Annotated in this window: 56 protein-coding genes (1 of these 56 running past the window's edge); 15 read left to right on the forward strand and 41 right to left on the reverse strand. The window is 49.3% G+C overall.

What is annotated here, in order from left to right; genetic code table 11:
• Nucleotides 1-551 precede the first annotated feature (551 nt).
• From PH235_RS11545 to PH235_RS11590, 10 genes are all read right to left on the reverse strand, one after another.
• Nucleotides 552-1,898: an MATE family efflux transporter gene (locus PH235_RS11545; protein WP_272162489.1), complete on the reverse strand. Its 1,347-nt coding sequence runs from the start codon at nucleotides 1,896-1,898 to the stop codon at nucleotides 552-554.
• A gap of 2 nt (nucleotides 1,899-1,900) precedes the next feature.
• Nucleotides 1,901-2,335 carry a MarR family winged helix-turn-helix transcriptional regulator gene (locus tag PH235_RS11550; RefSeq protein ID WP_272162490.1) on the reverse strand — a complete coding sequence of 145 codons (435 nt, stop codon included), beginning with the start codon at nucleotides 2,333-2,335 and terminating at the stop codon, nucleotides 1,901-1,903.
• A 190-nt stretch (nucleotides 2,336-2,525) separates the two neighbouring features.
• Nucleotides 2,526-3,686: a glycerate kinase gene (locus tag PH235_RS11555; RefSeq protein ID WP_272162491.1), complete on the reverse strand. Its 1,161-nt coding sequence runs from the start codon at nucleotides 3,684-3,686 to the stop codon at nucleotides 2,526-2,528.
• Between the two features lie 111 nt (nucleotides 3,687-3,797).
• A complete protein-coding gene (locus PH235_RS11560) occupies nucleotides 3,798-4,598 on the reverse strand; it encodes an energy-coupling factor ABC transporter ATP-binding protein (protein WP_272162492.1) in 801 nt (266 codons plus the stop codon).
• Nucleotides 4,591-5,442, reverse strand: a complete 852-nt coding sequence (locus PH235_RS11565) for an energy-coupling factor ABC transporter ATP-binding protein (protein ID WP_272162493.1) — start codon at nucleotides 5,440-5,442, stop codon at nucleotides 4,591-4,593. The genes PH235_RS11560 and PH235_RS11565 overlap by 8 nt, the downstream gene beginning before the upstream one ends.
• A complete protein-coding gene (locus PH235_RS11570) occupies nucleotides 5,439-6,206 on the reverse strand; it encodes an energy-coupling factor transporter transmembrane component T family protein (RefSeq protein ID WP_272162494.1) in 768 nt (255 codons plus the stop codon). The genes PH235_RS11565 and PH235_RS11570 overlap by 4 nt, the downstream gene beginning before the upstream one ends.
• A 12-nt stretch (nucleotides 6,207-6,218) precedes the next feature.
• Entirely contained in the window at nucleotides 6,219-6,827 is a 609-nt protein-coding gene (locus PH235_RS11575) for an ECF transporter S component (protein WP_086630175.1), read from the reverse strand.
• Between the two features lies 1 nt (nucleotide 6,828).
• Nucleotides 6,829-7,584, reverse strand: a complete 756-nt coding sequence (locus PH235_RS11580; RefSeq protein ID WP_272162495.1) for a nucleoside phosphorylase — start codon at nucleotides 7,582-7,584, stop codon at nucleotides 6,829-6,831.
• A 210-nt stretch (nucleotides 7,585-7,794) separates the two neighbouring features.
• Complete coding sequence (locus PH235_RS11585; protein WP_272162496.1) at nucleotides 7,795-8,493, reverse strand: LrgB family protein; 699 nt, start codon at nucleotides 8,491-8,493, stop codon at nucleotides 7,795-7,797.
• Nucleotides 8,486-8,857, reverse strand: coding sequence for a CidA/LrgA family protein (locus PH235_RS11590; protein ID WP_272162497.1), 372 nt, complete (start codon nucleotides 8,855-8,857; stop codon nucleotides 8,486-8,488). Before PH235_RS11590 ends, PH235_RS11585 begins: the two co-directional genes overlap by 8 nt.
• A 209-nt stretch (nucleotides 8,858-9,066) precedes the next feature.
• On the opposite strand from PH235_RS11590, the gene PH235_RS11595 reads away from it, so the two are divergent.
• Nucleotides 9,067-9,324, forward strand: coding sequence for a hypothetical protein (locus PH235_RS11595; protein WP_272162498.1), 258 nt, complete (start codon nucleotides 9,067-9,069; stop codon nucleotides 9,322-9,324).
• Between the two features lie 74 nt (nucleotides 9,325-9,398).
• Here the strand turns inward: PH235_RS11595 and PH235_RS11600 are convergent, their stop codons facing one another.
• The 6 genes from PH235_RS11600 to PH235_RS11625 all read right to left on the reverse strand — a co-directional run bounded on the left by PH235_RS11600 (nucleotide 9,399) and on the right by PH235_RS11625 (nucleotide 16,056).
• Nucleotides 9,399-10,688 carry an OFA family MFS transporter gene (locus PH235_RS11600; RefSeq protein ID WP_272162499.1) on the reverse strand — a complete coding sequence of 430 codons (1,290 nt, stop codon included), beginning with the start codon at nucleotides 10,686-10,688 and terminating at the stop codon, nucleotides 9,399-9,401.
• Between the two features lie 179 nt (nucleotides 10,689-10,867).
• Entirely contained in the window at nucleotides 10,868-11,248 is a 381-nt protein-coding gene (locus tag PH235_RS11605; protein ID WP_272162500.1) for a DUF2294 domain-containing protein, read from the reverse strand.
• Nucleotides 11,249-11,453: 205 nt separating this feature from the next.
• Nucleotides 11,454-12,959, reverse strand: coding sequence for a carbon starvation CstA family protein (locus tag PH235_RS11610; protein ID WP_272162501.1), 1,506 nt, complete (start codon nucleotides 12,957-12,959; stop codon nucleotides 11,454-11,456).
• A gap of 156 nt (nucleotides 12,960-13,115) precedes the next feature.
• Entirely contained in the window at nucleotides 13,116-13,850 is a 735-nt protein-coding gene (locus tag PH235_RS11615) for a LytTR family transcriptional regulator DNA-binding domain-containing protein (RefSeq protein ID WP_272162502.1), read from the reverse strand.
• Nucleotides 13,851-13,852: 2 nt separating this feature from the next.
• A complete protein-coding gene (locus tag PH235_RS11620; RefSeq protein ID WP_272162503.1) occupies nucleotides 13,853-15,601 on the reverse strand; it encodes a sensor histidine kinase in 1,749 nt (582 codons plus the stop codon).
• A 116-nt stretch (nucleotides 15,602-15,717) separates the two neighbouring features.
• Complete coding sequence (locus PH235_RS11625) at nucleotides 15,718-16,056, reverse strand: thioredoxin family protein (RefSeq protein ID WP_272162504.1); 339 nt, start codon at nucleotides 16,054-16,056, stop codon at nucleotides 15,718-15,720.
• 178 nt (nucleotides 16,057-16,234) lie between these two features.
• On the opposite strand from PH235_RS11625, the gene PH235_RS11630 reads away from it, so the two are divergent.
• Nucleotides 16,235-16,789 carry a plasmid pRiA4b ORF-3 family protein gene (locus PH235_RS11630; protein WP_272162505.1) on the forward strand — a complete coding sequence of 185 codons (555 nt, stop codon included), beginning with the start codon at nucleotides 16,235-16,237 and terminating at the stop codon, nucleotides 16,787-16,789.
• A gap of 71 nt (nucleotides 16,790-16,860) precedes the next feature.
• Here the strand turns inward: PH235_RS11630 and PH235_RS11635 are convergent, their stop codons facing one another.
• The 3 genes from PH235_RS11635 to PH235_RS11645 form a co-directional block, all read right to left on the reverse strand.
• Nucleotides 16,861-18,093 carry an L-lactate MFS transporter gene (locus tag PH235_RS11635; protein ID WP_272162506.1) on the reverse strand — a complete coding sequence of 411 codons (1,233 nt, stop codon included), beginning with the start codon at nucleotides 18,091-18,093 and terminating at the stop codon, nucleotides 16,861-16,863.
• Nucleotides 18,094-18,106: 13 nt separating this feature from the next.
• Nucleotides 18,107-19,675, reverse strand: a complete 1,569-nt coding sequence (locus tag PH235_RS11640) for an acyl CoA:acetate/3-ketoacid CoA transferase (protein WP_272162507.1) — start codon at nucleotides 19,673-19,675, stop codon at nucleotides 18,107-18,109.
• An 83-nt stretch (nucleotides 19,676-19,758) separates the two neighbouring features.
• Nucleotides 19,759-20,694 carry a nitronate monooxygenase gene (locus PH235_RS11645; protein ID WP_272162508.1) on the reverse strand — a complete coding sequence of 312 codons (936 nt, stop codon included), beginning with the start codon at nucleotides 20,692-20,694 and terminating at the stop codon, nucleotides 19,759-19,761.
• Nucleotides 20,695-21,117: 423 nt separating this feature from the next.
• Here PH235_RS11645 and PH235_RS11650 point away from each other — a divergent pair, with 423 nt between their 5' ends.
• Both PH235_RS11650 and PH235_RS11655 read left to right on the forward strand, forming a co-directional pair.
• The gene (locus PH235_RS11650) at nucleotides 21,118-22,047 is read left to right on the forward strand and encodes a LysR family transcriptional regulator (protein WP_272162509.1); all 930 of its coding nucleotides are present in this window, start codon (nucleotides 21,118-21,120) and stop codon (nucleotides 22,045-22,047) included.
• 156 nt (nucleotides 22,048-22,203) lie between these two features.
• Nucleotides 22,204-22,437 (forward strand): hypothetical protein, encoded by a 234-nt coding sequence (locus tag PH235_RS11655; protein WP_272162510.1) that lies wholly within the window; start codon nucleotides 22,204-22,206, stop codon nucleotides 22,435-22,437.
• 95 nt (nucleotides 22,438-22,532) lie between these two features.
• On the opposite strand, the gene PH235_RS11660 is transcribed toward PH235_RS11655, so the two are convergent.
• Nucleotides 22,533-22,880 carry a hypothetical protein gene (locus tag PH235_RS11660; RefSeq protein ID WP_272162511.1) on the reverse strand — a complete coding sequence of 116 codons (348 nt, stop codon included), beginning with the start codon at nucleotides 22,878-22,880 and terminating at the stop codon, nucleotides 22,533-22,535.
• Nucleotides 22,881-23,158: 278 nt separating this feature from the next.
• Between PH235_RS11660 and PH235_RS11665 the strand changes: the two genes are divergently transcribed.
• Nucleotides 23,159-23,614, forward strand: a complete 456-nt coding sequence (locus tag PH235_RS11665) for an OsmC family protein (protein WP_272162512.1) — start codon at nucleotides 23,159-23,161, stop codon at nucleotides 23,612-23,614.
• Between the two features lie 72 nt (nucleotides 23,615-23,686).
• Here the strand turns inward: PH235_RS11665 and PH235_RS11670 are convergent, their stop codons facing one another.
• Together PH235_RS11670 and PH235_RS11675 are read right to left on the reverse strand one after the other, a co-directional pair.
• A complete protein-coding gene (locus PH235_RS11670) occupies nucleotides 23,687-24,070 on the reverse strand; it encodes a MerR family transcriptional regulator (protein WP_272162603.1) in 384 nt (127 codons plus the stop codon).
• Nucleotides 24,071-24,201: 131 nt separating this feature from the next.
• Entirely contained in the window at nucleotides 24,202-25,005 is an 804-nt protein-coding gene (locus PH235_RS11675) for an HAD-IIB family hydrolase (RefSeq protein WP_272162513.1), read from the reverse strand.
• Between the two features lie 145 nt (nucleotides 25,006-25,150).
• Here PH235_RS11675 and corA point away from each other — a divergent pair, with 145 nt between their 5' ends.
• Nucleotides 25,151-26,104, forward strand: coding sequence for a magnesium/cobalt transporter CorA (gene corA / locus PH235_RS11680; RefSeq protein ID WP_272162514.1), 954 nt, complete (start codon nucleotides 25,151-25,153; stop codon nucleotides 26,102-26,104).
• On the opposite strand, the gene PH235_RS11685 is transcribed toward corA, so the two are convergent.
• A complete protein-coding gene (locus tag PH235_RS11685) occupies nucleotides 26,105-26,416 on the reverse strand; it encodes a hypothetical protein (protein ID WP_272162515.1) in 312 nt (103 codons plus the stop codon). It lies immediately after the preceding gene.
• Nucleotides 26,417-26,440: 24 nt separating this feature from the next.
• Nucleotides 26,441-26,584 carry a hypothetical protein gene (locus tag PH235_RS11690; RefSeq protein ID WP_272162516.1) on the reverse strand — a complete coding sequence of 48 codons (144 nt, stop codon included), beginning with the start codon at nucleotides 26,582-26,584 and terminating at the stop codon, nucleotides 26,441-26,443.
• Between the two features lie 201 nt (nucleotides 26,585-26,785).
• Here PH235_RS11690 and PH235_RS11695 point away from each other — a divergent pair, with 201 nt between their 5' ends.
• Complete coding sequence (locus PH235_RS11695) at nucleotides 26,786-27,589, forward strand: Cof-type HAD-IIB family hydrolase (RefSeq protein WP_272162517.1); 804 nt, start codon at nucleotides 26,786-26,788, stop codon at nucleotides 27,587-27,589.
• 67 nt (nucleotides 27,590-27,656) lie between these two features.
• Here the strand turns inward: PH235_RS11695 and PH235_RS11700 are convergent, their stop codons facing one another.
• The gene (locus PH235_RS11700) at nucleotides 27,657-27,947 is read right to left on the reverse strand and encodes a helix-turn-helix domain-containing protein (RefSeq protein ID WP_272162518.1); all 291 of its coding nucleotides are present in this window, start codon (nucleotides 27,945-27,947) and stop codon (nucleotides 27,657-27,659) included.
• 232 nt (nucleotides 27,948-28,179) lie between these two features.
• Here PH235_RS11700 and PH235_RS11705 point away from each other — a divergent pair, with 232 nt between their 5' ends.
• Nucleotides 28,180-29,619: a SulP family inorganic anion transporter gene (locus PH235_RS11705; protein ID WP_272162519.1), complete on the forward strand. Its 1,440-nt coding sequence runs from the start codon at nucleotides 28,180-28,182 to the stop codon at nucleotides 29,617-29,619.
• Nucleotides 29,620-29,687: 68 nt separating this feature from the next.
• Here the strand turns inward: PH235_RS11705 and PH235_RS11710 are convergent, their stop codons facing one another.
• Nucleotides 29,688-30,374, reverse strand: coding sequence for a CBS domain-containing protein (locus PH235_RS11710; RefSeq protein WP_272162520.1), 687 nt, complete (start codon nucleotides 30,372-30,374; stop codon nucleotides 29,688-29,690).
• 180 nt (nucleotides 30,375-30,554) lie between these two features.
• Between PH235_RS11710 and PH235_RS11715 the strand changes: the two genes are divergently transcribed.
• Entirely contained in the window at nucleotides 30,555-30,923 is a 369-nt protein-coding gene (locus PH235_RS11715; RefSeq protein ID WP_272162521.1) for a VOC family protein, read from the forward strand.
• Between the two features lie 194 nt (nucleotides 30,924-31,117).
• Here PH235_RS11715 and PH235_RS11720 read toward each other — a convergent pair whose 3' ends face one another.
• The 4 genes from PH235_RS11720 to chvE all read right to left on the reverse strand — a co-directional run bounded on the left by PH235_RS11720 (nucleotide 31,118) and on the right by chvE (nucleotide 35,341).
• Entirely contained in the window at nucleotides 31,118-31,441 is a 324-nt protein-coding gene (locus PH235_RS11720) for a PTS sugar transporter subunit IIB (protein ID WP_108031839.1), read from the reverse strand.
• 13 nt (nucleotides 31,442-31,454) lie between these two features.
• Complete coding sequence (mmsB, locus tag PH235_RS11725; RefSeq protein WP_272162522.1) at nucleotides 31,455-32,654, reverse strand: multiple monosaccharide ABC transporter permease; 1,200 nt, start codon at nucleotides 32,652-32,654, stop codon at nucleotides 31,455-31,457.
• Entirely contained in the window at nucleotides 32,655-34,187 is a 1,533-nt protein-coding gene (mmsA, locus tag PH235_RS11730) for a multiple monosaccharide ABC transporter ATP-binding protein (protein WP_272162523.1), read from the reverse strand.
• A 65-nt stretch (nucleotides 34,188-34,252) separates the two neighbouring features.
• A complete protein-coding gene (gene chvE, locus PH235_RS11735) occupies nucleotides 34,253-35,341 on the reverse strand; it encodes a multiple monosaccharide ABC transporter substrate-binding protein (protein ID WP_272162524.1) in 1,089 nt (362 codons plus the stop codon).
• Nucleotides 35,342-35,572: 231 nt separating this feature from the next.
• Here chvE and PH235_RS11740 point away from each other — a divergent pair, with 231 nt between their 5' ends.
• From PH235_RS11740 to PH235_RS11750, 3 genes are read left to right on the forward strand one after another with little or no spacing between them, the layout of a single operon-like run.
• Entirely contained in the window at nucleotides 35,573-36,541 is a 969-nt protein-coding gene (locus PH235_RS11740) for an ABC transporter substrate-binding protein (protein ID WP_272162525.1), read from the forward strand.
• 11 nt (nucleotides 36,542-36,552) lie between these two features.
• Nucleotides 36,553-37,977, forward strand: a complete 1,425-nt coding sequence (locus tag PH235_RS11745; RefSeq protein ID WP_272162526.1) for a sensor histidine kinase — start codon at nucleotides 36,553-36,555, stop codon at nucleotides 37,975-37,977.
• Between the two features lie 15 nt (nucleotides 37,978-37,992).
• On the forward strand, nucleotides 37,993-39,567 hold the full coding sequence (locus PH235_RS11750; protein ID WP_272162527.1) for a response regulator transcription factor: 1,575 nt from the start codon (nucleotides 37,993-37,995) through the stop codon (nucleotides 39,565-39,567).
• 382 nt (nucleotides 39,568-39,949) lie between these two features.
• Here the strand turns inward: PH235_RS11750 and PH235_RS11755 are convergent, their stop codons facing one another.
• The 10 genes from PH235_RS11755 to PH235_RS11800 form a co-directional block, all read right to left on the reverse strand.
• Nucleotides 39,950-42,355: a phosphoketolase family protein gene (locus tag PH235_RS11755; protein ID WP_272162528.1), complete on the reverse strand. Its 2,406-nt coding sequence runs from the start codon at nucleotides 42,353-42,355 to the stop codon at nucleotides 39,950-39,952.
• 109 nt (nucleotides 42,356-42,464) lie between these two features.
• Nucleotides 42,465-43,889, reverse strand: coding sequence for an L-arabinose isomerase (araA, locus tag PH235_RS11760; RefSeq protein WP_272162529.1), 1,425 nt, complete (start codon nucleotides 43,887-43,889; stop codon nucleotides 42,465-42,467).
• 13 nt (nucleotides 43,890-43,902) lie between these two features.
• Nucleotides 43,903-44,601: an L-ribulose-5-phosphate 4-epimerase gene (locus tag PH235_RS11765; RefSeq protein WP_272162530.1), complete on the reverse strand. Its 699-nt coding sequence runs from the start codon at nucleotides 44,599-44,601 to the stop codon at nucleotides 43,903-43,905.
• A 16-nt stretch (nucleotides 44,602-44,617) separates the two neighbouring features.
• Nucleotides 44,618-46,228, reverse strand: a complete 1,611-nt coding sequence (locus tag PH235_RS11770) for a xylulokinase (protein ID WP_272162531.1) — start codon at nucleotides 46,226-46,228, stop codon at nucleotides 44,618-44,620.
• 251 nt (nucleotides 46,229-46,479) lie between these two features.
• The gene (locus PH235_RS11775) at nucleotides 46,480-47,556 is read right to left on the reverse strand and encodes a GntR family transcriptional regulator (protein WP_272162532.1); all 1,077 of its coding nucleotides are present in this window, start codon (nucleotides 47,554-47,556) and stop codon (nucleotides 46,480-46,482) included.
• 131 nt (nucleotides 47,557-47,687) lie between these two features.
• The gene (ald, locus tag PH235_RS11780) at nucleotides 47,688-48,800 is read right to left on the reverse strand and encodes an alanine dehydrogenase (RefSeq protein WP_272162533.1); all 1,113 of its coding nucleotides are present in this window, start codon (nucleotides 48,798-48,800) and stop codon (nucleotides 47,688-47,690) included.
• A 5-nt stretch (nucleotides 48,801-48,805) separates the two neighbouring features.
• Entirely contained in the window at nucleotides 48,806-49,894 is a 1,089-nt protein-coding gene (locus PH235_RS11785) for a glycerol dehydrogenase (protein ID WP_272162534.1), read from the reverse strand.
• A gap of 166 nt (nucleotides 49,895-50,060) precedes the next feature.
• A complete protein-coding gene (locus PH235_RS11790; RefSeq protein WP_443080885.1) occupies nucleotides 50,061-51,563 on the reverse strand; it encodes a flotillin family protein in 1,503 nt (500 codons plus the stop codon).
• A gap of 12 nt (nucleotides 51,564-51,575) precedes the next feature.
• Complete coding sequence (locus PH235_RS11795; RefSeq protein ID WP_272162536.1) at nucleotides 51,576-52,160, reverse strand: NfeD family protein; 585 nt, start codon at nucleotides 52,158-52,160, stop codon at nucleotides 51,576-51,578.
• A gap of 214 nt (nucleotides 52,161-52,374) precedes the next feature.
• Entirely contained in the window at nucleotides 52,375-55,047 is a 2,673-nt protein-coding gene (locus PH235_RS11800) for a lipocalin-like domain-containing protein (RefSeq protein WP_272162537.1), read from the reverse strand.
• A 418-nt stretch (nucleotides 55,048-55,465) separates the two neighbouring features.
• Between PH235_RS11800 and PH235_RS11805 the strand changes: the two genes are divergently transcribed.
• A complete protein-coding gene (locus PH235_RS11805; RefSeq protein ID WP_272162538.1) occupies nucleotides 55,466-55,900 on the forward strand; it encodes a VOC family protein in 435 nt (144 codons plus the stop codon).
• A gap of 114 nt (nucleotides 55,901-56,014) precedes the next feature.
• On the opposite strand, the gene PH235_RS11810 is transcribed toward PH235_RS11805, so the two are convergent.
• Nucleotides 56,015-56,353, reverse strand: coding sequence for a winged helix-turn-helix transcriptional regulator (locus PH235_RS11810; RefSeq protein ID WP_083546523.1), 339 nt, complete (start codon nucleotides 56,351-56,353; stop codon nucleotides 56,015-56,017).
• Between the two features lie 123 nt (nucleotides 56,354-56,476).
• Between PH235_RS11810 and PH235_RS11815 the strand changes: the two genes are divergently transcribed.
• Together PH235_RS11815 and fghA are read left to right on the forward strand one after the other, a co-directional pair.
• On the forward strand, nucleotides 56,477-57,592 hold the full coding sequence (locus tag PH235_RS11815; RefSeq protein ID WP_272162539.1) for an S-(hydroxymethyl)glutathione dehydrogenase/class III alcohol dehydrogenase: 1,116 nt from the start codon (nucleotides 56,477-56,479) through the stop codon (nucleotides 57,590-57,592).
• A 4-nt stretch (nucleotides 57,593-57,596) separates the two neighbouring features.
• Nucleotides 57,597-57,671, forward strand: partial view of an S-formylglutathione hydrolase gene (gene fghA / locus PH235_RS11820; RefSeq protein ID WP_272162604.1) — the 5' end (the start) only. 756 nt of this gene lie beyond the right edge of the window; the window shows 75 of its 831 coding nt (coding positions 1-75); the start codon lies at nucleotides 57,597-57,599; the stop codon falls past the right edge of the window.

Raw genomic sequence — 57,671 nt, forward strand, 5'->3', positions numbered from 1 at the left:
GGCACGCCGCCAGCGTTCGTCCTGAGCCAGGATCAAACTCTCATGTAAATGTGGACTCTTGTACAGAAATCCTACACGTTAAGCTGATTGCTCTTGTTGTTTTGCTGACTTTATGTTTGCGATACTAAGTATCGTCTTCGTTTGCTTCGACCGAAGTCTAAGCTCCTTGCACATTTGGTTCGTTCATTCTTTATTCAGTTTTCAAAGGTCAATCGTGCATCACTCGTTGCGTGATAGCTTATTTATAATATCGCAACTTCTCGATTTCGTCAAGAACTTTTTTGAATTATTTATTCTTATTATTCTTTAAGCAAAATTACCCGATCAGCAACTTTTATATAATATCATTCCGAAGCCATCCTGTCAACATCTTTCTTGCATTTAATTGTTAGGCACTTCAGACAACTCATTTATACTATCACTCTTCTGCTGTCATTGTCAATTCTTTTTTGAACTTTTTGGGATATCAAAAAAACCGGACTATCCCGTTTTCGGGCCAGTCCGGTTTTTCTTCATCTTATTCAGGAAAAGATACATTGAAGTTGGGATCTTCACCTCGGCAATTTCTTCAAAGTCATATACAAAAGTATACCCGATGTCGTCGCAGACAGGATGTCCGCTATTGGTTCTGCATAGTATATTCCCATCACATCAAAATAGTTGGGTAAAATAAGCGCCAACGGAATCAGGATGATCACTTTGCGCAACAGGGCTATGAAAAGTGATTTTTTCGCCTCCCCTACACCGACAAAAAACATTTGCGCGCTCATCTGCACTCCAAACAGCCACATTCCGCCCATGTAGATCGGCAGAACACGGGTAACCAAAGCCAACAAATCCGGATTTGTCGTAAAGATGCGTGTGAACAGACCGGGGACGAACAGCACCAATAAAAAGTAGGAGGCAGTAAGTCCAACCGTTACCTTCATGGAATGGCGCACCGTTTCTCGCACACGCTTGAAATTTCCCGCTCCGTAATTATAGCTGATGATGGGTTGAACCCCTTGCGTAAATCCTTGTACAGGCACTGTCAGCAATTGCATGATGCTTTGCATGATCGTCATGGATCCGACGTAAAGATCTCCGCCATACTTCAGCAGCCCCGTGTTGAAAACAATCACAATCGCACTTTCCGTCGCCTGCATAATGAATGGCGAAATCCCCAGGGAAACAATTCTCTTTAGCAGTCCGAACTTCAGACCCATGTTCTTCTTGCGGATCCGGATAATCGAATGCTCGGAAGTCAGGAATCTGAGTACATAAAGCGCGCTCAACGTCTGGGAAATAACCGTAGCAATCGCGGCACCTTTAACACCCATACCAAAAACGAAAATAAAAATAGGATCCAGGATGATATTGGCGATAGCCCCGATCAATACTGAAAACATAGCGATTTTTGTTTTTCCTTGACTGGTAATGAAGAGATTCAACCCTAGTGCATATTGCACAAAAATCGTGCCCATTATATAGATGGATGTATAGTCATTCGCATAGTTGAAGGTGACGTCGCTGGCACCGAATAAATATAATAATGGCTCCTTGATCAGGGTAAAGACGATGGTCAAAATGACTGCCATCAGCGACAGCATCGAAAAAGCATTGCCGAGAATCTTTTCGGCTTCATCTTTGTCGTTTTTCCCTAACGCAATGGCCGCCAAAGGAGCTCCTCCCCCTCCAGCAAAGCTGCTGAAAGCTGCAATGATCAGCACAAGCGGGGCGCTGATGCCTAGGCCGGTTAACGCAATAGCTCCCACCTCCGGGATATGGCCGATATACATTCTATCCACAATGTTATAGAGGATATTGATGACTTGGGCAACGATGCTCGGTACGGCCAGTTCCGTCATCAGTTTAGGGATTTTCTCCGTTCCCATCCGGGATCCTTTCAATTCTTGCATGATCACTCCTCCTTCTTTCGTCCCACATTCGCTATCATTTTTTCGAGCGCCCATTCAAACTGTGCGAACTGTTCTTGACTGATCCCTTCCGTTATCGATGCGATAAACTGTTTTCGGCGATTACGCAATCGGTTCGCTATCGGTTTTGCCTGATCAGTCAAGACAAGATGAATGTAACGACGATCCGCCTTGTCCACCCTTGTTTCCAGGTAACCTTTCGCAACAAGCGAATCGACCGACCTGGCAATCAAAGACTTTGATAATCCCAGGGAATCTGCTATTTCTTTGGATGTGTCCATTTCGTTATTTGACAAAAAAGTGATCAGATCCAACTCATTCGGAGAAAAATCCAAATCAGACATCTCTGCCTTCACTTCTGCCCGATACATTTTCGACAGCTTGGACAAGCTGACCAGCAGGTTTTTCTTTTCTTTCATAAATTGCGCGCCTCCATGCATTCAAACTGAAACCATCTTACCGTTAAATGGTTCACTTGTATACCACTTAATCATCGATCATTCCCACAAACTGTTCGCCAGTCTTCCAAATAAAAATAAAAAACAGCTACAGCAGCAAGGTCTTCCAAGGAGTCAGGAAGTCTTGCTGCTGTAGCTGTTTTATGAATAGTCAAACGGAAATAGGCACTTTCCTTGCCAACAAAAAGGCGCGGAAAGCCGTCTCTCCGGCATTTGTGATCAGTTTTTCCGTTTGCGAAATGGCTGTATCCAAATCCATCGGTTTGTTGATGATGTCCAAAACCAGGTCGATGCCTGTCGCATAGATTGGACCTAAATCATCATCGCTGCTGCCGACCACTGCGATGACCGGCAAGTGGTATTTCTTCGCCAATTGGGCGATGCCCACTGGCGCTTTGCCGTTCAATGATTGCGAATCCATTCTGCCTTCGCCGGTGATGACAAGGTCGGCATCTTGGAAATGTGATTCGATTTCGAGGATGGACAGGACTTTCGAGATGCCGCTGTAGCTTTTCGCTCCACAAAAAGCCATCAAACCCGCACCCAATCCTCCTGCTGCACCCGCTCCGGGCGCTTCAAGCACAGCTATACCTAAACATTCTTCAACCTTTTCCCCATAGTGACGCAATAACTGGTCCAACTTCCGGACATCTTCCGGGGTCGCCCCCTTCTGAGGACCATAAATATAAGATGCCCCATTCTCCCCGCATAAAGGGTTCGTCACATCGGACAGGATCGTGAAGGTGACGTCATGGATGCGTTTATCCAAACCACTGTCATCTATAGAAGCAATGTCACCCAGCTCACCTGCACCGAAAGGAATTTCATTCCCTTCACTGTCTTTGAAAGAGACCCCCAGCGCTTGCGCCATTCCGACTCCGCCGTCATTGGTGGCGCTGCCCCCGACACCGATGAAGATTTCTTTGACGCCGCAATCCAATGCAGCACGGATCAATTCACCTGTTCCATAAGTCGTCGCGCGATAAACGTCGTTATCCGCGAGGTCAACCAAGGTCAATCCCGATGCTTCAGCCATTTCGACGACAGCGATGTTGTCTTTGATGATGCCGAATTTTGCTTGGACTTTGTCACCCATCGGTCCCGTGACATCAGCATAGCGGTATTCCCCCTTGCATCCGATCACCAAAGCATCCACGGTCCCTTCGCCGCCGTCAGCTACGGGAACCTTGACGATTTCCACGTTGCGGTTCAGACGCAGGATTCCTTGTTCGATGTAGTCCTCCACCTGGATGGTTGACGCGCTGCCTTTAAAGGAATCGGCAGCGATGACTATTTTAAATTCCTTCTCCATTTATTTTGCCCCCTTTCATTCAGCCTTCGATACTGACTTCATATATACTATATCAACTTTTGTTTACCAATAGGCTGCAATGATGGTGGCTACATAGTGACAAAAAACTTATCAGTGTCTCTCCAAAGCAAGCTCCACTTCTTCCACAGTCAACAGATTTCCTGGAATGCCCAAAGCCTGCGCGATTTTCATGGCTTGGGGCTGATCCAGATACGCTTGCTGCAGGAGGTCTTTTTTGCTGAAGACTTCCCTTGCAGCGCCTTCGAGCAGCAATTGCCCTTGGCTGAAGACGACGACGCGTTCAAAAACGGCTGCCGCAAAGTCCATATCATGCAGAATGCACAGGACGGCTTTCCCTTCTGCCTGCAGATCTTCGATCACCTTTTTGATGATTGCTTTCCCGGCAGCATCCTGTCCCATCGTGGGTTCATCGAAAATGACGATGGGCGTGTCCATCGCCAAAATGGAGGCCAACGCCACCATCTTCCTTTGCGCCAAGTTGAGGTCGTACGGATTCACCTTCTCGACGTCAACCAGTTCTACTTGAGCCAATGCCGCACGGGAACTAGCTCTCGCCTCATCCAAGGAAAGTCCGATGTTCAACGGACCGACCATCACTTCATCCAAAACCGTATTCTTGAAAATCTGATCATCCGGGTTCTGAAAAACCAGACCGATCTTCTTGGATATCTGGGCAACCGTCAAAGTTTTTAAGTCGGTCCCGTCCAGCAGAATCCTGCCGGAATCGGGGCGCAAGAGTCCCTTCAGCAGTTTCACGAAGGTCGTTTTTCCCGATCCGTTCTGCCCGATGATGGCAGTTTTCCGGTCATCCAACCTCAGATCGATGCCCTTTATGACGGGTGTCGCTTTATCGTAGGCAAAATGCAGCTTCTCTATTTCCAGTTTATTCATGAGGGACACCTTCTTCCGCAAGCAAGCCTTTCAGCTCATCCAATTCCACAGGATAATGCCCATTGGTATTCCGCCTGTTCAAATGGCGGGCGATCGCGGTCACGGCTGGCGGTTGCACTCCCAAAGATGCCAAGTCCTCACGCGAAAAAACGGCTTCGGGCGTATCAAAGGCGATCAATTTGGCGTCATCCAAAAGCAGGACCCTGTCTGCGTACTGCGCGATCTTTTCCATCTTCTGCTCGGCCATGATGATTGTGATGCCTTCTTTTGTGAGGTTCTCCACCACTTTGAAGACCTCTTCCGACCCTTGCGGATCCAGTTGGGAAGTGGGTTCATCCAAAATCAGCACTTTCGGCTTCATCGAGACCACGCCGGCGATCGCAACACGCTGCATTTGCCCGCCGGAAAGATCGAACGGGTTCTTGTCCTTCACTTTGCGGATATCCAGCAAGTCCAAACTTTCTTCGATCCGCTTGATGATTTCATCGCGCGGCAGTCCCATGTTCTCCAGCCCGAAGGCGATTTCTTCATATACCGTAAAACGCGAGCCGGTGATCTGGGAAAACGGGTTTTCGAACACCAATCCGGCTGCTGCAGTGACTTCACTCACATCCGTCGTGCGCACATCCAAACCGGCTATCATTACCGATCCGCCGTAGGCACCTTTGAAGAAGTGCGGCACCAAACCGCTCAGCGCATAGCACAAAGTCGATTTCCCGGCGGTGTTCCTTCCGATCAGGCCGATGAATTCGCCCTCCTCGACCGAAAAGCTGATGCCGTCCAACGCCAATTTGGTCGTGTCGGGATAGCGATATTTCAGATCCTTCACTTCTATGATACTCATCCCATCAACCTCCAAACGATCAAACCGGCCAGAATCAACAAGAGCAAAATATTCAAAAAAGTACTGTAACGATAGGACTTCGCTTCATTCAGATAGGTTTTCGGCGTATCCCTGTCGAAGCCGCGGACATCGAGCGCAATCGCTCTTTCCCTGGTATCGTTCAGGGCGTTCAGGATGACCGGTCCCAGTAACGGGAAGAATGCCTTTACCCGGACAAACAGGCTGCCCTCAGTCTCCATCCCGCGCGACCGTTGTGCATCCTGGATTTTGCCATACGTAGCCCTAAGCTGCGGGATGATCTGCAGGACCGAAAGGATGACGTAGCCGATTTTCGGCGACATGCCTTTCTGCTGCAGCCGTTCAACCAGTTCCGTCGGCGAAGTCGTCAGCACCAATACTCCAAAGGCGCTGACCATATTGATGACGCGCATGGTCAGACGAAAGGCGATAACCAGGCCCTCTTTGTAGAATTTTATCGGGCCCAATTCATAAAGCAACGTTTCATTGGCAGGATTGAAAAAACCCTGCACTATGACGATCGACAGAATCAATAAAAAACTGAGCGCAATCACCGGCATAATGTTGCGGAAAACTTTCCCCACCAATAAGATGCCGAAACTGGTCAGCATGACTGCCCCGACTTCCCACAGACTATCTAATACATAGGCCGCGGCGATGCTCACGACGACATAAAGCATCTTCGTCAGCGGATCCAGACGATGGATCGGCGAGTTGCGCGGCACATACAATGTCATTGCATCCATTCAAATCAGCCCCTATAATTCTTCTATCGCGCCATCCTTCAGGAAAGTGTTCGTAAGTTTCTTCGGTAAGCCCTTGAAGATAAAGTAACTGATGAGCACCGTCACTAGTTTATCCGGCACGTCCACAACGATGCTGTCCAGGAAAGAAGCCAGCCATTGCGGTTGCCCATTCGAAATCAGCAAAGCGTAGAGGGCATCCCCCCAGACATTACCGGTCTGTCCGCCCCAAAAGAGGATGTTCAATGGCGTCGAGACGGTGGCCGCAACCACACCTATGATCAAACCGGCCAACAGCACGGTCTTGATGTCCTTGAACCAGCCTTTAGCGGCAAACAGACCCGCCATCAAACCGATGACTGCGCTGGTGATCGCGTACACTGTCGAAATCGGGTCGGCCGTCACGCCGTAGATGACGTTGTTGATGATCCCGGAAGCGGCACCGATCACCGGACCCGCCAACATACCGGACAATACCGTTCCGATTGAGTCCAACCAAAGCGGCAGACGCAATACGCCCGCGATGTATTTGCCGAGATAATTGATCCCGATCGCGATCGGGATCAAAACGATGGAAGCCGTAGACAACTTGTAACTCAGTTTGTTTTTTGTTTCTGCATTCATTTCATTTTCCTCCTTTTGCCTGATGCCATGCATGGAAAGCGGATAATGCCAGTTTGATTTGATTCTGTTCCCCTTGCTTGGTGGCCGCTTCTCCGGAAACAAATTGACGGACGCCTTCTTCCATCCCTTCTTCCGGACCCACGACGACATTCAGCAGCGAAGCGGTCTTCAACCCCCTCAGCGCCCCAACAACGAACAAAGTGGCTGTTTCCATATCCGATCCGATGATGCCGTTGCCGCTCCAATAAGCAGTAAGTTGCGCTTCCCGGGCGGTGTAGAAACTGTCGTGGCTGCGGACAATCCCCAAACGATGAGGGATCCGCTCCGTTTCCGCGATTGACCTCAGATTGATCAACAAATCCAGATCGGCAACGGCGGGATATGTGGAATCGACATAAGCTTTGCTGGCGCCATCATCCCGGACCGCTGCAGTCGCGATGATCACATCGCCCAAATGCACTGCTGGATGTAAGGACCCGCAGCTGCCGATGCGGATGATGCCTTCTATTCCGATCTTTGCCAACTCTTCGATCGCTATCGCCGTGGATGGTCCGCCGATCCCGGAGGAAATGATGAGTACCTTCATTCCTTGATAAGTCCCCAGAACACTCTTGTACTCACGGTTGAACGCCAAATCGACAGCGTCCTCCAACAGTAATTTCGCTCTTTCAACGCGGGCTGGATCACCCGGCAACAGCGCATATTTCACATCCAGATCGGCTGATAATTGAATATGCGCCTGCAATGTTTGTTCCATTTCTCCACCGTCCTTTGCGCAATGATCGACCCCGGAATAGCCCGACAAAACTTCAAGATACTGATACCCATTATGAGTTCAGTATAGCATAGAGCCCAACGTCTGGCACCGGATAACCCTTGATGGAAAGACGGTCTCCCCGGCGCACAAAAAGAAGCAGTCTCTTTTTTAATTAGAGCTGCTTCTTATGTTTTCTCTTAGTTGTTGCCCTTATTGGACGAACAGCGCCGCAAGCGGGATCAACCCCACCATCATGACACCGGAAACGACCATCGCCAGGCTGCTCATGGCACCCTGCAGTTCGCTTGCTTTCAACGATTCGGCCGTCCCCATGGCGTGGGAAGCCGCACCCAAGGCCAACCCTTTCGCAATCGGCTCTTCGATCCTGAATATTCTGAAAATCAGGCCGGAAACCACCGTTCCGAAAATGCCGGCGAAGATGACCCCTGCCACTATGATACCTGCAACCCCGCCGATCAGTTCGGTCGTATCCAACGCGATGGCCATCGTGATCGACCGCGCCAAGGTGGAAAGGGTCGTGACTTCGCTCATCTGAAGGATCAGAGCCAAGCCGATGATTGTGACCAGACCGCTGATCATCCCCGCCAGACAACTGATCAAGACGACCCAGCTGTTCTCGCGCAAAATCTTGAACTGTCGATAGACCGGAACAGCCAGGCAAATCGTGGCTGGTGTCAGGAGGTCGGACAACACTTGCGCGCTTTTTTGAAAAACGGCAACTTCGACGTCCAGGACAAGGATCAAGCCCATCACCAGGATCGTCCCGATCAGCAAAGGATTCATGAAGGCGTACGGGTACTTTTTGTTCAGCTTCAAACCGATCATGAAGGCCCCCAAACTGATGAACAGCCCGAGATATTTTGTCGTCTCCAACAGATGATCAATCATTCCCTTCAGCCTCCTTTGCTTTCTTCCTTCTTATCAATCCTTGCGCCAAAATCCCGGTCGTCGCCAAAATCACGATGGTGGAGCCGATGTTGACGGCAATCCAGCTGGCGAAATTTTCGGCGATTTGCCCGTAGGAAGTGATGAGCCCAGCCCCGCTCACGACGAACAGAGCAGGCATGATGCCCAACAACAGATTGGCGGCACTTTCCACTTGTTTGAGCTTCAACACGCCCGTCATCAGCAACAGGAACAGCAGCGACATGCCGTATATGCTGGCCGGAATTGGCAGCGGAATGAAGATGGCCAGCAATTCGCTTACGGCCGAAATAGCGATGATGACGGTAAATTGTTTTAAATATTGCATAATGATAGGATGGCCCCTTCCTTGTCCAAAACGATACGGACTTTCTCACTATCCAGTATACCGACTTCCGATCCGAAACGATATATCCCACAACCCAAAATTCTGCTTTCCATGTCAGTTTTAACCTGTTACGCGATACATACGCAGTCCGAATGATGTATAATAAGCCGTGCAGTAAATGAACACGAACAGAAAGAAGGCGAAAATAAATGAACTTAGAAAAATTGATTGAAAAGATTGAAGCGTTCAAAGCAAACCATCCCGAAGGTACATTTGAATTCTTCGTGCAGCCGCAAAGGGATTTGGATGATCTTTATGCCGAACTGCTGATCCTGGATGTAGCAACGGATGCAGAGGGAAACGCTACAGCCCGCGCTGAGGAAGCCTTGATTACGTTGGAAAACCCGTCAAATGATGAATTGGCTATGCTTGAAGATATCGCTGAGTCCTTAAAACAATATCTATAGAAAGAACTCCCCGAAGACCTGCTAGGCTTCGAGGAGTTCTTTTTTTAAATTGACTTTGCCACAGGACTGACAGTTTAGTGGCTGCTGTTGCGGCCCGCCAAATCAGGCAGATGTTTTTCTGCCGCTGCTTCGTTTTTATACTCCCTATTTCCCTTGAAAAGCACCAACGTCAACAACGAGCCCATTAGACATGAAGCAATCACAAGATAGAATATATAGTCGTAATTCTGGAAAGTATCCAGCAGTAATCCTGAACTGCTCACTCCCAGCACTGCGCCTATTCCATATGCGGTAAATACGATGCCATAGTTCTGGCTGTAGTGTTTGGGTCCATACAGATTATTGGTTGCAGTAGGCGCTATAGCCAACCAACCACCAACATTAAACCAAAATATCGAAAAGGCTGCGGCAAACAAGCCAACACTTCCATTTTTTGCCGACAGCATCAAGACGGCTGCCGTGATGATTTGAGCGTAAGAAAGGAGCATGGCTGTCTTTGCCGATAGCCTGTCCGTCAGCCACCCGAACACCGGACGCCCGATGCCGTTGAACACTGCAAACACCGATATGAACAGCACTACATCCTTTTGCGCCATCCCTATCAGCTCAATGCCTATACTGCTTGTCAAACCTATCATCATCAGTCCAATCATCGTTCCGATAATGAAATTGAAGTATAACCCTTTGAAGTGAGCGGATTTCATCATTTCAGCACTGGTCACATCATGCACACCCGCATTCGCTCCAAACGAACCCACTCCTTCAGCACCCTCGCTTTCGGGATACTTGAAAGGCATCGAAAGCAAAGGCAGCAACATTCCAAAAACGACTCCCAATACGAGGAATGTTTTCGTCACTCCGTATTGTTCAACCAACGTTCGGGCCAATGGTGCCGTCAACAAAGGCGAAAGTCCAAATCCCAGCAGCACCAGCCCAATCACAAGACCCTTTTTTTCAGGGAACCATCTAGTCACTACCGCTAATGGTGCCCCGTAAGCTATCCCGACCCCTGCGCCACTTATTACACCGTAGGTAACAGTCAATACTTGAATATTCGGAGCAAACGCTGATAAAATCCACCCGATTGAAACCAGCAATGACCCCACCAGGATAGTTGATCTCGGACCCCACGTTTTAAAAAAACGCCCGGTCAAAAACATGAACAGGGAATAAAACAGTAGCGCCGTCATGTATGGCAATCCACTTTGAGCAGCCCCCACATTATACAATTCCTCCACAGGCAGACGAAAAACACTCCAGGAATAGACCGTGCCAAGCACCATCATGATCACCAGCCCCAAAAATACGTATAGCCATTCACCCCTTAGTATCAGCTTCTTTTCTGTTATCATTTTCTGTTGCATCTGCATCCGCCTTCTTTCCATTTCAAAATAGATAAATTCAAAAATCTTCCCATATCGCCTTGCCACACAATATAAATTTCAAATCCGCACAAAAAAAGCCAATAACAAGCCCCTTATGGAGTACTTGCTATTGGCTTACGCGTCGACTGGCTGTTTGCCCTTCGTTGCATCTTCCATATTTACTTCATCAAACTTTCGATATCTCGATCTACAACTATCGCGATTATTTTCTCACCTGTCTTGGTGCTGACATCGGAATAGGTACTTACGATATTCACGTCAATTACTGTTTTAATTGTTGCTTCAAGCTCTTCCCGAGCATTCTCAAACAAAGCAGTCCGAGCATTTTTTATCAGCTGGATTCCCCCTGGGTTTCTGGCCAGGTTTTTCTCAGATATACTCAAGAAACCTTTGAGTCTTATCAGGATCAAATCCTGAAAGATGACGGTCCGGATTTTCTCTGGACCTCTACCCATTTGTTCAACTTCAAACTTACTGATCGCTTCGCTTAATCTCGATTCGATTTGTCCTTTTGTCATTGAACTTCCAGTGTATGTCATTCGCTTCAACCCCTAAATCATATGAAAGTTGTGAAACGTTTCTTACAGCCAAAACTATAGCATACCAACATATGGTCGTCAACAGGTTTCCTCTGTTGTAATAAGGTAAAGGCATCTACAACAAGAAACTCCTTGGGGGGGCTACACCGCGGTAATCCTCCAAAGGAGTTTCTTTATTCAATAAATTTCCAGTTGGAAGCTGTGGTTATTCGGCTACTACTGCTGCCGGTACTGCCCCAGCGGAAGCGAACGTTCCGATCGGCAGATGGTCGTTCAATAGTTCCGCTTCCGGATCCAAGGCTGCTTTCTGTTTCACGCCGGTTGTCCAGTAAAGCGCCAGGATCGCTACGGTTGCGACCAGACCGACCAGGTAAGTGGCCGTCTGCAGCCCCATCCGGAATCCGATCGGTTCGCTCAGGATATAGACGACGCAGGCATACAACATGAAGGTTGCAGGCAATAAGGTAACCAAGTAATTTTTATTTTTCAGGTACAAGTAACGCGTCGACATCAGCAAAGCGATAACGGCTGTAACTTGGTTCGCCCAGTTGAAGTATCTCCAGATCAGGTTAAAATCCACTTTAGTAAGGAAGAACGAGATGACAAACAACGGGATCGTCATCATCAGGATCTTTTTCATTGAATCCTGTTTGATGTTCATGTAGTCAGCCAAAATTGTCCGCAGACTTCTGAATGCTGAAAGTCCTGAAGAGATCGGCAAGACGATGACGCCGATGATGGCGACTGTACCGAAGACATTACCCAATAACATAGTTGAAACTTGGTTAACCACGGATGATGGCGTACCGGCATCAATCATTTGGCTCAACGTTTGGCCATCGAACAAGGCCATGGACGCTCCAGCCCAGATCATGGCGATGACTCCTTCGGCGATCATCATACCGTAGAAAAGGAAGCGGCCTTCCCGTTCGTTCGTCGACGTCCGGGAAACCATCGGCGCTTGGGTTGCATGGAATCCGGAAATGGCGCCGCAGGAAATCGTGAAGAACAACGCCGGGAAAATCGGTGTGCCTTTCGGATGGAAGTTCTGCACAGCACCCATAGTCAATTCAGGCAAGTTATGACCAACAGTCAACAAACTTATGCCGATAGCCACTGTGCTGATGATCAAAATTGCGCCGAACCATGGGTAGACTTTCCCCATCGCCTTGTCGATCGGCAAGACAGTCGAGATGAGATAGTAAGCAAAAATCAGCAACGTAATCATCCCGATCGTCATCCAATCCGGTGTGATGCTGGCGATCAGGTTGGCGGGCGAAATGACAAAGACCGTAGCTACCAACAGCAACAGCAGCATGGCGAAGATGTTGACGACGTGCTTGACCGGTTTGCCCAGATATTTGCTGGCCAACTCCGGCAAGTGGGCGCCGTTGTTCCGCAAGGAAATCATCCCGACCATGTAATCGTGGACGGCTCCTCCAAAGATGCAGCCGACGATGATCCAGATGTAGGCGACCGGCCCGTAAAGCGCTCCCATAATCGGACCGAAAATAGGACCCGTTCCGGCAATATTCAACAATTCAATGATGGCATTTTTTGATTTTGACATCGGGACAAAGTCATATCCGTCCTTCAGTGCTTCAGCGGGGGTCGTTCGTTCCGGATCGATGGAAAAGTTCTTTTCGATGTAGCGCCCATAAGTAAAGTAACCTAGAATCAGTAAGGCGATTCCTCCAAGTAAAGTAAGCATCTTTTTTCCTCCTTCAATATAAATGTGCGGCCAACACGTCTTTCTATGCCCTTACTTTACTGGAGAAAAAGAAACTTTTGGGTCATTTGCGCCCGAAACGACAAAACTGCAGGCTGAGTTGCACGCCTGCAGTCCTGAAATTCATTTATTTTTTGATCAGATGCCTACTTTTTCCTTAAATTCCTTCATATAAGAACGGCTGACGGGTATCTTCAAGCCGTTGCTCATCGTCAGCTGGAACGTATGGTTGAACCATGGCTGGATTTCCTTTATTTCCTTCAGATTGATGAGAAAGGCGCGATGGACCCTCAGGAAAGGATGTCCGCCAATCTTTTTCTCGAGCGCACTGAGCGGCTCGTGGATGATGTACTCCATATTTTTCGTATAGATGGTCGTTTCGCCGTTCTCGATTCCGATGGCGATGATTTCCGGGACCTGCAGCATATAGATGCGCTCGTCCATCTGGATGGGCAGCACCTGCAATCCAGTATCCTTCCGCTTCGGTGTTTCCGATTCTCCGTTCTGCTGCTTGCGGTACTGCCCGTAGGCTTTTTTGACCGCCTGTTGGATCCGTTCCAGTTCAAAAGGCTTCAGGACGTAATCGGTCGCATTCAGCTCAAACGCTTTGACGGCATAGTCGTCATAGGCCGTTGCAAAAATGATCATCGGCGGTTTCTTCAGTTTATTTATTTTGCCAGCCAGCGAGAGGCCGCTCTCGTTCGTCAGGTGAATATCCAGAAAGATCAGGTCCACCGGGTCCTCGAGCATCGTGCCCAGCGCTTCTTCGATCGAATCCGCTTGGGCGATGGCGCTCACGCCTTCGCATTGCCCCAGCAGGTAAGCCAGTTCATCCCTTGCCAATGGTTCGTCATCCACAATCAATACCCGCATACTCATCCCTGCCTTTCTTGATATGGTACCGTGCAATAGACGGTCGTTCCTGTTGGTGAAGACACGAAATGCAGTTTGGCCGATTCGCCGAACAGGCTGATCAGTCGTTTATTCAGATTTTCCAACGCCGAGCCGGTGCCTTCCTGCGATGACACGGCTTCCTTGCCCAATTTCTCCAAGCGCTTTGAATCGATGCCTTCGCCGTTGTCCCGGACGGAAATGAACACGCCATCCGGACTGCTTCTCACGTCGATCCACACCCGATTGTCCGTTTTCCGGCTGCCGAAAGCATGCTTGAACGCGTTCTCCAGCAGAATCTGAATCAGGAATGGCGGCAACAGTACCTCTTCCAATCCTTCCTCGACGGAAATGTCGACTTGGTAGCGGTCCGGGAAGCGGGCTTGCTCCAACGAACGGTAGGCTTCCACTTGCGTGAGTTCCTTCATCAACGGAATCAGGTTGGTGCGGGCGCCCTGCAGATTGGCCCGGAAAAAGTTGCTGAGTTGGATCAGCAGCTTCCGCGCCTTTTCGCTGTCCACCCGGATTAAAGCAGAGACTGTATTGATGGCGTTGAAGAAGAAATGCGGATTCACTTGAGCCTGCAAGGATTTGATTTCGGCATCCTGCAGCAGCTTGCTCTGAAGTTCGATTTCGCCCAACTCGATTTGGCTGGAGAAGATGTTGCCGAGCCCCTCCGCCAACTGCCTTTCGACAAAGGTCAATTTCGTTGCATCCGTGAAATACAGCTTCAAAGTTCCGATCGTTTTCCCCTGCGCTTTCAGCGGGATGACGAGCGCCGCTTGCAAGGGACAGCCCGGATGGTTGCAGCCGATTTCGTCATGGGAATGGACTTCCCTGATTTCCCCTGTCCGCAGCACTTCTTTTGATAATTCGGTCAATATTTCGTTCGAGGCGATGTGGTGGTCGCTGGCTGCGCCGACATAGGCCAAGATCCGATCAGTGTTCGTGATGCTTACGGCGGATACCTTCATCAATTGTTGGATGATTTTTGCCGCTTCCGTGCACGAAGCTTCGTTCATGCCGGAACGGAAATAAGGCATCGTTCGGTTCGCCAATTGGAGCACATCATGCGTCTGCACCGCTTTCGTCTGTTCGACTTGGCGCAGCGTAGAGCCGATGATGGAAAGGAAAATGCCGGTCCCCATGCTGTTGACGAGGATCATCGGAAACGCAATGAATGTCACCAGCTCCCAAGCTGCCTGAAGATTGCGGCTCAACACCAGGATGCTGAGCATCTGGACACCCTCCGTCACGGCTCCGATCATAAAACCTTCCTTTATTGTCGGATAGGCATTTTTGTGCATCGTTTTGGCGCCGTACAGACCGGAAATGAGCCCGATCAAGATGGAAGAAATCACATAAATATAGGCCTCTTCCCCGCCTTGGAAGAAACGGATGATGCCCGAGATGATGCCGACGGATGTGCCGACCAACGGCCCGCCGATCAGACCGGCGACGCCGATCGTGAGCACCCGGGTGTTCGCCAAGGACGCTCCCTCCGAAAGTTTCATCAGTACCTGGTCGGATATGATTTGATCTTGACTGATTTCAACACCTGTATAGTTCGAGATGACCGCGAATATTCCGAATACGACAATCAGCGCCACTTTGGTGCTCAAGCGTTGACGTTCGCCCAATTTGTCCCTGAAATAGTGGGTATTCATCAAAAGGTAGGCCAAGATGATGATCAGCCCGACCCGCTCCAATATCAAAATGAATAGATTAAACATGGCCGCTCCTTTCCGGAAAATGATTATCTATAGTTTACACCAGAAGCAACTAATTTGTGCACAAAAAACGATAGCCCAAGCTTTGCGCTTCAGGCTATCGTTCCTTTATCAAGCTATCAGAAGTTATCCGCAATCCGCTGGAATTGGTGATGCAGCTCGTCCATCACGACGAAGCGGGCTTCCCTCAGCATTTCCTTGCCCTCAACGAACAGCAACAAAGCCGGAACGGTGAAGACGGTGAATTCGCCCGCGACTTCCGGGATGTCATCAGCATTCGCCTGGATCGCTTTGATTGCCGGGAATTCTTCCAGCATTTCCTGCACTTGCGGTTGGACCGCGTGGCAGACGCCGCAGTTCGTCCGGGAAATGTATACGAAAGCCAGCTTATTCTCTGCGATGAAACGACGGATTTCTTCTATTGAAGTTGCTTGTTGAAAATTATTTGGATAAAACACAGGTTGACCTTCTTCCTAATTTCATTTTTCGCCATTATAGCACGCGAATCGGAATAAGTCCGTTTTGCGGATTTTGCAGCACTGTGGGAAGAAGATCCCTTTGCGCTTCGGATACCCTTCTTATTTGAACTTGCTCTATGAAAACGCTATACTGAAAATAAAAAAGGTGGTTTTTCAGATGATGTTCGAACTCAGGGTTACGCTTTTGGATGTCGGCATACCAGTCTGGCGGGATATACAATTGGATGACGACACGACTTTCTCCGATCTGCATTTCATTCTCCAAAGTGCATTCAATTGGTCCGATCTCCACCCGCATACTTTCCGGTTTGCCCAACCACATAAAGATGCATTGGCAGAAACCGATCGTCTGCGGGACCATATCCAAGGAAAAGACGATAAAATCATTTACACGTACAACATGGAAGAGAACTGGGAACATGAAATCATCCTGCAAAAAGCCTTTGAGGCGAAGGCTGACGTGCTCTATCCCCGTTGCGCGCGCGCCGAGAATCTGGCTCCTGAGGAAGACCACACCCGCCTGGACATCACCGACGGCACACTGGACCTCGCGTACAAAGATTCCGGGGAAATCGCGAAAGCGATCAATGAGGAATTGGCCTACCTGAACGTCAGTGGCCTAGGCGAAGGCCTGCCGGGGCTCGATGAGGACGAGTGGGTAGCCCTGGATGATGACGAAGATGAATGGGAAGATGACGGCGGCCATCTGTGAAAAGCTGACACCCTACAAGAAAAAGCATCCCCTGCGCTCATATTCGAGCGTAGGGGATGCTTTTTTTATGTTTATTGAGCAGTTTCTGTGATCGATTTAGTTGCTGTTTTTTTCTTGTAAACAAGATCCAGGATCAGACCTGCAGCCGCAACCACGATAGCGACATAGAAAGCTTTGGTGAAGTCACCGTTGTTCGCAGCAGCGATGCCCGCTGTTACTTTAGGTGCAACAAAAGCGGATGTCGAGTAACCGATGAACACGATGCCGTAGTTGACGCCTTGGAATTTCGGTCCGAAGTTATCCATAACCAACGATGGGAATACGCCCATCACACCGCCGAAGCATAAGCCTAAACCAATGATCCCTACTGTAAAACCGAACATGGATTTGACGAAAATAAGGATCAAGAAAGTAAGAATGATGACACTATACATGATGCTGATAGTCGTTGGTTGACCCAATTTGTCTGAGACAGCGCCCCAGATAACGCGACCCATTGTATTGCTGAGAGAATACACGCTGACATAAACGGCTGCCGCTGCTGCGGATAGCCCGAACATGGATTGTCCGATCGGAGAAGCGTTTGAAGCGATCATCAAGCCTGAGAAAGCACCCATGGCGAACATCAGGATGATCATATAGAATTTTGGATCCTGCAGCATTTCTTTCCAGTTCTTGTTTACGACCGGTTTATTCGCTGCTGCAGTAGCCGCTGCGTTCATATTTTTTGGCATATAATCTTTCGGAGCGACCTTGATGAAGAGGCTGCAAGTGAAGCTGATGATTGCATAGGCGATACCCATCCGCACGAAAGTATCGCCAACGCCGATACTTTGGATCAGTTGGTTCGCGATCGGAGCTGCGATGATGGCCGCTCCGCCCATACCTGCTGTGATCAGTCCGGAAGCCAAACCTTTTTTATCCGGGAAGAAACGAATTGTGTTACTTAGGCAGCCTGAGTAAGCGAAGCCTTGTCCGAAACCGGCCATCAAACCATAATACACGTACAATTCAGTCAAAGTCGTAGCAGTACCCGCCAAAGCAAAACCGACACCGAACAATACCGCTCCGGCCATCGTGCTCCATTTCGACCAACCTTTGTCGGTCAAGAAGCCGCCCAAGATCATCGGAATCGGCCCCAAAGCCGCGTTGATCGCGAAGGCTACCATGACCTCAGCCATTGTCCAACCTCTCGCGGCAGACAACGGTCCTGCCAACACGCTGAAAGCATAAACTGCACCCGTACACATCAAGATACCCATAGAGCTGACCAAGACAGCCCAACGATTAATTTCCTTTTTCATCAACAACACTCCCTTATTTTCCATTCGCCATGACGATGTTTTTTAGTTCTCCCCAATTTTCGCGGAACATGCCTTCGTTCATTACTTTCAGATTTTCGGCAATGACCGGTTTGAAGCCCATTTGTCCCAAAATATCTTTTTCAAGATCGACGCCAGGCGCGATTTCGATCAAGCGCAATTTGCCTTTCTCAAGGTCGAATACCGCACGTTCTGTCACATATAATACTTCCTGTTCCACTTCGGACGCGTATTCCCCACTGAAAGTCACTTGTTCGACTTCCGCTACGAATTTCTTCGCTTTGCCTTCCTGGATGATCGTCAGACGGCCATCTTTGACTTCCTGCTGTAATCCGCCGGCAGTAAAGGTTCCTGCGAACACCAATTTTTTGGCAGCTTGGGAAATATTGATGAATCCGCCGCAACCAGCGACACGGTTGCCGAATTTGGATACATTCACATTTCCGGAGGCGTCGGTCTGAGCCAGTCCCAACACGGATAAGTCCAAACCGCCGCCATCGTAGAAGTCGAATTGGGCATGGTGATCCATTATCGCTTCGCTGTTGAAGGCATGGCCGAAGTCCTTCATGCCTGCCGGAACACCGCCGATCGATCCTGCTTCGGTAGTCAACACCAATTGATCGCTGATGCCTTCTTCGGCACCGACTGTCGCGACATTGACTGGAATACCTACGCCAAGGTTCAGGACAGCCGAAGGAACCAACTCCATCGCTGCACGGCGGGCGATTACTTTACGTGCATCCAATGGAAGTGCTGTTACAGCATTCAATGGTACTTTTGTATCGCCGGAGAAAGCCGGATTGTACTCAGTGTTTTCTGTTTGGAATTGATTGCCTGGTTGTGCCACGACAATGTAGTCGACCATGATGCCTGGTACTTTTACGTCTTTAGGATGCAGCGTGCCTGCAGCCGCCAATGTTTCCACCTGAGCGATCACGATACCGCCTGAATTTTTGACAGCCTGTGCGACCGGTAGTACTTCCATGTGCAAACCTTCTTTTTCAAGCGTCAAGTTGCCTTTTTCATCGGCTACCGTTCCGCGGATCAGGCCGACATTGATCGGGAAAGTCGGGTAGAATAACCATTCTTCATTTTCGATTTCAACCACTTTGACGATGTCTTCGGTCGTGCGAGGGGAAAGCTTGCCGCCTTCCAGACGCGGATCGACAAAGGTGCGCATGCCGACTTTAGTGAACAAGCCCGGACGTTTTGCGGCGATTTCACGGTACAGTTGGGTGATGACCCCTTGCGGAAGGTTGTAGGCTTCGCATTTGTTTTCGACGATTAGGTCGCTGAGTTGCGGAGAAGCACTGACAATGCCGCCGATCCAACGTTTGATCAGACCTTCGTGGGCAAGATGGCTCATCCCTTTTGTGCGGCGATCCCCCACAGCGCTCGCGTGGATGACTGTCAGGTTGTTCGGATGCCCTTCCGCTTTAAAGCGATCTTCGATGGAAATGGCCATTTCTTCGTTCACACAGGCCAGACCGAATCCGGTCAACGCCACTGTACTGTTGTCTTTGATCAATTTTGCCGCTTCCGCAGCTGTGATTACTTTTGTCATAAGTGTACCCTCCTGTTTGCTCGTTCATTCACATAAATAAGTAAGAAAAAAGCTCAGCCTTGATCTGAGCTTTTCAGTTTTGATTAATAAGCGATCTTCAATGATGCTGCGATTGCTTCAGCATCCTTGAACAATGTTTCGATGATTTCTTTGGCAGGACGGATAGTGCGGACCATACCGGTAATTTGGCCGGCCATGACCGATCCGTTCTCTACATCGCCTTCGAATACAGCTTTGCTCAATGAGCCCAATGCCAACTCTTCCAATTCATCACGGGATGCATTGTTGTTTTCCAGTTCTTGGAATTTCGTAAGCATCTTGTTTTTGATGGAACGGACAGGCGCTCCGTTGCGGCGGCCTGTAACGATCGTAGCTGTATCATCAGCATCAAGTACCGCCTGTTTGAACGTAGCCGGAACCGGGCATTCTTCAGCGGACAAGAACAGTGTTCCTACTTGGATCCCTTGAGCACCCATCGCGTACATCGCAACGACTCCGCGGCCGTCACCGACTCCACCGGCTCCCAATACGGGGATGTTCACTGCACTGACCACTTGCGGCACTAAGCACATGGTCGTTGTTTCGCCGACGTGTCCGCCCGCTTCTGTTCCTTCAGCTACGATTGCATCCGCGCCCAAGGCTTCCATTTTTTGTGCATGTTTCACGGAAGCGACTACCGGAATGACTTTGATGCCGGCTTCTTTGAATTTCGGCATGAATGGTTTCGGTGTGCCCGCTCCCGTCGTCACGACTTTGACGCCTTCTTCAATCACGACATCAACCAATTCCGGACAATTGCGCATCATCAGCATCAAGTTGACGGCAAAAGGTTTGTCCGTCATCGTTTTGCATTTTTGGATTTCTGCACGCAATTGATCTGCTGTCATTCCGCCTGAAGCGATGATGCCGAGTCCGCCTGCATTTGAAACGGCAGAAGCGATCTCAGCCGTTGCGATCCGTGCCATCGCTCCTTGAAAAATAGGATATTCTATTCCTAGCATTTCGCATATTGTTGTCATCTGTTTTTCCTTCTTCCTTGAATTGTGAGTGATGAGTCTGCATGGTCGGCTGAAATTGCCGTTCCGCTTGCTCACCTTTTCTCTTTATAGTTGCATTATAGAATTGATCCGATTATTTGTGAAATAGTAATCTCCACCGGTTTATCATAACCATTTGGTTATATGAAATAATTAGATTTGGAATGTAAAGCTCGTTATTAGTGAGTTTATGAACAAATATAATACACCTCTTTTTTAATGGGTCGTTCTTCTTTTATACCTTTTTTGTTCTGAATAGATATCATCTCCATAACTCTTCTGTTATAATTGTGATTATTTTATCTTTCACAATCGAAAATGAGGTACAATAACGCTTGCAATTCTTAATCATTTTCCCGTATAACCATCAGTAGAACATCGCGATCGAAAGGATGACTAAAAAAAATGATGCAACAGACCACAATCATTGCCTACCTGGATGCCATCGTCAGTGAAGGGACCTTCACGCAGGCGGCAAAGTCTCTATATATTTCCCAACCTTACCTCAGCAAAACCATTACGAAACTGGAAGAGGAACTGCAAACCCAGTTGGTCGAGCGCAACCGGACGCCGATGGAATTGACCTATGCCGGCGAACGGTTCCTGACGCACATGAAAAAGATGCAGAACCAGTACGAAGATATGGTCAACGAATTGACCCTGATCACAAAGCTGAAGTACGGCCGGATCCGCATCGGTGTCCATCCGATCATGGGGTCCTTCCTACTTCCCTTGATCCTGCCGAAATTCCATGAAAAATATCCCGGCATCGTCCTGAAGATTATTGAACAGGACGCCAAAACGACGGAGATGGACCTACTGGAAAACAAAGTCGATCTCTACTTGGGCATGATGCCGATCCATAATGAACAACTTTCCTACACCGTGCTTGCGGAAGATAAATGGTGCGTCATCGTTCCGGACACGAGCCCGCTGTATCAACACGGTTTGAAGGAGATAGAAAAATTCCCTTATCCTTTAAATCTGCTGAAGAACGAAAAGTATGTGCTGACCACTTCCCAATCCGGGATCCGCAAACAGGCAAACGAATTCCTGAAGCATCTGGACATCAAAGCGGATGTCGTCATGGAATCGCAGAACATTTCAACCGCAGCAGCGCTTGCGAGAAAAGGGATGGGACTGACTTTTCTGCCGAAGAGTGCGCTAAACAACAGCGAATTGATGGACAGCTACAATATTTTTTATATCGAAACCAGCATCGTCCGCACCCGTTATTTCATCGCCTACAGCAAAGAAAAGACCCTTTCCTCAGTCGACTTGGCCATGATTGATATGGCGAAGGAATTGATGAAAGCCTACAGCGATTCCATTTAAAGATTAGCGTCTACATCAGAGAAAGATTACGCTTCATTCTTTTCGGAACCATATCATTTGGCCTTCGGCAGCAGAAGTTGTATCATCAAAGTGAGCAAAGATGCTCCTTAAAATTTGCGGACAAGAACGGACAACTTACCCATAGGAGGGGTTATGATGGATAAACTACCAAAAGATGAACACGATTCTATCGATGCCACTTGGTTAACGGAAGAACCCTATCTGGATATCATTCCCGAAGATCCCCCTCAAGAAACCGAAATCCTTTACTGCCAATGCAAAAAGCCAACGAGTGTTTATCAGGAAAGCAACGATCTTGGTCACTGGCTGAAATGCGGAGACTGCAATCGCGTCATCGAAGGTTCGTTTGAAGCGGCAAAGCCTTATTAATCCAATCGAAAAAAAACAAAAAAGGAGCAAGGGAATGCGGAATGACGCACTCACTTGCTCCTTTTTGATTTCTACTATGAAAAAAACACCAGAGATTAGTCTGGTGTTCCAACGTTTGTTGCTTTCAAGTTCTTTATATCCAAAAACTTTTGGCAGAGTTTATCCAATTCTTCTTCCATCACAGCGCTCGTCTCAGGTGAATAGCTGAGCATTTTTGCCGGATTGGATACCAGATCCAGAACGGAGTCGGGAACCACCTTGTCGCCTTCGACATGGACAGCAATCTGTGGGTAGTAGTTCGTTGTTCCGCAGCATGCTGAGACAAGATAGGCGATTTCATAATGCTCATTGCCTTTGTCGCGGATGCGGAAATAGCCATCGCCAATGAATTCCTTTTCCGGTCCGAAATTGGCCAATATCAGTTCCAAATCCTTCTTTTTCATTGAAAAAACCCCTTTTCCTCATGAATCAAACAGACGATCATTTGCTTAAAAAACGTGAACACAGGCTTGTCCTTCAACACTTGCCCGCACTTCTCCTTCAAGGATAGTATACCACTCCCAGGCTGTTTTGGACATCCACCGATTAATGGATATCAGCTCTTTTTCCGTTTCCGATTCCTCATTTGGAAGGAGTGCTTCTGTTAAGTCTATCCTGATAAGCTATGATAAAATGAAATTGTAAGCGCTGACTGAAAAATCATAGAAACGGGGTTATCCAGATGACAGAAACAAAACTATCGAAACTGAGAATCACTGGCCAATCACACCAAGGCATCACCACTACAGTAAAAGTCCGTAATCTACCTGAATTTTTTGTGGATGAATCAGAACGGATGGGCGGCGACAACAAAGGGCCGAATCCGCTGGAATACCTTTTGAGTTCGCTGGCAGGCTGCACCTCGATCATTGCCTACTATGTAGCCGAACAACAAGGGCTCTCCTACAGAGGCCTGTCGTTCACCGTTGAAGGCACCTTTGATCCGCGCGGTTTTGCCGGGGAAGATGATATCCGGACCTACTTCCAGGAAGTCACGCTCATCAACCATATCGAGACTGATGAGACCGACGAAGCCATCGAGAAGCTGGCGGCTGAAGTTGAAAGAAGATGTCCGGTCTATAACCTCATGCTGGATGCGGGCGTCGACATGTCGACCCAATGGATCCGAACCAACTAAAAAAACGCAAAAGCTCCCGTCAAACATTGCCGCTATACTGCAATGTTTGACGGGAGCTTTTTTATGCTTGCATCACTTGAATTCCCGCAGCTTGTTTTCGCTCGGAACCATGTGGCTCGTATAATTTTCGATTTTGAATGTCAGCCGATCCATTGCCTGCTGCATGACAGCGATCCGCTCCTGGAGTTCACGCTGTTGTTCGACCAACAGATCCATTCTTGCCGGAATGGTCTCTTCTCCGCTGCGGAAAAGCGCGAGATATTCGATCAAGGACTCAATCGATAAACCTGCATTGCGCATCTGGCGGCTGAAGACGATCCACTTCAGATCTTCTTCATCGAACTCACGGACCCCGTTCTCATTCCTTTTTATTGGAGGAATCAGACCGATCCTCTCATAGTAGCGGATCGTATCAGCAGACACACCCGTTTCCTCGCTGGCTTTCTTTATGTTTATCATCTCGTCCATCCTTTCGGCATCTAAACCTATCCTGACAGTTAGCTTCAGGTACATCCTACACCTTGGAGTGGACTCCAAGTCAAATAGAAACTTCGGGCAACGGGGACTTACCCCGCTTCAATAAACCTTTACCCTTGCAACGCAAGCAACTGAAGGATCGTGTGCGACACCGCATCCTCATCATTCGACCTTCCCGTGATAAAGGCCGCCGTGTCCTTGATGATCGGATAAGCATTCCGCACAGCAAAACTGTATTTCCCACTCTTCATCATTTCGACATCATTCATTCCGTCACCGAACACCATCGTTTCTTCCGGGGTGACCTGCAGCAACTCCTGCAGATGGGCGACGGTGCTGCCTTTATGCACGTTCAAATCGGTGATGTCCAGCCAGGCCTTCTCCGAAGCGACGATATGCGCGCGGTCGCAAAAATCGGCTAATTTTTCAGCAGTTTGGATGCAACGCTCTTGCATATCCCGGACCGTGATTTTTATGAAATCGTCCTCGATGGCCCCGAAATCAGCCACCGTGATCACTTTCTTGTAGGATCTCCTGACAGCTGCGGATTCTTCGGGTGACAGATCATTTTTGATCATGGCGGCTTCTTTCGTGCAGGCAATCAACGTATGCCCAAGCTGCATCTCTTCCAGTTCGCGCAGGATGTCACGGCCTGTTTGATTCTCCAACAACGATTCGTAGACGACTGCGCCGTTGCGTTTGATCCGCGAAGCACTGTCCCCCAAGATCCAAAAATCAGCGGCATCTTCGCCGAATATTTCTTCGACGCGCTCACTCTGCTTGCCGGTGCAAGGCGCGAAGACGACCCCTTTGTCCGTCATCAACTGCTTGACCTGTTTGAAAAGTTCCCTATTGAAATCCCCTTGGTTGTTCAGGAAAGTGCCGTCCATATCCGTTAAAATCAACTTGATCATCCAATGTCCTCCTTTCCGATGGTCTTCTCGCTCCCATTATCGCATATTTCTCCGCTTCTGACCGCTGAATGACCCAAAAATGGCATCGGCAGTGCATTTCCCGTATAATGAATATTGAAATCATTCGTAAAGAAGGTGCAATTATATGATAACGGTCATCGGCGTCACAGCTGACAATCTCGTCCACACAGACATCGATTTGGATACAACCGATCTGTCGTCCTACAAATGGATCTGGGCAGACTTCAATGAGCCCAGCGCAACCGAAGTAAAACATCTCGAGAAAACCTTTCGTTTCCATCCACTCGCTATCGAAGACTGCCTGCAGATACTGCAGCGCCCGAAGCTGGATTATTATGAAGATTACACGTTTTATGTGACACACCATGTTCGTGAAGAAGGCAGAGAGCTCTTCAAAGAAGAATTGGATTTCTTTGTCAGTGAAAAGCTCATCGTCACTTTTCAGCGCTCCCCTTCAAAAGAGGTCGCCTATATCCAGAAACGATTGTCGACTCACCAAAATGCCGAAAACTGGGATCCGTACTTTATTTTTTACAGAATCCTTGATCAGATTGTGGACAATTATTTCCCTTTGATCCACGCCATCGAAGACAGTCTTGTTCAACTTGAAGAGGATAACCTGAACAAAACGACAGCCGGATTCATACCTGAATTGATGGAGTCTCGACATCTCCTGTTGGGTCTGCTGCAGACCGTCAATCCGATGCGCGATCTGCTTTACCGGATGCTGAATTCACAGCATTTGAAAGGCATAAGGGAAAGACGAAGCTACTTTTCGGATATCCACGATGATCTGCTGAAGGTATCTGAGATGATTACCTCCAACCGCGAAGTGACTGCCGACATGCGCGACAGCTACCTATCACTGAATTCCCATCAGACCAATAACGTGATGAAGGTACTCACTATCATCACCTCGATCTTCTCGCCTTTGACGTTAATCGCCGGCATCTATGGGATGAACTTCGAAAACATGCCGGAATTGACTTGGAAATACGGCTATTTTTTGGCTATCGTTCTGATGTTTGGAATCGGTTTGGCAATGTATCGCTGGTTCAAGAAAAGCGGCTGGTTCTGATCACCAGCCGTTTTTCTTGTAATATGTGGCGACAGGGTGCTGCAATTCCCCTGTTTCCAGATAGATGCGGAAATCATCCACCGCGAAAAGATCACCTGGCTCAAGCAAAAAGAAATAGAGGCGGATTGGATAACGTTTGCTTTTGGCCAAAATATGATTGTTTCCAGCATAGGCATACCACCAGATCTCGAATAGCTCTGCCCCGACGGAAAACTTATCCTCCAACAGAGTAAACTCATAGCAACCTTTTCGTTCCAACAGATCGGCGACATCCAGCTTTTTTCTCCAGATTCCTTTTTGCATCAGCCTCATTTCCCTCACCCTATCCATCAGCCATCATTTTTGATTCACATGATATTTCTGCACCACGACTTGATTGCGCTTGTTCTTCCTGCCGTAGATCACGATCGCGTTCCCTTCGGTGACCTGATACAGAAAATCCAACGAATGCGCGCGGATCAGGCAATTCCCATTTTCCATATCAGTCACATCCTTTAACCTTATAATACGAACGCACGTTCTTTTTGTCAACTGTTTCCTTCTCGGAAAAACCGCTAAAGTCATTCTTTTCCTCTTGGGAATAGTAAGGAAACGTGTTAAGATGTTCTAAACATAAGCGGATGCTCAAAACTGGCGGCTCCAGCCGGAAGACTCTTGCATCCAACGAAAGGAAGATTCGCCATGCCCATCAAACTGATCGCCGTCGATATGGACGGGACATTCCTGGACAGCCGGAAAAAATTCAACAAGGAGCGCTTCGACTCCCTCTACAAACGCATGCTCGAAAAGGATATCCGTTTTGTCGTGGCCAGCGGAAACCAATACTACCAACTGCGTTCTTTTTTTCCTGAAATACAGGATAATATTGCTTTTGTAGCGGAAAATGGCGCTTTCGTCGTGGATTGCAACAAAGAGCTGTCCGTCGGCGAGATGACACAGGAGACGATTGACAAGGTGCTCCGGATCTTCAAGGAGTTGGATGCCTATTCAAAATTGGTCGTTTGCGGCAAAAACAGTGCCTATGTCGACAGTTCCGTTTCCGATTACTTTTTCCAAAATACGAAACGCTTCTATCATCGCTTGAAGCGTGTGGATTCTTTTTCCGAAATAGATGACATCATCTTCAAATTTGCATCCGGTTTCGCTGAAGAGGAAGTCCCGGCCCTCTTGGAGCACTTCGCGCGCGAAGTGGGCGATGTCGTCTCCCCCGTACCGACAGGCCACGGCTCAATCGACCTCATCATTCCCGGCATGCATAAGGCTTCCGGCATCCAACTGCTGCAGAAGTTGTGGGGCATCTCCGATGAGGAGACCGCCGCATTCGGCGACAGCGGGAATGACATCGAAATGCTGGAGCATGTGGCCTACAGTTTCGCGATGGCGAACGCAGCCGATGACGTCAAAAAAGCCGCCAAATACTGTGCCCTTTCGAACAACGAAGAAGGCGTGTTGGCTGCAATCGAACAACTGCTCGAAATGGAATGAACTAAAAAAGGAAGATGCCCCCGCCTCATACTGAAGCGGGATGCATCTTCCTTTTCTTATGTCGCTATTAAATCAAGCCTGTCAAGAAGGTCAATAATTCATACTTTTTCTCTTCCGGCATTTTTTTGATTTGAGCGGTAAGTTTCTTTTCCACCGGGCTCATTTCCGAATTGAAGAATTCCGCCACAGTCACGCCGAGAATCTCACAGATATGGTTGAGCGTCTTCAGAGACAATTTGGTTGAATTATGTTCGATGGCCGAAATGAAGGAAGGCGAGACGTCGATCTGCTCAGCCAATTCTTTCGCCGTTATTTTGTTCAGTTTACGCAATTCCTGAATGCGACTGCCTACTTCCATACTGATCCACTCCTCTTTCCCTAGATTCAACTTTGCTTTTTACATACTAACACATCTAGGTTTGAAATTTAAAGCATTTTTCACTCTTTTTTAAACTTATCATTCAAAATATACACTTATACATAAATATTTATTCCCCTGTATTCAGTTATGTGTTAATATGTTTTTTGTAAGCATGTCTAATGATTTTGAAAATCAAATTAATAACATTTTTTCGAGAAGGAAGGTATCTATGCAACAATATAAAAAAGAATGGTTCAGTAATATCAGAGGGGATATTCTGGCTGGTATCGTCGTCTGTCTGGCCCTATTCCCCGAAGTCATCGGCTTCATGATCGTCGCAGGAGTGCCACCGATCGTGGGAGTCTACGCCACTTTCTTCATCACAGCCATCGCAGCCTTTTTCGGCTCCAGCAAGGGCATGATTTCTGCTGCCGCAGGCTCCGTGGCCTTGGTGCTGGCTCATCTGGTCGCCGAATATGGAATCCAGTACCTTTTTGCCGCGACGATTCTGGCAGGTGTCCTGCAGGTCGTCTTGGGATTCCTCAAAATCGGTACCTTGATGCGTTACATTCCGAAGCCTGTCATGATCGGTTTCGTGAATGGTTTGGGGATCATGATGTTCACTTCGCAATTGGACCATTTCCAAGGCAGCCTGCTTTTGCCGCTTCTGGGACTGTTGGGAATCGCGATCATTTTCCTGTTCCCTCGAGTCACGAAGAAAATCCCTGCGCCTATCGTTGCGATCTTCGTCATCACCGCGATTGTGCTGGGCTTTGGCTTGGATGTGAAAACGTTGGGTGATATGGGCTCCATCTCTACGGATTTGCCGCGCTTCGGCATCCCGGCTGTTCCGATGACATTGGAAACTTTGCGGATCATTTTTCCAACTGCACTTTCGGTTGCCATCGTCGGATTGGTTGAGTCCTTGTTGACTGCACAATTGGTCGATGAAATCACTGAAGAGAAGAGCGACAAAAATCAGGAAACGTTGAGCCAAGGACTTGGGAATGTCGTTTCCGGATTCTTCGGCGGTATCGCCGGTTGTGGCATGATCGGTCAGACGATCATTAACTTGAATTATGGCGGCCTTGGCCGTCTTGCGACTTTCCTGTCCGGATTCTTCATGTTGTTGTCCGTTGTTCTTTTGAACGGTTCTGTCGTGCAGATTCCGGTTGTCGCTTTGGCGGCGGTCATGGTCGTTGTCTCCATCGAAACCATCAATTGGGATTCGATAAAACGCCTGCGTACGAACCCTAAAAACGAAAGTTTCGCAATGATCCTGACCGTCGCCATCGTTATCGGAACGCATAACTTGGCCTACGGTGTCGTAGCCGGCACTTTGGTCAGCGCCGTCTTCGCTGCTTTCAAAATGTCCCATCTCCATGTTGCAGCCGGGACTTCCGATGATGATCACCACTACAAAGTGGATGGCCACCTGTACTTCGCTTCCGCTGAAAAATTCCTAGATTTCTTTGCTGAAGAAATCGAACACGAGGAAGAAGTCGTCATCGACATCAGCGCCATGACTTTATGGGATTCCACTGCTGTCGAAGCGATCGACAAGCTCATCACCCGCAACAACAAACGGGGTGTGAAAACGACGCTTACCGGTGCGAATCCGCAAAGCTCGGCCCTCTTCAAACGTATTTCGATCCATAAGGAAAAATAAACGAATACATCCCACACTCTGAAACTGCAGAGAGTGCGGGATGTATTTTTTTGGATCAAAGCCTGTCTCTACACTTCCACCAAGTCAAAACGCGTGATGATGCCGAGCAGGTTTTCCGTATTTTTGCCGCTGTGCGTCACCAGCAGCGCATCGATTTTTTGGTTGTCGAATAGCGCTTCCGCCTCATAGATGGTTGCATCTTTTTTTATGAAGGCAAAATTATTTTTATTCTCGTCCAGCACAAGGATATCGCGCGCAAGCGTTCCGCTGATAGACACGGTTGCCTCATGCGCATGCTGGGACAGCCAATGCGTGATGCCGTTCTCCGTCAGCAAGCCAATCACTTTGCCGGTTCCGTCCTTGATCGGGAATTGGGTCAGGTCGGTGTTCCGGATCGTCTCGAGGACTGCGGACAATTGGGTCGTTTCCTTGAAGAACTTCACATCATCCGACTTGATGTCGAAAGCCGTCTTCGGTTTCAACAGTTGTTCATGGATTGCTTTGATCAGATTCAGGGACTCCTCGTTGACGAGCACCAGATCGCTTTGGTTTCCGTGGCTCAGGAAGTTGCGCAGATCCCCTAATATCTGGAAGTCATCCCGTTTCCTTTTCACATAGCTGTCGTAGCGCGCGGCGTTCTCCACCAACTCATAAAAGCTGTAGTAGGATTTCCCGCGATTGGGCTTGTATTCCTTGTTGAAGAAACTCTCGATGTCATTGAAATAACCCATAAATGCTTCATTATTGCTGTTCAATCGCCTTCACCCTCTCTCTTGTTGCTCTCTTTATGCTTCTATTCTAACAATTTGAAGCGGGAAATACGAATCCGAAGCCTTTCATCCAAAAACACTTGCCGCAATCGTTCCTCACGTTGGCCTCCTAATAATTCCCGACGTATAATAAGCCTATGACCGATAAGAAACGGAGGAAATGATATGACCACAGCGAATATCATGCTTTATGTAGAGGATGTGGAAGCGAATGCCGATTTTTGGAAACAATATCTCGCTTTCAAAGAAGTCGATCGCTATGACTTTGGGGATTCCATCAGCATTGTGCTGGCGGTGAACCCTATGTGCAATTTGCAGCTGTTCGACATCGATTTCATCAAAAAGAATTCACCGGAAGTGGCATCCAACAAACCTTCTTTACTGTTCGACATCTCCGATTTCGATGGATTGTATGCGCGCTTCAAGGAAAACAACGAAACGGTCGGCGAAATCATCGAAATGGGCGGCGCCCGGACCTTCAACTTCCCCGACAGGAACGGTGACTACTACGCCGTCCGGGAAACTGCTGATTAAGCCGGCCGCGCGCTCCGAACAAAGTTAAGTCAATCGGAGAACGCATGCAAAAAATACAAGCCGAACTCCGGCCAGGCCTCCGTTCACCGGAGTTGAGAGCCGAATCTTGCGTTCAGCGATATGTCATCAGGTATCCGGAAATTTCCAAATAAAGAGCCGTCTCAAGTTGAGGCGGCTCCCATACTTATTTGTGATTATTTCCCGATCAACGCAATGATCTCCTCCAGAACAGCTTCCCCGTCCAAGATCTCATAATTTTCTCTCGAAATCAGCTTGTAAGGCACCGCTTTATAGGTCAGAAAATCCTTCAACCGCGCGATTTCGTATTTGGATTGCGGTCCGATCATCAGAGCATCGATCGCTTGGCTTTGGATCGCCTGCTCCGCGATGATCGCCGGCGCGGAGTAGACGTGGATGTCCAGTCCCCTTTCATCCGCCGCATTCTGCACATTCTTCACCAGTAAGCCGGTCGTAATGCCTGCCGTACAAATCAATAAAGCTGTCTTTTGTTCGGTCATCTGCTTCAACCCCTTATGCTGCTTTCTTTTTCTTGTTGTAGATATCCAATACGACGGCCAACAACAAAATCAAACCTTTGATTGCTTGCTGCCAGTCGACACCGACGCCGAGAATGGACATCCCGTTATTCAAGACACCCATAACCAAACCGCCGACGATCGTTCCCACGATGGTGCCGATCCCGCCTGAAGTGGAGGCTCCGCCGAAGTAGACGGCTGCCATCGCATCCAGTTCCATGGAAGTACCCGCTTGCGGTGTGGCCGCATTCAGACGCGCAGCCAAGATCAAGCCGGCCAATGCAGCCATCGCGCCCATGTTCACGAATACCCAGAAAGTGATTTTTTTCGTTTTTATACCGGACAATTCTGCCGCTTTACGGTTTCCACCGGTTGCGTAGATTTGACGTCCCGCAACTGTTTTGTTAGTCAAGAAAGCGTATGCTGCTACGATGACTCCCAAGATGACCAAAATGACAGGATAACCTTGATAAGATGCGAAGATATAAGTCACACCGATCATTACTACTGCTGTCATGACTGCTTTCAGCGTGAAAGCGTTCATTGATTCCACTTCAAACAAATTGTTTTTACGTTTTTCGCGTGTGCGCCATTGCCCGAAAACGAGCGCTGCAGCAATGAGGACACCCAGGATCATCGTTAATAGATGGATACTACTGTCAGTCAAATCAGGCAGGTAGCCTGTAGAGATTTTTTGGAATATTTCTGGGAAAGGCGCCAATGATTGCCCGCCTAACACGACCTGCGTCAACCCACGGAACATCAGCAGCCCCGCCAAAGTGACAATGAAAGCCGGGATGCCGAAGTAGGCTACCCAGTAACCTTGCCAAGCGCCGATGATCGCTCCGATCGCGATGCAGATCGGCACTGCTAACCAAGGGCTGATGTTCCAATTAACCATCAAGATACCGGAGATGGCACCCACGAAAGCCATCACGGATCCAACCGAAAGGTCGACATGGCCCAACAATACTACCAACAACATACCCGCAGCCAGAACCAGAATGTGGCTATTCTGCAGCACGATGTTCGTGATGTTCAACGGTCTCCAGAAGATGCCGTCCGTCATGAGCTGGAAGGCTAGCAACAAGCCGATTAAAATGATTACCATACTGTATTTGCTGAAAATATCAAGCGCCTTTGTTTTTAGATTCATCGTTTGCTTTTCTTTTTTTATGCCATTCGTCGTTTCCATCTATAACACACCCTCTTCTTCCCTAGTCATTAGATTCATCAGTGATTCTTGGTTTGCATCTTTCCGTAGAACCTCACCCGTGAATTTGCCGTCATTCATCGTGTAGATGCGATCGCACATCCCCAAGATTTCCGGCAACTCGGAAGAGATGATGCAGACACATTTGCCCGCAGCCGCCATTTCCTCGATGATCGTGTAGATCTCGAATTTGGCACCTACGTCGATCCCTCGTGTCGGTTCATCCAGGAACAAAACATCCGGTTCTGTCATCAGCCATTTCGCCAGAACGACCTTCTGTTGGTTCCCTCCACTGAGGCTGCTGACTTTTTGGTAAATCGAGCTCGTCTTCGTCCGCATTTTTTTGCGGTATTCTTCGGCTATCTGGACTTCCTTTTCTTTGTCCAAAATGCCCTGCTTGCTGATCTTCCCTAAGCTTGCGATCGTCGTGTTCTCGCGGATATCCATCAAAAGATTCAATCCCAGTGCTTTCCGGTCCTCGGATACATAAGCAAGCCCGTTTTCGATGGCAGCCGGCACATCCTTGACCGAAATCTCTTGTCCTTCTTTAAAGACTTTTCCGGAAATGTTGCTGCCGTAGGAATGTCCGAAAACACTCATCGCGAATTCCGTCCGGCCTGCCCCCATCAATCCCGCGATCCCGACGATTTCGCCTTTGCGGATATTGAAATTGATCTTATCATTCATGACGCGGTGCGCATCAATCGGATGATGGACCGTCCAATCCTTCACTTCAAAGTAGACGTCACCGAGGTTCGGATGGCGTTCAGGGTAACGGTTGGTCAAGTCCCTTCCGACCATGCCGCGGATGATGCGTTCCTCGTTGATGGCTTCCTTTTCCAGCGTTTCGATCGTTTTACCGTCCCGCAGAATGGTGATGCGGTCGGCCACATTGACGATCTCGTTCAACTTATGGGAAATGATGATAGAAGTGATCCCTTGCCTTCTGAATTCCTTGATCAGCTCCAACAGATTGGCACTCTCTTCCTCATTCAGTGCGGCTGTCGGTTCATCCAAAATCAACAGGCGTACCGATTTAGAGAAAGCTTTCGCGATTTCGACCAATTGCTGCTGCCCGACCCCAATCTGGGAAACGAGCGTATTGGGATTCACTCTCAAACCGACTGTCTTCAGCAGATTGGTTGTCTTCTTTTCCGTCAGATCCCAGTCGATGATGCCGTGCTTTGCCTGTTCATTGCCCAGGAAAATATTTTCACTTACGGACAGATATGGGCTTAGCGCCAACTCCTGGTGGATGATGACGATGCCTTCATTTTCGCTGTCCTTCAGATTCTTGAATTTGCAGGGCTCGCCGTTGTAGACAATGTCCCCCTCATAGCTGCCGTATGGATACAATCCGCTCAACACATTCATCAGCGTTGATTTCCCTGCGCCATTTTCACCGCATAGGGCGTGGATTTCCCCACGCTCGATTTTTAGATTCACATCGCTTAATGCCCGGATGCCAGAAAATTCTTTGACGATATTCCGCATCTCCAATATATAATCCGCCATAATACCTCTCCTCTATGGAAGAGACTTCCTTCTCTACTCCAAGGAAGTCTCCATTATTCACATTTTTATAGGTCTAAATCTTCTTCAGAATAGTAGTCTGTATCGATCAATTCCGCTTGATAATTTTCTTTGTCCACTGAGACCGGATTAGCCAAGTAAGTCGGTACGATTTTCACGCCGTTGTCATACGTTTCCGTATCGTTTACAGGCACTTCTTCCTCATTGAAGATCGCTTCGATCATTTCGATTGTGTTTTGAGCCAAGATGCGCGTATCCTTGAAGATGGTCTGCGTCTGTTCACCGGCAATGATCGATTTCACGCCAGCTTGCGTTCCATCCTGACCAGTGATGACCGGTAATGGTTTTTCGGCCGAACCGTAACCTACGCCTTTCAAGGAAGAAATGATCCCCAAGCTGATCGGATCATAAGGAGACAAGACTGCATCCAAGGTTTTATCTGTGTAATTCGCGCTCAACAAGTTGTCCATCCGTGCTTGTGCAGTCGATCCGTCCCAACGCAGCGTTGCGATCTGGTTGAACTTCGTTTGTTCGGAAGGGATGACCAATTGGCCGCTGTCGATGTATTGTTGGAACACGGACATCACACCGTTGTAATTGATCAAGGCGTTGTTGTCGTCCGGAGAGCCTCCGAACAATTCGATGTTGTATGGGCCTTCGCCTTCACTCAAGTTCAGCGCATCTTCGATGTAGGAAGCTTGCAGCACGCCGACCCCGAAATTATCGAAAGTTGCATAATAGTCCACGTGTTCGGAATTCATCAACAAACGGTCGTAAGCGATGACTTCGATGCCTTCGTCCGCTGCTTTTCCCAGCACATCCGTCAAAGCGGATCCGTCGATCGAAGCGATCACTAAAACATCCACACCTTTTGTGATCATGTTTTCGATCTGCGCCACCTGGTTTTCCACTTTGTCCTCACCGTATTGAAGGTCCGTCTTATAGCCCAGTTTCTCCAACTCTGTAACCATGTTGTTGCCGTCCGCGATCCATCTCTCCGCTGACTTCGTAGGCATCGCGATTCCGACATAACCGCTTTCTCCGGTTGATGCGTCACCACTTCCGCAAGCGCCTAAGACCACGGCTGATAGTAACGTTGTTGCTGTGAGCAAACTTTTCTTCCAATTGAATTTCATTCCGAATTCCTCCACTGCTGTTTTATTTGATATACGTATTGTACCCCTATCAGATACCGCTTACATTCACTATCTTTTCCAGTTTCTTGATATTCTTACTGATTTGTATCCGTTTCCATAGGGATTTTTTCCGATTTTCTTTGTTTTTTTTCGAAGGCCCCAGAAACTGTGCTAAACTATTCGATGGCAGCGTTTTATTTACTGCATAATATAGGAAGGAGTTTTCCAGTCATGAAATATTTATTACGTTTGCTCTTATTCCTCTTCCTGATGGCTGGCTGCACAAATGCTCCGAATACAGAAGAAGATGCGGCGAACATCGTCGTCGGATTTTCGCAATCCGGAACGGAGAGCAATTGGCGCAAGCGCCACACAGAATCAATCAGAGAAGAATTGGCTAAAGAAGGCTACGAAGTGCTGTACAGGAACGGCTTCATGAATCAAGACCGCCAAATCCAAGATATGCGTACCTTCATCGCCTATAAAGTGGATATGATTGTCTTCACGCCGATCGTGGAAGACGGTTGGGATGCTGTTCTGTTGGAAGCTAAAGCTGCTGGCATTCCCGTCATCGTTGTAGACCGCCATATCCGCACAACAGAAGATAATCTTTATTTGACGCACATCGGTTCCAGCTTCAAGGCTGAAGGCAATCGAGCGGGACTCTACATCACTAATCATTTCCAAAACAGCTCCCAGTCCTCCGTGAAGATCCTGGAAATGAAAGGGCTTGCGAATACTTCGCCGACTCATTTCCGCAGCGAAGGGTTCATGGAAGTGATCAGCCGCGATTCGCGGATATCCATCGCCGCCTCCTTGGAAGGGGACTTTATCCGTTCCAAGGCGAAGGATGTTTTCCGGAAATACATCGAGGAGAACGGCTGGGAAGACATCGATGTCCTTTACAGCCATAACGATGAGATGACGCTGGGCATGTTGGAAATCATGGAAGAAAACGGCATCGTCCCCGGTCAGGACATCCTCATCGTCACAATCGATGGCCAAGCGGAAATGATCGAGAATCTGCGCGCCGGCAAGGTCAATTGCGTCGTCGAATGCAACCCGAACGCCGGCTGGTATGTCCGCAACACCATCAAGCGTTATTTGAACGGCAATCCCATCCCGGAGGAAATATACATGCCCGAAACGGTCTTTTCCGATAAAGGGAACCTCGACAGCATTCCGCCAAGGGAATATTAGGAGGCAATGCGATGGAAAAAATAGCCAGCATCAAAGAGATATTCCAGCAGACCAATCGCCTGCTCTTCAGCATCACCCTGATTCCCTTGCTGGTGATCAGCATCTTTTACACGCGCAATATCCTGATCTCCCGCAGCGCATTGGCGAACGTCGAAGAGGCTAATGCCGTTTCGACCATCGTCCAGGAAAATGTTTTGGAGGAACTGTGGGACCTAGTCTTCGGCCTCATCCAAGTCACCGATTACGAGTCAGGCAATGAGCTGGAGAAGGTGCGCCTCTCCATCGAAGAGATCCAGGCCAATACCACTACCGCAAAGGAATCCGCCACACTGGATGTCGCTTTGCGGACCTTGGACACGCTTGACCATTACATTTCTGAGATGGAAAGCAATATACAGAATGAACGGCCGTTCGATGAAAATGAAGCCATCATGGTCCAGGTCGATGCCGTCACGGTCCTGCTTTATGCTATCCTGCAGGACTTCGTGCGCGTCGAAATCGAAATCGCGGGTAAAACCAGCGATGATATCCTTGTGTCGCTCTATTATCTGATCCTTTTTGAGCTCATCATCGTGCTCACGATCGTCTATTATGCCCGAAAAAACAACCGCTTTTTGACGCAGCAGATCCAAGAGCCGTTGAACGACCTGATCGTCCTTTCTGAGGAACTGTCGCAAGGCCATCTCGATTACCGCGCAAAAGAGCCGGAAGTCGCGGAGCTGCGCGTCGTAACAGAAAGCATGAATGACATGGCACGGAATCTGCATGTGTTGATTGAAGAAAACGCCGTGAAGCAATTCGACCTGGCCCAGAGCGAGCTGCGTGTCCTGCAGGCGCAGATTACGCCCCACTTCATCTACAATACGCTGGATGCCATCCTGTCCTTGGCTGAACAAGGCAACAGCGAGCAGGTGAAGACGATGACCTACGCCCTCTCCGATTTCCTGCGCATTTCCTTAAGCAAAGGCCAGGACTGGATCACGATCGAGAAAGAAATCCGCCACGTCGAAGATTACCTGACGATTCTGCAGATCCGCTACGGGGCCATGCTGACGTTCGCCATCGACATCCCGGATGCCATCCTCCAGACGGAAGTGCTGAAGATGATCCTACAGCCGTTGGTGGAAAATGCGGTCTACCACGGAACCAAGCATGTCCGCCGAGCCGGGAAAGTGACCGTCGCGGCGACCTATACGGCTGACACGATCCAATTCTTCGTGACCGACAACGGCATCGGCATGCAGGAGGATCGGCTGCTTGAAATCCAGGAACGCCTTGCCCAAGCCACAGTCGATGACTACGGTGAAGGCGGTTATGGCCTTTACAACGTCCGAAAGCGACTGCTGTTGTATTACGGCAACACCGCTTCCCTCGCTATCGACAGCACCTACAGAAAAGGCACGACCGTCGCAGTGACAGTACCGAAGATTACCTAAAAGGAGCGATCAAGCATGTATAAAATCTTTATAGTCGAGGATGAACACCTGATCCGGGACAGCCTGCGGAACCAACTGCTGTCCCTCGCCGAAACACACCCGCTGATCTTTTCAGGGGAAGCCTCAGACGGGGAAATGGCATTGGCATCGATCATGGATGTCAAGCCGGATATCCTGCTGACCGATATCCGGATGCCCTTCATGGATGGCCTGAGTTTGGCAAAGGAAGTACGGAAGATCTTCCCTTGGATCCGCATCATCTTCATCAGCGGCTTCGATGATTTCGAATATGCGCGCACCGCCATCCAAGTGCAGGCGGACGCCTATCTTCTGAAGCCGATCAAAGACACCGAACTGATCCAAACGCTGGAGGCTGTCATCGCGGTATTGGACAAACAAAAAGAACCCGTCACGGAACGGGATACGCATGCGGATAATTTCATCTTCGAGCTGAAGAAAAATCATTTCCTGAACGGCATCTTCCGCGGTGACTTATCGGTTCCGGAAGTGCTGCAGGAATCCGCCGCCTTGAAGCGTTCGGTAGTCGGGAAAAAGACCTGCGTCGTGTTGGCAACCAATCATTACGACAAGAACTTCGATGATTATTTCCGCTTCAGCAATTATCTGCATTTCCTTTTCGGAGCGGATGAGAGCATCATCTTCTCCAGCATCTCGTCGCGCTTCATCAAGTTTCTGCTGATGGACAGCGATACGGACAGGCTGTTGGAAAAAAGTTATCAGTTGGCTCAGACGCTCGTCCATGAACTGAAGGATGAGGAAGCGGAGGACCTGATCGTTTCAATCGGGCCGATCGTCGAACGGCTCAGCGAAATCCCGCAGGCTTACCGCTACACGCAGAACATGCTCCAGACCTACGGCGTGTTGCGGACCGAACGGATCATCAGCTACGAGGATGACATCAAGGACGGCGAAGTTTCCCCGACGAATCCTTTCAAACTCGATCTGGCCCAGAAAATTGCCCAGACCGAAGCGGATGAACTGGAGGAACTGGTGCTGGAGCTTCAGGGAACACCCGGGGATACCGAAGAACGCAACCGCCTCTTCCGATTTTTCGTGCTGACCGAGCTGGGCCATCTTGTCCAAAAAAAGAAGCCCGGTTCGGAGCAGCCTTTGCTTGAAAAAATGAATGATCTGGATCAACTGGCGGCGGTGGCGGCCGATGCCGCGGAATATACCCAAATCATCGAAAAGCTGTTGGCCTTCCTCATGGCGGCCCACATCAATCCCTCCATGGTGAAGTATCAGAGCGTCATCCAAAAAGCGTTGGGATTCATCAAGGAGAATTTTACCGATCCGGACATCTCCCTGAACGTCGTGGCTGATGCAGTGAACCTGAGTCCGTCGCATTTCAGCACCATCTTCTCGCAATCTTTGGGGCAGACCTTCATCGACTTCCTGACGGAATGCCGTCTGCAGCATGCCAAGGAGTTGCTGGTCGGGACGGATGACAAACTGTCCGCCATCGCGATGGACATCGGCTACAACGATCCCAATTATTTCAGCTACCTCTTCAAAAAACGGGAAGGACAGACACCGAAAGAATTCCGAAGAACCCACAGCAGAGCATGATGATTCGCGGTTATGGGGTTATGTGGTTAGGGGGTGGAATTCCCCGCCAAATTGTCTTTGAAGGGGAATCTCTGAGCGTAAATTAAATTTCCATATAAAGAGGCTGTATCAAATCCAGAAAATTCTGTTCTGGTTCTGATACAGCCCTTTTCTTGTTATCGATACGCCCTACACCGGTCGCTTCCTTGAAGATTTTTGAAAGATGGGCCGGACTGACAAAGAGCTGTCGCGCCCCACAAACATGGCTGCTGTCGTATTCCTCGGCAACTTCTTTGTTTATCGCTAGCAGGAAATATCCGAAAAAGATGCGCTGCCGTCCGTTGGAGCAATTGCTCCAAGGGCGGGAACGCATCTTTTTTATTTTTTAACAGTCTTTCTTACCTCAGTCCGCTTTGTTTGCGATCAGCTCTTTGGCTGCTGCCGCACCTTCCAGTGCTTCCCATTTCCATTCCATGACTTCCGCAATGTCCTCGCCGTTCTCGCGGATGAAGCGGTGGTGGAAATCCACAGTTTCCGTCATCCGTTGCGAGAAGGCTGACGCTTCTTCGCCATAGACGGCGTTGGCAGCATCCTGCGCCAAGTGGAAGCGATCCATTTCGGACAATACGCGCATGTCGAATGGTGTCGTGATGTCCCCGTTCTCACGGTAGCCGTGGATGTGCAGGTTGTGGTTGTGACGATCAAAGAAGATGTCACGGATCAAGCCTTCGAAGCCGTGGAAAGCAAAGACGATCGGTTTGTCTGCCGTGAAATAGGCATCGAATGTTTCATCGCTCAAGCCGCGCGGATCCACATCCGGATGTCGCAATTTCAACAGATCCACGATGTTGATGAAACGGATTTTCAATGCCGGAAACTGCTTGTGCAGAATCGTGACTGCGGCAAGTGCCTCCAGGTTCGGTTCCGTTCCCGCTGCTGCGATCACGACATCCGGTTCTTCGTCTCCGCAAGTCGAAGCCCAGTCGATCACTTTCAGGCCATCTTTGACCAATACTTCCGCTTCTTCAGCAGAGTAGAATTGCGGACGCGGGTGTTTCGAAGACACGATCAGGTTGATCTGTTCCTCGGAAGCCATCGTTTCCGCCATTACGGCCATCAAGGAGTTCGCATCCGCCGGCAAGTATTCGCGGATGAATTCCGGTTTCTTCTCAGCCAAGTGCGTCAGCAAACCTGGATCTTGGTGGGTGTAGCCATTGTGGTCCTGTTGGAACACGGTCGAAGTCGCGATCAGGTTCAAGGACGGATAGCGTTTGCGCCATGTCTGTTCTTTGGCTTTGCGCAACCATTTGAAATGTTGGGTAATCATCGAATCCACCACGCGCAGGAAGGCTTCGTAACTTGCGAAGAAACCATGGCGCCCAGTCAGGACATACCCTTCCAGGAAACCTTCCGCCTGGTGTTCGGACAACTGCGAATCGATGACACGGCCTGATGGAGAAAGCCACTCATCATAAGCAGGATCGATCGCTTCCATCCAGACGCGGTTCGTCACTTCGAATACTTTGTTCAGGCGGTTGGATTTGGTTTCATCCGGTCCGAAGATGCGGAAATTATCCGGATTGTCCACGATCAAGTCGCGCGCAAAGTTGCCGAATTCGATCATGTCCTGGGCAATAACTGCGCCTGGAACGGTCGTGTCGACGGCATACTGCTTCCAATCCGGAATGTTGAGCGGTTTCGGATCGATACCGCCGTTCGTGATCGGATTTGTAGCCATCCGTCGGTCGCCTTTCGGTGCCATCTCTTTCAATTCAGCCACCAGTTGACCACCCGCCGTGAACAATTCTTGCGGACGGTAGGACTGCATCCAATCCACCAGCGCATCGATGTGTTCCATATGGTGCGCATCCACCGGAATCGGCACTTGATGGGCGCGGAAGCCGCCTTCGATCGGTTCGCCATCCCACGTTTTCGGACCCGTCCAGCCTTTCGGTGTGCGGAAAATGATGACCGGCCAAGCCGGCATCTTCGCTTCGGCTGCAGAGCCTTTGCGGGCTTCTGTTTGGATCGCTTTGATTTTTTCGACAGCCCTATCCAACACTTGTGCCATAATCGGATGCACCGCTTCCGGTTCGGTTCCTTCCACGAACAATGGCTCCCAGCCCATGCCGCCAAAGTACTGCGTCAACTCTTCGTTCGATTTGCGGTCAAGGATTGTCGGGTTGGAGATTTTGCCGCCGTTCAGGTATAGGATCGGCAAAACGGCACCATCTGTAACCGGATTGATGAACACATTGGAGAACCAACCAGCCGCCAAAGGACCGGTTTCCGCTTCCCCGTCACCAACGACAGTCGCTGCAATCACTTCCGGATTGTCGAAGATGGCACCAGTAGCATGGGAAAGCGAATAGCCTAATTCGCCGCCTTCATGGATCGATCCGGGTGTTTCCGGTGCCGCATGGGAAGCTACCCCGCCCGGGAAGGAGAATTGTTTGTAGAGTTTCGTCAACCCTTCCAGATCTTCGGTGATTTCCGGATAGATTTCCGTGTAGGAGCCGTCCAGATAGGAGTTCGAAACCATGACTTGGCCGCCATGTCCTGGCCCTTCGACGTAGAACATGTTCAGGTCATATTTGTTGATGACGCGGTTCAAGTGGGCATAGATGAAATTCTGTCCGGAGATCGTTCCCCAGTGGCCGATCGGATGGAGTTTCACATCGGTTTCCTCGATCGAGCGTTGCAGCAAGGGATTGTCCTTCAGGTACAGTTGCCCCACGGAGATGAAATTGGCGGCGCGCCAGAAGGCATCCACCTTGTCCAGATACTCTTTTGAATCAAATGCAGTCATTTTTGTTGCTCCTTTTCATTTTTATTATTGAAAACGCTTGCCACGATTTTCACAAACATCCTCCAAAAAATCGGTTTGACGATTTTCTGTCAAACCGATCGAAAAAAAACTATTTGATTAAGGCTACTTCAAGACCGACCAGTTTTGCCCAAGCCAGGATCTGATCTGTGCTCAAACTCAATGAAACGACAGTGTGGTGACCGCCGCCAGCTTCGATCCAAGCGCGGATTCCGTCATGGAAATTCGGTTTTACTTCCCAAAGGACGCGTGCGACAGGAAGGTTCGGAGCTGCCTCAGTCGGTTCAAAAGCAACAACTTCATTCACCAACAACTTGTAGTGCGTTCCGAAGTCAGCCATTGAAACGACAACGCCGTCCCCTGCTTTGCCGTCGAATACAAGGCGGGCAGGCTCTTCACGGTTCCCCATCGATAATGGTGCGATCAAGATTTTTGGTTTGTTGGCCGCCAGTCCTGGATCGACTTCCAACATATGCGACTGCAGAATCGCTTCTCTGCCTTCAGCCATTTCATACGTGTAGTCTTCCATGAAGCCGGTGTCGATGTTGTGGGACATGATCTTCATCAAGCGGTCGATTGCTGCTGTTTTCCAGTCGCCTTCGCCTGCAAATCCGTAGCCTTCTGCCATCAAACGTTGTACTGCGAGACCTGGTAATTGTTGCAGGCCATGCAGATCTTCAAAGTTTGAGGTAAAGGCAGTATAGCCGCCCGCTTCCAAGAAACGACGGATGCCGATTTCTTGACGCGCCTGCACTTTGACGTGCGCTTCCCATTTGCCTTGCTCATAATCGCCGTAGTCGAAATCATACAAATCTTTGTATTCATTGAACAAAGCATCGACTTCTTCGTCTGCGACCGCATCGACATAGTCCACTAGATCACGGATGCCGTAGTAATCGACTGTCCAGCCGAATTGGATTTGTGCTTCCACTTTGTCGCCTTCGGTCACGGCAACGTTACGCATGTTATCGCCGAAACGCGCCACTTTGATGGAGAAGCTTTCATTGTAGGCTACCGCAACGTCCATCCATTCCGCGATTTGGGTTTGGACATTTTCACGTTCCCAATAGCCGACAACGACTTTGTTGTTCTTTTTCAGGCGCGCATTGATGAAGCCGTACTCGCGGTCGCCATGTGCCGCTTGGTTCAAGTTCATGAAATCCATATCAATTGTTGCCCATGGAATGCTTTCGTTGAATTGAGTTGCCAGATGCAGCAACGGTTTTTGCAACAATTTCGTGCCGCGGATCCACATTTTGGCTGGCGAGAAGGTATGCATCCAAGTGATCACACCTGCCACTTCATCACGGTAATTCACTTCTTTCATGATCTTCGTGATCGTATCGGGCGTTACCGCCAATTCCTGCAGCACAAGCGGATAAGGCAGTTTGCCGCTGTTGTTCAGGCTTTCCACGATAACAGCCGCATTGTTTTTAACTGTTTGTAAAGCTTCTTCACCATATAAATGTTGTGAACCGACTACGAACCAAAATTCTTTTTTTCCTACTTCTAACATATCTCCAGCTCCTCTATTTTTTCTGCCCGTAATAGGCGTTTTCTCCGTGTTTTCGCAAATAATGTTTATCCAGAATGCGTTGCGGCAGTTCTTCCGCGAAGGCATCCAATTGACGGGCGAACAGATTGGTTTTGCAGACCTCGTCCAATACGACCGCGTTCAGTACAGCACCCTTCGCATCGTTGGCCCAAGTGAAAGGCCCGTGCCCATGCAGCAATACGCCGGGAACTTCCATCGGTTTGATGCCGCGTTCGCGGAACGTTTCCACAATGGCGTTTCCCGTTTCTTCCTCGTAACCCCGATCGATTTCCGCTTGCGTCAGGAAACGCGCGCAGGGAACCGTGCCGTAGAAGGTATCGGCATGTGTCGTACCCATGGCCGGCACATCCAATCCAGCTTGCGCCCAAATCGTGGCCCAAGTCGAATGTGTGTGCACAACCGCGCCGATTTCCGGGAATTCTTTGTAGAGGACGGCATGCGTCGGCATGTCGGATGACGGGTTCAGATCCCCTTCGATGACGTTGCCGTCAAAGTCGCAGACAACCATATCGCTCGCTTTCATGTCGTCATAGCCGACACCGCTGGGCTTGATGACGAACAAGCCTTTTTCGCGGTCAACCGCACTGACGTTTCCCCAGGTGTATTTGATCAATCCCCGTTCCGGCAATTCCAGATTGGCTTGAAAAACTTCTTCTTTTAATTGTTCCAGCAAGATGTTTCCTTCCCTTCTATCTCAAACTCAAATGCGTGACTGCAGCTTGTTCGATCGCCAGCCCTTTTTGGTAACGTTCGATGAAAGTTCCGAAACCTTCTACATCGCGCGCATCTGGAGCGATCGTGACGCCTTCATCGGCACCGAATACTTTCTTGTCCAAAAATGCATCCAAAGTCTCTGATGTCTCCTTGCGATCGGCGTAGGCAGCCAGCAATGCGATGCCCCATGCACCGCCTTCTCCGGCTGTTTCCATTACCGTAACCGGTGCGTCCATGACGGCAGCCAATACTTTCTGGCCGACCTCAGGGGTTTTGAAGATACCGCCGTGGCCGACGATCTTGTCGATTGCAACATGTTCCTGCTTCAGGATATTCATGCCGATCTTCATCGCTCCGAAAGCGGTGAAGAGATGCACGCGCATGAAGTTGGCCAAGTTGAAGTTGCTTTCCGGTGTGCGGACAAACAACGGCCGACCTTCCGCCATATGAGTGATATTCTCGCCCGAGTAGTAACCGTAGGAAAGCAAACCGCCGCAATCGGCATCGCCTTCAAGGGCTTTATTGAATAAAGTGGCGAACAATTTTTCCGTATCGATTGCGAAACCGGCAGCTTCGCTGAATTCCCGAAAAAGCTTGACCCAGGCGTTGATATCGGATGAACAGTTATTGGTATGGACCATCGCGACCAGGCTTCCTGCCGGTGTCGTCACGAGATCGATTTCCGGATGCACTTCATTCAAGTCCTGCTCCAATACGATCATCGCAAATGCCGAAGTCCCTGCGGATACATTTCCGGTTCGCTCCGCCACGCTGTTCGTGGCGACCATGCCGGTCCCGGCGTCCCCTTCCGGCGCACATAACGGGATGCCCGCTTCGAGTGTGCCTGTCGGATCAAGCAGTTTGGCCCCCACTTCCGTCAGATTCCCGGCTGCGTCCCCTGCCAACAGTACTTCCGGCAGCAGATCCGCCAATTTCCAAGTCGCGCCTTTTTCTGCGACCAATGCATCGAACTGACCAATCATCCGTTCGTCGTAATTTTTCTTCTCGACATCGATCGGGAACATCCCGGATGCGTCGCCGATTCCCAAAACTTTCTTGCCTGTCAGTTGCCAATGGATGTAGCCTGCCAAAGTCGTAAAGAAAGCGACTTCATTTGTATGTTCTTCCTTATTCAAAACCGCTTGATACAGGTGAGCAATGCTCCAGCGTTGCGGGATATTGTATTTGAACAGTGCGGTCAATTCCTTTTCGGCATCAGCTGTAGTGGCGTTGCGCCAAGTCCGGAACGGCACCAATAACTCATTTTCCTGATTGAACGCCATGTAGCCGTGCATCATCGCACTGAAACCGATCGATCCGACTGCGGTCAAGGTCACGCCGTATTTCTCTTTGACCTCGCGTGTCAGTTCTGCATAACTTGTTTGAAGCCCTTCCCAAATCTGGTCCAACGAATATGTCCAGATGCCGTCCATTAGCTGATTTTCCCATTCGTAGCTGCCGGATGCGATCGGAGCGAAGCGGGAGTCGATCAGCACCGCCTTGATGCGGGTGGAGCCGAATTCGATTCCGATGCTCGTCTGCCGCGATTCGATATCAGTGACTATCGCTTGTAACTTCTCAGTCAAAATATTTCCTCCTTTTTGCGGTACACCCTTTTCGGATGCTGTCCGTTCTTCTTAGGCATATTATATTCCATATGTCCGTACATGTAAAGAGATAAATTGAATATTTGTCCGAACACAAAAAACAATGAGTTGGCGGTTGCCTGTCCCTTATGCATCGCTCGCTTCCCAATCGCAGCCCTAAAATCTACCTAAAAACCTGATGCAGCAACAAAAAGAAGCCATCCCGATTCAGGGATAGCTCCGTTTTTCAGTTATTGGATCCGTTTGACCGAATCGCGGATGATCAGTTCCGGCTCGAATATTTTATTGCCTGTCACTTCTTGCTGTACGGCCAGCATGATCCACTCGGCAGCTGCCGCTCCCAATTCTTCTTTGGGATGGGAAAGGGTCGTCAGCTTGACGCTGCCTGCCGTGCTCAAGAACGAGTCATCATTGCCGACCACCGAATAATCTTCCGGAACCCGTTTGCCCATGTCAGCAAGCGCTTGGATCAAGCCCTGCGCCACTTCATCGTTGTAGCAGACGATGCCGGTGACTTCCTGATCGCTCGCCAGCTTCTCACGAATCGTCTGGAACACTTGCCCTTTGGTTTCGGTCGTGTACGTATACACATTTTTCGGATCGAAATTTGTACGCATCTCTTCATGGGCTTTGATGAAGCCTTTCATCCGGTACTTCCCTTGCAGGTCGTCGATCTTCGTGATCAGCGCCAAATGCTGATGGCCCTGCTCGAATAGATGTTTCGTGGCAAGGTAGCCCGCTCTCGTGTCATTGACGCAAATGAATGGGACCGAAAGTTCTTCATAGTAGGCATTGATCATGACGACCGGTATGCCGCGTTCCTTGAAGGAAAGGTAATAAGCCAAATTCGGATTGTATTGGTTACTTTTTGTCGGTTCCACGATCAGCCCCGAAACACCTTGGCTGAGCATCTGTTCCAGACACTCCCGCTCCTGATCGACGTCGTTGTTCGTGCTCGCCAGCAGCAAAGAGTAGCCATTCTCCCGCAACTTCTGCTCGATGCCGCGGATGATCGATGGGAAAATATAGTCCGACAGATAAGTCGTGATGACGCCGATCGTCTTGCTGGAAGACACCCCGTCACCACGCCTCTGATATGTATCGTCGACATAGGTCCCGGAACCTTTTTCCTTACGCAGAAAACCTTCATTCACCAGCAAGGCGATCGCTTCCCGGACGGTATGGCGGCTGACCCCATAATCCTTCTGCAGCTGCAGTTCAGGCGGAATGACTTTGCCTACCACAAATTCGTTCGAAAGTATTTTTGAGCGTATCTCATCGGCAATCACCTGGTATTTTGTTTTCATGGCATGCTCTCCCTCTGTATATGTCCGTACAAATAGTATAGTAAACCAACCGGAAAAATACAAGTGCACGTTGACGAATTCTATGCAAAAACCGGACTTCCTGTTTGATATCTCAGGAAATCCGGCGCCTTTTACAACAAAGTTTCGATTGGAGTATAGACTGCGCCGATCGATTCGGCGACATCTTTGTTCGTCAGTTTGCCTCTGTGCACGTTGAATCCGGTCAGGATGGTCGGATTTTTTGCCGCCGCTTGCCGCGCACCTTGATTCGCGATTTCCACTGCATAAGGCAACGTGACATTCGTCAACGCGATCGTGGCTGTGCGCGGAACGGCGCCCGGCATATTCGGCACCGCATAATGCAGGATGCCATGCCGTTCATAAACCGGATCATCGTGCGTGGTCGTGCGGTCTTCGGTTTCAAAGATGCCGCCCTGATCCACGGCGATGTCGACGATCACGGAACCCGGCTGCATGCTTTTGACCATCTCCTCGGTCACTAACGTCGGCGCTTTCCGGCCGGGAATCAGGACAGCCCCGACGACGACGTCGGCATCCTTGATGGCATGGGCAATGTTCCACTCGTTCGATAGCAAGGTAATGACCGCGTTCCCGTACAAATTCTCGATTTCCGTCAAGATCTCCGGTCTGACGTCCAGAATCGTGCAATGGGCGCCGAGTCCCAATGCGATCTGTAAGGCATTGCGCCCGGCCACACCGCCGCCGATGATGACGACTTTCCCGTTCGCTACACCCGGAACGCCGCTCAGCAAAACACCTTTGCCGCCGTATGGTTTTTCCAGGAACTGCGCGCCGATCTGGACGGAAAGGCGGCCCGCGATGACGCTCATCGGTGTGAGCAACGGCAAATCACCTTTTTTGCCGACCATCGTTTCGTAGCCGATTGCGGTCATGCCCGCTTGCAGCATCGCCTCCGTCAGCTCCGGTGCGGCCGCCAAGTGCAGATAGGTAAACAGAATCAGGTCCTCGCGGAGGTATGGGTACTCCGATTCCAAAGGCTCCTTCACTTTGATGATCAGTTCGGCGGCCCAGACTTTGGCTGCGTCTTCCAACACCGTCGCCCCTGCCTTTTCGTACTGTCTGTCTTCGAATCCCGATCCGACACCGCAGCCGGATTGGACCCAGACTTGATGGCCGTTCTGGACCAGCAGTTGCACGCCTGCAGGCACCACACCCACCCGGTTTTCGTTATTTTTGATTTCCTTCGGCACTCCGATGATCATACCGATCATTCCTTTCCGACAAGTCCGTCCACCGCCAAAATGGCGTCGGCGACTTGCTCAGCCGTTATGTTTTTGCTTAGATTTTTCATGGTGTTGCTCTGGGATACTGCAAGTTTTCCGACTTTAACGAGCTCTTCATGCGTGGCTCCGGTCAGATGCATCTCGGCTAGAGTCGTCGGCATGCCGATTGCCGCCAGGAAACGACTGTATTTTTGGAAGTCTGCAAGAGGGCGCTCTTCAAGTACGAGTTGAACCAATAAGCAAAAGCCGACTATTTCCCCATGCGTCAGGCGATGGACCTCGCCTTTGATGGCGGTGAAGCCATTATGGATGGCATGTGCGGCCGCCAAGCCACCGTTTTCAAAGCCCAGTCCCGACAGCAGCGTATTCGCCTCGACAATCGCCTCGACAGCCGGCGTCACCAATCCTTTTTGGACATCAGTGAACGCGCTGAGTCCGTCACGGAACAAGGTTTCTTCGCAGGCCTTCGCAATGGCGGTGCCGGCGATGGTAGGCAATCCTCCTGCCAACGTATTCTCCCCGGAGGCTTTCGTTGCCAACGCTTCTGCACAGGTTGCCAAGGCATCCGCCATCCCGCTTGCGAAGAATCGGATCGGCGCTTGGATGACGATTTGCGTATCAACAAGCACCAGATCAGGGTTCTTCGCATAGAAACGGTAATGATCGAACAGCCCGTCCTGCGTGTAGAGCACCGATATCGCGCTGGTCGGTGCATCCGTGGATACGGTGGTGGGGACAATCACGACCGGCAATTCGCATGCAGCTGCAATGCCTTTCGCAACGTCGATGATTTTGCCGCCTCCGAGGCCGATGATGACGTCCGCCGTCGCATCGGCGACCTCGTCAGCCAAACGGACCATTGCTTCCAGCGAGGCTTCGCCAGTGAATGCTTCATAATGATAGGGAAAACCCTCCAGAGCCCGTTCCACTTTTTCCTGGAGCAAGCCCCAAACGAAATCATCCGTAAGCAGGAATGCCTTTTTTCCGTAGACAGCCGCTTCCTTCCCCAATGCGTCTATAGCACCTACTCCTTGAATATACCGGCTAGGCGACCGAAAAACATGATAAGCCATATGTGCGCCCCTTTTCCATTTGTGATTTATTTATTATGTATTTATTTTACCACAGCTATTCTTATATTTTCCTGTTCCACAAAAAATCCTTCGGAGCTCTTATGCTTCCGAAGGATTCTGATTTTATGCGTATTCTGTTTGCAAAGTTTTACCTGTATGCCTGCTTTTAAGAAACGGCTGTTTCTGTTTCCGGTTCTTTATTGGCTTCCGATGGACTGATTGCCTTATCTGCTGAAATTTCAGCTGCCATTGTCTCATTGATCACACCCAATTTACTGCCGATATTTTTGTTTCCGACGAACGATTCGATCAACGCCGTCACATCCAAGCCGGTCGTTTCTTTGAGACCTTCCTGAGTGGCAGCCAGGACTTGGCTGGCATAATTGGCTACTTTGGCAGCGCCTTGGCTGCCGTTGCCGCCATCGATTACCGTGATTCTGTCGATATTGGAAATAGGCTCAGCGGCAGCGCGCACGATATCCGGATATTTTTCGATCAGCATCGTCAAGATGGCCGCTTCCCCGTATTGTTTCAATGCGTTCGCTAAAGCTTCCTTCGCTTTCGCTTCGGCTTCCCCGATCGCAAGGATGCTGGCGGATTCCGCCAAACCGTTCAGCTCTTTCTCCTTGGCCCGCGCTTCGGATTCCCAGATCGCTTTTTGTTTGTCGGCAGCCGCCTTTGTTTCGATGGCATACCGCTCTGCATCGGCTTTCTTACGCACTTCTGCATCATATTGTTTTTCTCTCCGGACGATTTCTTTCTCTTCCAGTTCGATTTGTTTCACACGTTCCGTGATTTCGACGTTCATTTCTTTTTCTTTCAACAAGATATCCAGCTGCGCTTTTTCCAAAGCATAGGCATTATCGGCTTTCGCTTTGGCGACGTCCTGTTCTTGGCGGAATGCAGCCAGCTTCAATTCTTTTTGTTTATTCGATTCCGCGATTTGGGTCTCTCTCAAAATTTCGGCTTGTTGCGATTCTTGTTCCGCTTGGGCACGCTTGATGCGCGTTTCCTTATCGGCTTCTGCCTGAGCGATATACGCATCCCGTTTGACTTGGGCGATACGCGGTTGCCCAAGGGCATCCAGATAACCATTTTCATCCGTCACTTCCTTCACAGTGAAAGAGACGATGACCAAGCCCATCTTCGCAAGGTCCACACTGGCGACCGCTTGCACTTCTTGTGAGAACTTATCGCGGTTCTTATAGATTTCCTCGACCGTCATGGAACCCAGAATGGAACGCAAATGGCCCTCCAAAACCTCACGAGCTTCATTCTCCAGATCCTCTGTCGGCTTGCTCAAATATTGCTCTGCCGCGGTGGCAATTTCTTCCACTGTGGAACCGACCTTGATGATGACTGTTCCATCCGCAGAGACGGGGACCCCTTCCTCCGTATAGACAGCCGGCGTGCTGACTTCCAACTTGCTCGACAAGAGCGACAATTCCTTGGCTGTCTGAAATACTGGGATGACAAAAGTACCGCCGCCGCGGACAACTTTCATCGTGTTGCCTGTCGCTTTATCGATATAAGTATTTTTTCTGCCAAGAAAACTCCCGCTGACGATCAGCGCCTTATCCGGTGAAGCTGTCTTGTATCGCCCTATGAAAATTATCAAGGCAACCACCAGTAAAATCACTAAGATACCGATACCCATAAACTGATCCAAAAAATTCGTCATTTATTTCCCACCTTTATATTTTTTTTGATTCCATGTAGCAGGCTCATCCACCAAATCGTGGACAGCATTTTTGTACGGTGTGACATAGGCGATGTTATCCCGAATTTCAATGATCAACACCGTTTCCCCGCTGGCGATGTTCAACACATCCGCCGTATCAGAACAGGCATAGATAAGCGCCATTCTGTTCATTTTACCGAATCCGGTCGATACGATGATTTCCCCGATCGTTTTCTGCCCGATCGGCACAGTCACCGTCGCTTCTTTGCCTTCCAAATCTTTTGAACTCGTGATGGTGCTGTTTTCTGCCCGTTTCAATAAGGGCAGTACAAAGAAAATTTTGAAGGCGATGATGAGGGCTGAAACAACCAGAAAAACCGATGCGAACAAACCAAATGACCAGCCATCCGATTTTTGCAGCGCATTGACGAGCAGGCTCGTCATTAAAATACCCAGGAAAAAGTCAGTGATGTCGTAGAATCCCACAGACAAAATATCATTGAGCGGGAATGTCAGGACAGTGCCGGCCACACCAATGATGAACAGCAATTCCAACGGCTCAATCGTTTGGAAAAGTGTAATCATATTTCATCATCCTCCTTTCAGCCAAAAATTTGTAATAAAAATGAGCCGCATACATGTTCATTATCGAACAAACGTAGCCTGAAGTAAAGCCAGAACCCTTTTGGCCTTTTCGGCTCAGCCATAGCCGGAAACCACCAAAAGAGGCCCAGGATCATCGATCCGGCCTCTTTTACGTTCCAGTTCAAGGGAAAAATTACTTTTCCTTTTGGATAATTTATTCTTCTGTTTTCTTGCCTGCTTTTTTGTAATAGTGCATCGGTACCCTTGCAATTGCCACCGCTCCGAATGCGAGTGCGCCATACAACAAAGTAGATTGACTGGTGGCTTCTTCGGCGACGGGAGCATCCGGATTTGCTGCGGAAGCCTCATCGTACAATGCTTTGATTTCATCCGCCGGGAGGACAATGCCGTCTTGGATGTACAACTCATCGATCAGCCCTTCAAACGGTTGATCCCAATAGTTGACGCCCAGACCGAATGACGCTGCCGCACCTTCGAAAACGTTCGGGAAATTCTCACCAGTGAACCGCTCCTCACCATTGACATATACGGCGATCCTGCCGGCATCCACCGTAAAGGCCAGGTGGGTCCACGCACCAGCAGGGATAGTGGAACCGATCGGCGCATCATACCATTGCTGGCCGGACCAAAGCATCGTCTGATTGGCCGGCCCTACTGGCGTCAGACTGACCCAACTTTGCTCTGTGGCAGCGCCGAAGAAGGCGGTCGTGAACTGGTTCAGCTCGGCTGGATTGATCCAGAAAGCTACGGTATAGGCATTTTGGGTGATCAAGCCTTTCCCAAGCGACAGTCCGGATTTGCCGTAAAACGAAGCGGCCTGTCCTTTGATGCCCTCAACGAATGGTACAGCTCCGCCCGTATTGTTGATCCGGTCTCCGGTCACTTGCGCATCGGTCTGATCGCCTGCCGCATTCTGATACGTCTCATCGAAGGAATAGTAAGCCGAAAGCTTGCCGGCTTCCTTCGGTTCGACTTGGATTTCGAAGCTGACTTGCTCCGATTGCAGCTCATTTTGGATGAGTGCGGTCAACGTCACGAGCGCTGCCGGCTGACCGGCTTCAGGACGAGTGACGATGCCTGTTTCCGAGATGACAGCAGGATCGGAGGAAGTCCATTCGATGGTGCTGCCACCCGCAGCGGTTGTCGGTAATAAGATGTCCTTCATGACTGAGTCAGGCATGGACTCCGTGAGCTCGGTTTTGATTTTCTCCATCTGTTCCGAGTCCGAAGCCGTGCTTGTTTGGCTTCCCCAAATGACATGTCCGTTCTCGGACATACCGCTGAAAGTCATGACCCACGCTTCTGTCGTCGGATCCCATTGGCTGATGAAGACCCCGTCATAAGTGCCGTCCGCCAGTTTCAGCTCGGCCCGATAGCCATCATAAAGCCGCCATGTACCTTCCTGCGCACCCGCAACCGTACCGTCAGCCTGCAACTGAACCAGTGTGGACTCCGTCAATTGGCCGGTGATCTGGTTGCCGTGGTTGACGAACTTGTAAGTGCCGGTGACCTCTTCCTGCGCCACTTCCGTTATCGTCTCGCCAGCATAGCGATACGGTGTCGGAACCGGCCAGTCGTTGCTGTTCTTGAATGTCTGATGGACACGCACTTCATGCGTCTCGCCTTTGTTCGGAAAACGGGTATGGAATACGAGAAATTCCTTATCGGCTTTTGCATCGATGTAATAGGAGTTGTGTCCCGCTGACAGATACCCTACGCCGTCCCCGGTTCCGTCCTCACCCAATTCCCGGGTGAAGAGGAAGTTTCCGATCAGTTTGTTGCCGATGTCCTGATGATCGTTGACCCCAGGGAAATTGCCTACTCCTTTGTCGAAGGACTCGGGATAAACAGCTTCATTGCCTGCCGCATCCACATAAGGACCCGTGATCGACTCCGAACGGAACTGACGCATCTGGTAACCGCCATCCGAAGCCAACCCGCCGTAAGTCAAATAAAGATAATAATAGCCAGCCTTTTTGTCGTAGACGGCATAAGTCCCTTCAGACGAACGCCCATACCCGGCGGCGATCTTGGTTCCGAAATAGCGGTCGATCATTCTGCCGTCCTCAGTCACTCCGTCTTCGCCCGGATAAAGCGGAATGCCTGTTTTTTGGTCCAGCTCGAGGATGAAGGTCCCGCCTGACCACGAACCGTATGTCATCCACAGTTTCCCTTGCTTATCGTATAGGATATTGGCATCGATGGCGTTTGTGTAGTCTGCATTGTTGTAGGCACCGTTTTCCGTGAACCACTCTGGGTTGGGCTCTTCCAGCACGCCTTCTTCGATCAGTTCATCGATGTTCGTGCTCTCCCATTGCTTGTTGACGTCACTGTTCGCATCATACGCTTCTTCCTCCGAGAATCCGGAATAGATGATCGTATCTACATACGCGTACGGTCCTTCGATGTTCTTGGACACAGCCAGACCGATCGCCGAGCGGATATAGGTGGAGGAAACACTGTAGTACAGCATGTAGGCGCCTTTGCTGCCGTCTTCGTTTCGATAGTGCTTGTTCCAGATGACATCCGGCGCCCAGACCGCATAACCTCCCGTGCTGTCTGCATCATCTTCCCCTGCCCAGGCGAAGGATTCGGAAAGATTTTCGCTCAAATCCCCGTAAATCGTGTTGTCCGTACTGGTATAACCATTGGTGAAATTCTGCCAATTGATCAGATCCGACGATTTCGCTGCTGCGATATGCGAGCCAAACACATAGTACATCCCGGATTTCTGATCTTGGATGATGGACGGATCGTGGACCGATGCATTCGAGAAAGTGATGGGCTCATCCGTTTCCGACGCGTGCACCTGTGACTTGGACTGGACCGCGGTAGCCATGCTGATGGCCATACCGCAAAGCAACAATTTGGATATTCTCGATCTGGTAATGATAAAAAACGCCTCCTTTATAATTGCAACCGCTATCATTTGCATCCGCACAAAATATTTGTACTTACAAATCAAGATATCACAATTCATTTGTTCGTACAACTATTACGATGGTCGACGGTTAGTTTTTTATTTTGAGGAAGCTGGAGGGTTATTCGTCAAGAACATTTCCGATTACCCATCCGTACGTTTTCGGTCGCTAAAATTTGTAAAGCGATTTCGCAATGACTATACTTGAACTTGTAAGCCAGAGATTATGATGAAAATGCGCTTTGCCAAAAAAACTGTTCCGGCACATCCCCATCCTTTCCTGCCATGACGAAGATACTTTAGCCCAAAGATAACTGGTTACTGCAAATGGCTGATTCGATTTGAAAAATAAGGAGTGGTTGACATGATTTATCCGTTCATCAATTTTGACGGGGACTGCAGAGAAGCTGTGGAATACTATGCAGAAGTTTTTGGCACTGAGAAACCGAAATTCCAGTCGTATGGCGATGTACCACCGGATCCGAACATCCCCCCACAATCCATGGAAGCCAATAATCGCGTTATCTATACGACTTTGAAGATCACAGAAAGTATCATCATGTTTGCGGACCTCCCTTTAGGGGAAAAATTTATTCCCGGAAATAATCTCAGCCTGTCGATGATAATCGAGGATCCTTTGTTGGTGCAAACTTATTTTGATGCACTCAAAGAAGGTGGAATCGTTTTGTTTCCGCTTCAGGAAACATTTTACACGAAAAAATTCGGCATTGTGACGGATAAATATGGGGTGACCTGGCAGATCGGAATTGGAACAGAAGAGGAAATATTAAATCCATAACAGGATAAAGCGGATACTGCATACAAATATACGATGAAGAAAACCGCATCAAAATGGAGTTGAAACGCCATTTTGATGCGGTTTTACTATTTGTTCCCCTATTTATGCAACAGACTATTCCTCCGTTATCACTTTCAGATACTGGTCTCCCCAGTCGCAAATGGATTGGACGACAGGCGCCAATTCCTTGCCTATGTCGGTCAGGTGATACTCGACTTTCGGAGGAACAACGGGATAGACCGTCCTTGCGATGATCAGGTCGCGCTCCAGCTCCCGCAACTGGCGGATCAACATCCGTTGGTTGATATCAGGAAGGATCTTGTTGAACTCGCTCAGCCGTAGCGTACCGTTGTGGAGCAAGGACCAGATGATCGCAATTTTCCATCTTCCACCCACAACAGATAGGGCTAAATCCTTTGTATTGTAAAACTCTTTCTCTTGGTATTGGATCATCGGGCAGCCTCTTTTCATAAAATTAACCATAGTGACAATTATGTCAGTATTCACACAAGAGTCATTATATAGTATTCTGAAACAGAACGAAATACCATTTTTAAGAAAGAAGGAAATAAAATTATGAAAAGTAGAGCAGCTGTCGCTTTTGGACCAGGCAAACCGTTGGAGATCGTGGAAATAGATGTGGCAGAGCCAAAAGCCAAAGAAGTATTAGTGAGGATCCTTTACACTTCCGTCTGCCATACCGATGCCTTCACTTTGTCGGGCGACGATCCGGAAGGTGTTTTCCCTGCCGTACTGGGACATGAAGGCGCCGGCGTTGTCGTTTCTGTAGGCGATGAAGTCACTTCCGTCAAACCCGGTGACCATGTCATTCCTCTTTACACACCGGAATGCGGGGAATGCGAATTCTGTCTGTCCGGCAAGACAAATCTGTGTTCAGCCGTGCGCGAAACCCAAGGCAAAGGCTTGATGCCGGACGGAACGACCCGTTTCTCTTATAATGGTGAGCCTATTTATCACTATATGGGGACAAGTACTTTCAGCGAGTACACGGTCGTCAACGAGATCAACCTGGTCAACATCGACAAGGAAGCACCATTGGATAAAGTCGCTTTGTTCGGCTGCGGAGTGACTACCGGTCTCGGCGCTGTCGAAAACACGGCTAAAGTCGAAGAAGGCGCAGTGACTGCAGTATTCGGCTTGGGCGCAATCGGCTTGGCGGTCATCCAAGGGCTGAAAAAAGCCAAAGCCAAACGCATCATCGCAGTCGATATGAATCCCGCCAAATGGGAATTGGCCCAAAAAATGGGCGCCACTGACTTCGTCAACCCAAGTGATCATGATCGTCCGATCCAAGAAGTCCTGATCGAAATGACCAACGGCGGCGTGGATTACAGTTTTGAATGCATCGGAAATGTTGAAGTCATGAAAGCCGCTTTGGAAGCTTGCCACAAAGGTTGGGGCGAAAGCATCATCATCGGTGTCGCCGGTGCCGGCAAAGAGATCCACACACGCCCGTTCCAATTGGTGACAGGACGGGTTTGGAGAGGTTCCGCATTCGGCGGTGTCAAAGGCCGCACGGAACTGCCCGGAATGGTGGAGGATTTCATGAACGGCGAAATCGATCTGGACAGCTTCATCACGCATCATCTGAATTTCACCGACATCAACGAAGCCTTCGATCTGTTGCACAAAGGGGAATCCATCCGCACTATCTTGACCTATGGAGAATAAAATGATGACAACAACTTTGATCGAAACGCATAAAGTATTTGAGGGCGAACAAAGAAAATACCGTCACTTTTCTGAAACG

The organism is Trichococcus sp. K1Tr, from assembly GCF_028309625.1.
GTDB lineage: Bacteria > Bacillota > Bacilli > Lactobacillales > Aerococcaceae > Trichococcus.

Coding starts and splice junctions, on each gene's coding strand:
- PH235_RS11545 (WP_272162489.1), bottom strand. CDS start 1,898: ATGCAAGAATTGAAAGGATCCCGGATGGGAACGGAGAAAATCCCTAAA.
- PH235_RS11550 (WP_272162490.1), bottom strand. CDS start 2,335: ATGAAAGAAAAGAAAAACCTGCTGGTCAGCTTGTCCAAGCTGTCGAAA.
- PH235_RS11555 (WP_272162491.1), bottom strand. CDS start 3,686: ATGGAGAAGGAATTTAAAATAGTCATCGCTGCCGATTCCTTTAAAGGC.
- PH235_RS11560 (WP_272162492.1), bottom strand. CDS start 4,598: ATGAATAAACTGGAAATAGAGAAGCTGCATTTTGCCTACGATAAAGCG.
- PH235_RS11565 (WP_272162493.1), bottom strand. CDS start 5,442: ATGAGTATCATAGAAGTGAAGGATCTGAAATATCGCTATCCCGACACG.
- PH235_RS11570 (WP_272162494.1), bottom strand. CDS start 6,206: ATGGATGCAATGACATTGTATGTGCCGCGCAACTCGCCGATCCATCGT.
- PH235_RS11575 (WP_086630175.1), bottom strand. CDS start 6,827: ATGAATGCAGAAACAAAAAACAAACTGAGTTACAAGTTGTCTACGGCT.
- PH235_RS11580 (WP_272162495.1), bottom strand. CDS start 7,584: ATGGAACAAACATTGCAGGCGCATATTCAATTATCAGCCGATCTGGAT.
- PH235_RS11585 (WP_272162496.1), bottom strand. CDS start 8,493: ATGATTGATCATCTGTTGGAGACGACAAAATATCTCGGGCTGTTCATC.
- PH235_RS11590 (WP_272162497.1), bottom strand. CDS start 8,857: ATGCAATATTTAAAACAATTTACCGTCATCATCGCTATTTCGGCCGTA.
- PH235_RS11595 (WP_272162498.1), top strand. CDS start 9,067: ATGAACTTAGAAAAATTGATTGAAAAGATTGAAGCGTTCAAAGCAAAC.
- PH235_RS11600 (WP_272162499.1), bottom strand. CDS start 10,688: ATGCAACAGAAAATGATAACAGAAAAGAAGCTGATACTAAGGGGTGAA.
- PH235_RS11605 (WP_272162500.1), bottom strand. CDS start 11,248: ATGACATACACTGGAAGTTCAATGACAAAAGGACAAATCGAATCGAGA.
- PH235_RS11610 (WP_272162501.1), bottom strand. CDS start 12,959: ATGCTTACTTTACTTGGAGGAATCGCCTTACTGATTCTAGGTTACTTT.
- PH235_RS11615 (WP_272162502.1), bottom strand. CDS start 13,850: ATGCGGGTATTGATTGTGGATGACGAACCATTGGCAAGGGATGAACTG.
- PH235_RS11620 (WP_272162503.1), bottom strand. CDS start 15,601: ATGTTTAATCTATTCATTTTGATATTGGAGCGGGTCGGGCTGATCATC.
- PH235_RS11630 (WP_272162505.1), top strand. CDS start 16,235: ATGATGTTCGAACTCAGGGTTACGCTTTTGGATGTCGGCATACCAGTC.
- PH235_RS11635 (WP_272162506.1), bottom strand. CDS start 18,093: ATGAAAAAGGAAATTAATCGTTGGGCTGTCTTGGTCAGCTCTATGGGT.
- PH235_RS11640 (WP_272162507.1), bottom strand. CDS start 19,675: ATGACAAAAGTAATCACAGCTGCGGAAGCGGCAAAATTGATCAAAGAC.
- PH235_RS11645 (WP_272162508.1), bottom strand. CDS start 20,694: ATGACAACAATATGCGAAATGCTAGGAATAGAATATCCTATTTTTCAA.
- PH235_RS11650 (WP_272162509.1), top strand. CDS start 21,118: ATGATGCAACAGACCACAATCATTGCCTACCTGGATGCCATCGTCAGT.
- PH235_RS11655 (WP_272162510.1), top strand. CDS start 22,204: ATGGATAAACTACCAAAAGATGAACACGATTCTATCGATGCCACTTGG.
- PH235_RS11660 (WP_272162511.1), bottom strand. CDS start 22,880: ATGAAAAAGAAGGATTTGGAACTGATATTGGCCAATTTCGGACCGGAA.
- PH235_RS11665 (WP_272162512.1), top strand. CDS start 23,159: ATGACAGAAACAAAACTATCGAAACTGAGAATCACTGGCCAATCACAC.
- PH235_RS11675 (WP_272162513.1), bottom strand. CDS start 25,005: ATGATCAAGTTGATTTTAACGGATATGGACGGCACTTTCCTGAACAAC.
- corA (WP_272162514.1), top strand. CDS start 25,151: ATGATAACGGTCATCGGCGTCACAGCTGACAATCTCGTCCACACAGAC.
- PH235_RS11685 (WP_272162515.1), bottom strand. CDS start 26,416: ATGAGGCTGATGCAAAAAGGAATCTGGAGAAAAAAGCTGGATGTCGCC.
- PH235_RS11690 (WP_272162516.1), bottom strand. CDS start 26,584: ATGGAAAATGGGAATTGCCTGATCCGCGCGCATTCGTTGGATTTTCTG.
- PH235_RS11695 (WP_272162517.1), top strand. CDS start 26,786: ATGCCCATCAAACTGATCGCCGTCGATATGGACGGGACATTCCTGGAC.
- PH235_RS11700 (WP_272162518.1), bottom strand. CDS start 27,947: ATGGAAGTAGGCAGTCGCATTCAGGAATTGCGTAAACTGAACAAAATA.
- PH235_RS11705 (WP_272162519.1), top strand. CDS start 28,180: ATGCAACAATATAAAAAAGAATGGTTCAGTAATATCAGAGGGGATATT.
- PH235_RS11715 (WP_272162521.1), top strand. CDS start 30,555: ATGACCACAGCGAATATCATGCTTTATGTAGAGGATGTGGAAGCGAAT.
- PH235_RS11720 (WP_108031839.1), bottom strand. CDS start 31,441: ATGACCGAACAAAAGACAGCTTTATTGATTTGTACGGCAGGCATTACG.
- mmsB (WP_272162522.1), bottom strand. CDS start 32,654: ATGGAAACGACGAATGGCATAAAAAAAGAAAAGCAAACGATGAATCTA.
- mmsA (WP_272162523.1), bottom strand. CDS start 34,187: ATGGCGGATTATATATTGGAGATGCGGAATATCGTCAAAGAATTTTCT.
- chvE (WP_272162524.1), bottom strand. CDS start 35,341: ATGAAATTCAATTGGAAGAAAAGTTTGCTCACAGCAACAACGTTACTA.
- PH235_RS11740 (WP_272162525.1), top strand. CDS start 35,573: ATGAAATATTTATTACGTTTGCTCTTATTCCTCTTCCTGATGGCTGGC.
- PH235_RS11745 (WP_272162526.1), top strand. CDS start 36,553: ATGGAAAAAATAGCCAGCATCAAAGAGATATTCCAGCAGACCAATCGC.
- PH235_RS11750 (WP_272162527.1), top strand. CDS start 37,993: ATGTATAAAATCTTTATAGTCGAGGATGAACACCTGATCCGGGACAGC.
- PH235_RS11755 (WP_272162528.1), bottom strand. CDS start 42,355: ATGACTGCATTTGATTCAAAAGAGTATCTGGACAAGGTGGATGCCTTC.
- araA (WP_272162529.1), bottom strand. CDS start 43,889: ATGTTAGAAGTAGGAAAAAAAGAATTTTGGTTCGTAGTCGGTTCACAA.
- PH235_RS11775 (WP_272162532.1), bottom strand. CDS start 47,556: ATGAAAACAAAATACCAGGTGATTGCCGATGAGATACGCTCAAAAATA.
- ald (WP_272162533.1), bottom strand. CDS start 48,800: ATGATCATCGGAGTGCCGAAGGAAATCAAAAATAACGAAAACCGGGTG.
- PH235_RS11785 (WP_272162534.1), bottom strand. CDS start 49,894: ATGGCTTATCATGTTTTTCGGTCGCCTAGCCGGTATATTCAAGGAGTA.
- PH235_RS11795 (WP_272162536.1), bottom strand. CDS start 52,160: ATGATTACACTTTTCCAAACGATTGAGCCGTTGGAATTGCTGTTCATC.
- PH235_RS11805 (WP_272162538.1), top strand. CDS start 55,466: ATGATTTATCCGTTCATCAATTTTGACGGGGACTGCAGAGAAGCTGTG.
- PH235_RS11810 (WP_083546523.1), bottom strand. CDS start 56,353: ATGATCCAATACCAAGAGAAAGAGTTTTACAATACAAAGGATTTAGCC.
- PH235_RS11815 (WP_272162539.1), top strand. CDS start 56,477: ATGAAAAGTAGAGCAGCTGTCGCTTTTGGACCAGGCAAACCGTTGGAG.